Below are 45,210 nucleotides of genomic sequence, written 5' to 3' on the forward strand. Positions count from 1 at the left end.
CGATTCTCCTTCGACAATAATTTCTGGAATTCCCCCTACGTGGCTTCCAACAACAGGCGTTTCGCAAGCCATCGCTTCGAGGTTGATGATGCCAAACGGTTCGTATAAAGATGGACAGGCAAAAACACGGGCGTGGCTGTACAACACTTTTATTTTTTCACGTGGCAACATTTCCGAAATTAAAATCACACCTTCTCTTTCTTTGCGTAAATCGGCAATCAGGGCTTCGGTTTCGAGCTCGATTTCTTTGGTATCTGGAGCTCCTGCGCAAAGCACGATTTGGGAGTTTTTGTTAAAATGTTTGGCTGCGGCAATCAATTGCGAAATCCCTTTTTGACGTGTAATTCGTCCCACAAAAAGCACAAACGGAATGTTGGGATTGATGCCATATTCTAAAAGTAAATTGTTGTCAAATGTTGGCTGATAAAATTCCGGATCAATTCCGTTATGAATTACGGTCACTCTTTCAGGATTGACGCCATAGGCTTCGACGACATCTTCTTTCATTTGTTGGCTTACGGCAATAATTCCATCGGCGGCGTTGTAAGCACTATTTTCTATCCAACGCGAAAGGAAATAACCGTTGCCTAATTGTTCCACTTTCCAAGGACGATGTGTTTCTAAACTGTGAGTGGTTAAAATCAAAGGCGATTGCAATAATTCACGCGTCATAATTCCGGCAAGATGTGTATACCAAGTATGACAATGAATGACATCGGCCTCAGGTGTGGCTTGCGACATTTCGACATTTCGACTCATATTGTGAAACATTTTGATGTGCGGATTGGCATCATCGACCATTTTGGTTAATGAAGAATTAATTCCACGAACGTGCATTGAATCGGTATCCACATTTTGGTCGCCAAAGCAACGTACTTCAACTTGTCCTAATTTGGCTAATTCCTGGCTTAAAAAATCAATGTGAACACCAGCACCACCATAAATATTAGGTGGGAATTCATTGGTAAAAAGAGCTATTTTCATTTTGATGGGATTTATTTTTGTGATGGTAAAATCAAACTTTTTTGAAATCAAATATAATAAATATAGCGTATCTATAACGAAAGCTAATATATGAATTAGTTAATAAATTTTAAAACCTGCAAAAAATAAAAAAAAACCGAAAATTACTTTCCGATTTTCAAGTTAATTTATTTTTTTAATTGGTCTCTAAAAATTTTTTCGAATTTTTCAATTTTGGGTTGAATTACCATTTGGCAATAGGGTTTGTTTTTATTGTTTTCGTAGTAATTTTGATGGTAATCTTCGGCTTTGTAAAATTGGGTTAATGGTTCCAAAGTAGTTACAATTTGGTTATTATAAACTTTTTCGGCAGTTAATTGATCAATAATAGAATGAGCTTCATTTTTTTGCTCTTCGTTTGCATAAAAAATTACAGAGCGGTATTGGGTTCCAACATCTGCACCCTGACGGTTTAAAGTTGTCGGGTCATGAACAGTAAAGAAAACTTTAAAAATTTCATCTAGGCTGGTAACTGTTTTGTCATAAGTGATTTGCACAACTTCTGCATGGCCTGTTCTTCCGGTACAAACTTCTTCATAAGTAGGATTTGGATTTTTTCCTCCGGCAAATCCTGAAACTACAGATTTTACTCCTTCTAATTTTTCGTAAACTGCTTCTACACACCAGTAGCAACCTCCGCCAAGCGTTATAGTTTCTAGATTGTTATTGCTTTTATTTTCTGAGATTACTTCATCCGGCACAAAATCTAATGCTATTGAATTCATACAATATCTTTTGCCTGTTGGCGCAGGTCCATCATCAAAAAGATGCCCTAAATGGCCATCACATCTGCCGCAAAGTGCTTCAATTCTATTCATTCCATACGAATTGTCTTGTTTGTAAATTACGCTGTTCTTGTTTTCCTGTTCAAAAAAACTTGGCCAGCCGCAACTACTGGCAAATTTCTGGTCAGATTTAAATAATTTATTACCACAAGCGGCACAATAATATGTGCCTTTTGCATCAGAGTTCCAAAGTTTTCCTGTAAAAGCTCTTTCAGTATGAGCATTTCTTGAAACAGCGTATAAGTCTGGGGACAATACTTTTTTCCATTCGGCATCAGTAATATGGAGTTTTGTAGTGTCAGTATTTGAATAATAAAGGTTTCCTGGTTTGCTGATTGAATTTTTCATATTTGAGGGTTTTTGTGTGAAGTTTTGATTGTTTGCTGCTTGCCTACAGGCTTGGAGCATAAAAAGAGATATTATAAAAACAGGCTACGAAATCGCTTTTTTGGTTTTCATTTTGATGATTTAAATTTTAAATTTAAAGCTTTAAAATTAATCTATTCGATGATTAAACCCTCGTTAAACTTTTCATAAACTTTCTACAATCACATAATCCATTTCTTTTTTTGTATTTTTGACAAGCTTAAAAAGATATGAAAGAAGAAAACGTAATATTAGTAAATCAAAAGGATGAGCAAATAGGCTTGATGCCTAAATTGGAAGCCCATGAGAAAGCACTTTTACATCGTGCTTTTTCGATTTTTGTTTTAAATGATAAAAATGAAATAATGCTCCAGCAACGAGCCAATCAGAAATACCATTCCCCTTTGTTGTGGACAAATACTTGTTGTAGTCATCAGCGCGAAGGCGAAACTAATATTCAAGCAGGAAGTCGAAGATTATTTGAAGAAATGGGTTTTAAAACTGGTTTGAAAGAGTTATTCCATTTTATTTACAAAGCACCTTTTGATAATGGATTGACAGAGCACGAACTCGATCACGTTATGATTGGTTATTACAATGATGAACCAAAAATTAATTCAGAGGAAGTAGAAAACTGGAAATGGATGAGTATCGAAGACGTGGTAAAAGACATTCAGTTGCAACCCGAAATTTACACCATTTGGTTTAAAATTATTTTTGATGAGTTTTATCATTTTTTAGAAGAACATAAAATTTCTAACCTCTAACTTCAACATGAGAGTAACCATTTCAAGAAAAGCCCATTTTAATGCGGCACATCGATTGTATCGAAAAGATTGGACTTTCGAGCAAAACGATGCTGTTTTTGGCAAATGCAATAATCCTAATTTTCACGGGCACAACTATGAATTAATTGTTAGTATAACTGGAAAAATTAATCCCGAAACCGGTTATGTGATGGATATTAAGGATTTAAGTGATTTGATTTTAGAAGAAGTAGAAAAGCCTTTTGACCATAAAAACCTGAATCTTGATGTTCCCGAATTTGAAAATCTAAATCCAACTGCCGAAAATATTGTGGTAGTCATATGGAATAAAATTAGAAAAAGGATAAAACCGGAATTAGATTTAGAAGTTGTTTTATATGAAACGCCTCGAAATTTTGTAACTTATAAAGGAGAATAATGGGACTACAAGTAGGAGATAAAATCCCCAATTTTTCAGCAAAAGATAATGATGGTAATGATTTTGAAAGCGCATCCATCATTGGTAAAAAACCTGTTGTTTTTTATTTTTATCCAAAAGACAATACGCCAGGTTGCACCGCTCAAGCTTGCAGTTTTCGAGATAAATATGAAGATTTTAAAGATTTAGGAGCCGAAGTTATTGGCATCAGCAGTGATAGCATTGCTTCTCACGAAAAATTTATTCAGAGATATAAGTTACCCTTTATTTTGCTTTCGGATTCTGATAAAAAAATTAGGAATCTTTTTGGCGTAAAGCCTAATTTATTTGGTCTTCTTCCCGGCAGAGTAACATATGTGGTTGATAAAAATGGAATAATCCAATTGGTTTTTGATAGTTTAGTGGCTACAAATCATATTCCCAGAGCATTAGAAATAATTAAGAAATTAGTATAAATAATGAATTATAATATATACCCATTACAATTTGAGCCCATTTTAAAAGAAAGAATTTGGGGCGGAACGAAGTTAAAATCAATTCTAAATAAACCCATTATTTCTGATATTACTGGTGAAAGCTGGGAAATATCAACTGTTGAAGGTGATGTAAGTGTGGTTTCTAATGGAGTTCTAGCAGGAAAATCACTCAACGAATTGATTGATTCATATCCGGAAGATATATTAGGAACGGACGTTTACAAGCGATTTGGCAAACAATTTCCATTACTTTTTAAATATCTTGATGCTCGCGAAGATTTATCTATACAAGTACATCCTAATGATGAATTAGCCAAAAAGCGTCATAATTCTTTTGGAAAAACTGAAATGTGGTATGTCCTGCAGGCCGATGAAAATGCCAGAATAATTGTTGGATTTAAAGAGAATTCCAATGCCAATGAATATGTTGAAAATCTAAAAAACAAAACACTGCTTACTATTCTTGATGAGGTGAAAGTAAAAAAGGGAGATGTTTTCTTTCTGGAAACCGGAACGGTTCACGCCATTGGTGCTGGATTGGTTATTGCCGAAATCCAGCAAACATCGGATATTACGTATCGTTTGTATGATTTTGAAAGAGTTGACAGTCAGGGAAATTCAAGGGAATTACATGTTGATTTAGCTTTAGAAGCTATTAATTACAATAAAATAGATACTGAAAAAAGTTACAACACCACTCTAAATCAATCAAATACCGTTGTGAATTGTCCTTATTTCACCACTAACTTTCTACCATTAGATGGAAAAGTTGAAGTAAACAAAACGGGAAATACATTTACGGTTTATATGTGTGTAGAGGGTAATTTTGAAATAGAATGCAACAATACAAAATTTCAATATAAAAAAGGAGATACTATTTTAATCCCTGCTAGCTTGAAGGCTTTTATTCTCAATGGAAAAGCTTCAATTTTAGAAATTTATATTTCATAGTCGGTAATAGAAAGATTATATGTACTTTTGCAATCGCAAATTAAAATTAAAAAATAAAATGGCAAACGTTAAGAATTTAAAAAAAGACATCAACTACGTTTTAGGAGATATTATTGAAGCAGTTTACTTGTTTGAAATTTCTACTACAGGAAAACCAACAACAGAAACTAACGCTTTAATCGATGAAGCAATAGCAGCTTTTGATACTTTGATTACAAAAGTAAACGCTAAAAAAGTTGAAGATAAAAAAGCCCACTTCAAACAAATCAATGTTGAATTGGAACAAACTGCAAATCAATTGATTGCTAAAATCAACGAATTACAGTAAAAAAAGTCAATAAAAAGGTCTGATTTTTTTTGGAAAATTAAAATTCAGACTTATATTTGCAAACGTAATGAGTCGCCAGCGTAGCTCAGTTGGCTAGAGCAGCTGATTTGTAATCAGCAGGTCGTGGGTTCGAGTCCCTCCGCCGGCTCTTTAATAAAACCATCTAACATTTGTTAGGTGGTTTTTATTTTAGAATACTTTGGAATGAAAGTAAATAGAGGATCAATCGGGATTTTTTAATTTTAAACCTAAATTATTTCAGTATTTTAAGTTTAACCTACTTAATTTTCATTGACTTATTAGCAAAGCTATCATAATGATATGGACTTTTCATTAATTCTGGATTTGGATAAATAAAGTTTTTTTGCCATGTTGAAAAGCAAAATAAATTAAGAAAAAAAAATTTAAAATTATTTTGAATAAAAAATAATAAATTAGAAATTAAGGTGTTATCAATATATAAAAGACAAATAAATTTGCTTATTAATTACAAAAGCATAACTTAGCCCACACATTATCAAAAGTTTAGCATAAATATGGAAAAAATTGAAACGACATTAAGAAGCAATTTATCGGCATTTTTTTTCTTAACATTTATATTATTGGGCATATGCAATGCAAATTCACAAACTGTTTTTTACGACTCCGTATGTAAACAAAAATATGCGTTGATTGATGTTCATAAAACTTACGAAAGAGTCATAGACAAAGGCTACGATTCTATTGAAATGTTTGAATACTTAGGGAATTATTATTATGAAAGTAAAGATTTTGAAAAATCTAAACTATACTTTGACATCTTATTCAAAAAATACAAATTGTCTCAGATTTCTCCAAAAAGTATAGCGTTATACAAAACTCTTTAATACTAGTAAAATTAAAATACAACAAATAAAAAATGCCTCAATAATAACAATATTGAGGCATTTTCATCAGAACTAATAATCTTGGAATCCTAAATTAATTAATTTAACTATTTTCCTTTTGTAGCTTTCTTCAAATCATCACCGCCTGGAATTTTCATTTTATCTGTAAGTACAGAAATTTCACTTAGGTTAAAATTACCTGTTAATGACATCAATACGGTTTGATTTTCCTTGTTTCCGCCTTCAATAAACATCAAAAGTTCCTTGACTTGATTGTCATTTACTCCGGATTTTACCATTATTCTTACGTTTTTTCCACCATCATTTACACGCATCAATTCCTCTAACCCGGCAGTTTTAACGTACTTGTCCGCAGACAATTTCATATCAGCAGAAACTCGGGTACTGGTTGTTGTAAACACTTTCAGGTTATCCAGCTTTTTCATCAAGTCAAAATACTGTTGGGTTTCCTTGTCATTGGAATCTACTTTTACGCTTCCCATCATTTGGAACATTTTCTTATTGACTATTATCGAAGTCACATCGTCTTGTCCGTCATATTTATCGAAAGCCGATTGGGCAAAAAAAGCATTGGAAACTAATGTTACTACTACTGTTATTATAAATCTTTTCATCGTTATTGTTTTTATTGTTGTTTAAAAATTAAGTTTTTCGAATTCTCGTATTCCTGAATGTATTGTACGCTTTCAATTCCGGTATTTAAATGGGTTGATAGCATTGATAATGCTTTTTGTGTTTCTCTGAAAGCAATTTCCGGATTGTCATAAGTTCCTAAATCCGTATCTTGATTTACATTATTGTAATTAAAATAACTATATGTCCCAATTCCCAGCAAAACAACAACCGAAGCAGCAATTGACAACCAAGTCAAATTTCGTTTTGTGGATTTTAATACCATTTCCTGCTCAAAATTTTGCTCTTTAGCCAGTATTAAATAATCAAAAAGAGGTTTATATTGTTCTATATTTGGTGAAACATTTAACGAAGAAAAATAGTCTCGCAACTCTATCTCCTCGGAAATACTGGTTTCTCCCCGAAAGTATTTTTCTAAAAGACTTTCAATTTTATTTGATTCCATAACTGTGTGCTTTTGTCAAATATTCCCTGACTGTTTTTCGTGCTCTCGAAAGTGCCACGCGAATGGCAGTTTCATTCATATCCATTATTTTAGCAATTTCCTCAAATTCATATTGTTCTATATCGCGTAACTGGATAATCAATCGTTGTTGGACCGGCAATTGATTAATGCTCTTTTCAACCCAATCCAGGCTGTCATTGTCTTCCAATATTTTTTCAAAACTTGGCTCATTATTGGCAAAATCAGTATTAACAATTTGGAGATTTCCAACTCTTTTAGATTTCAATTGATCCAAACAATAATTTTTTGTCATCGTCATTGCAAAGGCCTCAACATTATTATAATCATCTAAATTTTGGTTTCTGCTCCACAATTTTACCAATACTTCCTGAGTCGCATCTTCCGCTTCTTCAGAGCTTATGAGCAATCGCTTTGCCAGTCTATAGACTTTGTCTTTGAAAGGAGCAATCAATTTCACAAACTCATTTTGACCCATAAAAAGCATCTATTAAAACGGTTATACAATCAAGACGAATCTAAACTATTTTTGTTACAAATTATCATTAAATAAAACTAAAATAGGTATTTTTACGTTCAGTATATTAAAAAAGAAATATGAGAACAACCTACAAATTTATTATCGCCTTGCTTATAGCCTCTTTTACTTTTCAAAGTTGTCAAGACAATGACGATGTAGCGGCTCCAAAGAATTTAGAAGTTCAAAATTTTATCTGGAAAGGCCTAAACCTATATTACTTATGGCAAGCTGATGTCCCAAATTTAGCTGACGATCGATTTGCAACTCAAACACAGTTGAACACCTTTTTATCAGGATATCCCGTTCCAGAAAACTTATTTGACGCATTAAGGGTAGATAAAACTATCGATAGATTCAGTTGGATTGTGAGCGATTATTTAGAATTAGAAGGACAACTTCAAGGAACGACAAACAACAATGGAGTAGAATTTGGTTTAAGCTATAAACCGTCAAGTACAACCGAAATAATTGGTTGGGTTCGTTATATCATTCCAGGTTCTAATGCTTCAACAAAAAATATCAAACGTGGCGATGTTTTTTATGGCGTTAACGGAACCCAACTTACCATTAGCAATTACGAGACATTATTGTTTGGTTCAAACAATGACTATACCCTGAATCTAGCTGACATAAACGGCGGTGCATTTACACCAAACGGAAAATCAGTCGCCTTGACGAAAACCATTTTAGATGAAAATCCTATTTTTTTAAATAAAGTAATTGCTTCAGGTTCCCATAAAATTGGATATTTAATGTATAACGGATTTTATGCCAATTACGACACCCGACTCAATGATGCTTTTGGCTCGCTTAAATCACAAGGAATTACTGATTTAGTGCTTGATTTAAGGTACAATGGAGGTGGTTCAATACAAACTGCAGCCAGATTAGCAAGTATGATTACAGGAACTTTCACTGGGCAAGTTTTTGCAAAGCAACAATGGAATGCTAAAATAGAATCGTATTTTGCAGCCAACGACCCTGAATCTTTAAAAAATTACTTTACCGACAAAATAGAAACTACCGCCATAAATAGTGTTGGTATGACAAAAATTTATATTCTCACTTCAAAAAGTACTGCTTCTGCAAGTGAATTAGTGATTAACGGACTGAAACCCTACATCACCGTTGTACAAATAGGAGATGTTACTGTTGGAAAAAACGTTGGCTCAGTTACCTTATATGATTCCCCAACATTTGGAAAAGAAAACAGAAACCCAAACCATCGCTACGCAATGCAGCCCATAGTTTTGAAAATTGTTAATGGTGTAGGTTTTGGAGACTATCAAAGCGGTTTAATTCCTAACTTTGAATTAAAAGAGACTTTAAGTACTCTTGATGTTCTTGGCAGTTCGACAGAGCCTTTATTGAGTCTTGCCATTGCGAAAATTACGGGAACAGCCAAAATTAAACAATACACACCCGGAATTCAATTTGATTATTTTAAAGATTCAAAATCTATAAATGGCATACAAAATCAAATGTATCTTGACAAAGCCCCGGAAGGTTTATTGAAAGCTTTGGAATAAAATTATAAACCATAAAAAAACGAGGCTTTCATTACTGAAAGCCTCGTCTTTTTTAATTCAAATTGAAATTACAAATTAAAAGCCAATCCTACTTTGAAGTTTCGTCCAAGCGCGCTGTAGCCTGCATTTTCGACAAAATCAGCATTCAAAATATTATTTACTGTTCCAAAAATAGTCAACCTATTTTTTACCAATTCACATCGAATGGTAGCGTTTACTAATTGGTAAGAACCCAAAACAACATTCTGTATCGCATATGTATTCCCATCAAAAAAAACGTCTTTTCTGCTGTCAACATATTGATAACTTACATTTAAAAAGGCTCTCTTATTAATCTGAAAATCCAAAGAAGAATTCACTTTATGTTTCGGAATCAAACGATCCAAGGCTTCATCTACTTGTGTAAAAGTGTAATTGGAAATCCATTTGATGTTTTCACTGATGGCAAAAGTGATTTCGGTTTCTATCCCTTTGGCTTTATTGGTTCCGTCTATGTTGATGTATTTATAGGCAGGCGAAAACCCGATAAAATTAGCTTGTTTCCGATAAAATCCCACTACCGAAAATTGGAGTTTTTTATCCAAAAGTTGCGTTTCAAAACCAGTCTCTATGGTCGAGTTTTTTTCTGGTGTCAAATTAGAGTTTCCAAATTCAGAATACAATTGATACAAACTTGGAGTCACAAAAGCAGTGCTATATGAAGCCAATATTTTCAACGGAATGGCTTTGAAATCATACGAAGGATTTACATTATAAACCAACTGATTTCCGTATTCGCTATGAATATTCAAACGTGCGCCAGCATTGACATTCAACCCAAAATCCGAGGTAAAAACTCCATTAACATATGGATCAATCATATTGAATTTAGTGGTTTCCTTTGCAATATTCCCGTATGGAGTTTCGCTATTCATATCGAAAAACTGATATTGAACTCCAGTAACTAAAAATAATGATTTAGAAAACTCATATTTATTGTACCCATCAACATTCACGTTTCTAGAATCGTATTGCGAAAATCCAACTGTTCCGGAATAACTGTCTAATTCATTATAAGAACGAGTTATTTTATTGAAACTGGAATTCAGGATAAATTGGCCATTGTTATACTTGTATTTTGGCATAAAACCAAATCGAAATTGCTCTGTTTTTGAATTATTCGCACTAACATCGTTTGTTCCCGTGTTGTCAAAACCACCATCATAATCATTGTTGATTTTGTCGAAATTTCCAAAAAAATCCAAAGTTATTTTCTCCGAAGCTTTATAACCCAATTTAGTTAAATAATTGATTCTCGAAAAACGATCATATTCATATTTAACACCTCCATTCGGCGGAGCAATTTGTGATATTCCATTAGTTTCTGTGCTGTTCAAAGAGGCAAAATAATTCAATTTTTTCACGTTTCCATTCACTGAAAATCCTTGATTTAAATCCTCTAAACTTGTTTTTTTATCAGTTGAAGTATTGTTGGTTCCCGCATTAAAATAAGCATTTCCCTGAATTGCCTTTTTTCCGGATTTTTTCAAAGTGATATTAATTACTCCGGTGGCCGCACCCGTTCCGTACAAAGTGCTGGCCGCCCCTTTCAAAATTTCGATACTTTCCACTTGATTAGCAGGAAGCAAACGTAAATCATATTCAAAACCAATTCCCGATGCGTCCGTAACCGGGACACCGTCAATGAGAATCAAAACTTGATTGTTTTTCCCGCCCCGAATGTAGTATCCTAAATTTTTTCCTGCCACACTTTGACTCCCGTTAATTTCGACGCCCACCACCGAATTTAGGATAGCCGCAATGCTTTGTCCTTCTCTCTTTTTTAAGTCTTCGGAAGTGATTTTAGAGATTACTTTTCCTGATTTTTCTTTGGGTAAAGCAAATTTGGAATCAGTGATTACGACTTCATCTAAAGGTATTGGTGAAGTGATGCTGTCTTTTTGCTGGGCAAAAACACAGTTGGTCATCAGCACAAATAAAGCACTGATGCGAACGATTTTGTAGTTCATTTTAATAAAACATTTTTAATAATAAAAAATGGGAGAAAAGCATAGAATGACCCATACCCAAACCTTTTTTCCCGAAAGTTTGATACTCGATGTAATAGGCAGGTCTCCTGGCTTGCGTCTTGTTGTTTACCTTCCCATTCATAAGAACAGTGGTTTTGTAGATAACAACAAGCTTGATAGCTTACAGTTGCGGGTACAGCCCAGGTTTTAAACCCGATTCCCTTTTAATGCTGTTTTAAAATTAAAAACAGCAACCTCAATACAGCAGCAAATGTAGTTCTAACATTCGAATAAAAAAATAAAATTGATTTTTAAAACGGAATAAATATACCTTTGCATTTCTTTCAAAAGTCTTTTTATGAAATCTGCTGTTCTACGAATCATTCTCTTTTTATTATTAATTCCTTTCTTTGGATGCAAAAAAAGCAGCGAAAATTCAAAAAACACCTTAGCAAATTTTGACAATTCCATTCATTATGCAAAAGGTCTGGAAATCTACAAACACAACGGTTTTTCAATAGTAAAAATCACGAATCCTTGGCCTGAAGCCAAAAAAAATTTCACCTATATTCTTCAAGAAAAAAACGGAATTATCCCAGATAGTTTAAGGCAATTCACGGTCATTCCGATTCCTATAAAATCGATTGTTGTAACTTCGACAACGCACATTCCCGCATTGGAATTATTGGGAGTGGAAAACACTTTAGTGGGTTTTCCGAATACGGCATATATTTCTTCCGTTAAAACCCGAAAATTAATTGATGCTGGAAAAGTTCGAGAAGTAGGTGTCAATGAAAATCTGAACACCGAAGTTTTAATCGATATGAAACCCAATGTGATTGTTAGTTTTGGACTGAATAATAGCAATCCAACATTGGATAATCTTCAAAAAAGCGGCCTTAAAGTTATACTCAATGGAGATTGGACAGAGCAATCTCCATTGGGAAAAGCGGAATGGATCAAGTTTTTCGGTGCATTGTATGGATTGGATCCCAAAGCAAATGCCATTTTTTCCGAGATCGAGACAGCCTATACTTCCACTTTGGCTTTGGCAAAAAAAACAACATTAAAACCGACCGTCCTAAGCGGCACCATTTATCAAGAACAGTGGTACGTGCCTCAGGGTGAAAGTTGGGCTTCATTATTTTTGAAAGATGCCCAATCTGATTATTTATGGGCAACCACCAAGGGAACCGGAAGTTTGGCGGTGCCTCTTGAAACAATTCTTGAAAAAGCACAAAATGCTGAATTTTGGATTGCACCCGGAGATTTTTCGACTCTGAAACAAATGAGTGACAGTAATCCACATTATAGCCAGTTTGCCTCATTTAAAAATAAAAAAGTATATTCGTATGCGGTAAATAAGGGAGCAACAGGTGGAATTATTTATTTTGAATGGGCCTCTACCCGTCCCGACTGGGTTTTAAAAGATTTGATTAAAATTTTCCATCCGGAATTATTGCCCAACCACAAACTTTTTTTCTTCAAGAAATTAGAATAAATTGACTAATACTAACCGAAATATAGCGTTATTCTCCATTTTGACAATGTCATTGGTTTTGCTATTGCTAATGAATATCAGTTTAGGTTCGGTTTCTATTCCCGTGAAAGATGTTTTCAACAGCTTGACAGGAGGAAATACAAGCAAGGAAACTTGGAATTACATCATCCTCAATTATCGGCTGCCGAAAGCCATTGCAGCCATTCTCGTGGGAATGGGATTGTCCATCAGCGGATTATTAATGCAAACTTTGTTTAGAAATCCATTGGCTGGACCGGATGTTTTGGGATTGAGTTCTGGGGCTAGTTTAGGTGTGGCAACAATTGTTTTGGGTGCTGCTTTTTTACCAATGGGTTTGTCGTCTATTTTACTTTCTTCTTATGGAATTATTTTAGCGTCAAGCTTGGGCAGTTTTTTGGTTTTGTTGGCGGTTTTAGCCGTTTCTCAACGATTGCGCAATACAATGGCAATATTAATTGTCGGCTTGATGTTTGCGAGTTTAACCAGTGCCATCGTTGGAACACTCACCTATTTCAGTACGGCCGAACAATTGCAAAAATTCACTTTTTGGTCCTTAGGAAATCTCGGGAATTTATCTTGGTCGTCGATTGTAATTTTATCCGTTTGTGTGACAATTGGTTTGCTTTTAAGCCTTTTCAGCATTAAACCATTAAACGCTTTACTTTTAGGTGAGAATTATGCCCGAAGTTTGGGAATGAATTACAAAAAAACCCGATTGATTATCATTTTGGCCACCAGTATTTTGGCGGGAAGCATCACCTCTTTTGCAGGACCAATTGCTTTTATCGGATTGGCCGTTCCCCATATTGCCAAATTGGTTTTTCAAACCAGTAATCACAGTGTTTTATTCTGGAGCACCTTGCTTTTCGGAGCGATTATTATGCTAATTTGTGATAGTATTTCGCAACTTCCCGGAAGTGATATTACGTTGCCAATTAATGCCGTGACGTCTATTTTTGGAGCGCCAATCGTGATTTGGCTGTTAATTCGAAAACGCAAAATGATGAACTAATGGAAAACAAAATCATCTTACAGGCTTCGAAAATTAGCATTGGATATTCTAATAAAAAAGAAAAAAATGTAATTGCTTCGGATATTGATTTGTCGTTGGAAAAAGCAAAACTAATTGCTTTAATCGGTGCCAATGGCATTGGAAAATCTACGCTTTTAAGAACCATAACCGGAATTCAGAAACCTATTTCGGGAACTGTTTTATTGAATGCAAAGAACATTCATGAATTAGATGCTGCAACCTTGGCACAAAATTTAAGTGTTGTTCTTACCGAAAAATTACCTCCAAGTAATTTGACTGTTTGGGAGCTCATCGCCCTGGGAAGACAACCGTATACAAATTGGATTGGAAAATTAACCGAAAATGATATTTCGAAAGTTAACGAAGCAATGCAACTCACACAAATCAGTCATTTGGCTTCCAAAAAACATTACGAAATAAGTGATGGTCAATTACAAATCGTCTTGATTGCAAGAGCTTTGGCACAAGACACGCCGTTAATTATTCTGGATGAACCTACCACCCACTTGGATTTGTTGCATAAAGTGGTGCTTTTTAAACTCTTGAAAAAACTGACGCAAGAAACGGGTAAGTGCATTCTTTTTTCGACACACGATATCGATATGGCAATTCAACTGAGCGACGAAATGATAATTATGACGCCCGAAAACGTCGTCCAGGATCAACCTTGCAATTTGATTACCAAAGGGATTTTCGACACCTTATTCAAGGACGAACACATTGTTTTTGATAGTGAAAAGGGAAAGTTTGTGATTTCTTAGACCTTCAATCCTATCTGTCTTTTTGCTTCACCAATGACAAACGCAACCGAATTGGCAATGTTAAAACTTCGGATTAAATTCGACATTGGAATCGTCAAATGATTTTTAAATCTAGCTAAAACTTCTACGCTCAAACCGACACTTTCTTTACCAAAAACCAACCAATCTCCGTCCTTAAAATCATTTTCTAAATACGATTTTTCGGCGTGGGAACTCATCAAGAAAACGCGCGATTGATCTGGAATTTTGGCAATCCATTCTTCAGCATTTTGATATTCGGTCACATCCAAGTGTATCCAATAATCCAATCCTGAACGTTTCAGGTTTTTATCATTAATGACAAATCCAAAAGGATGAATCAGGTGCAAACGGCTTTCGGTGCCCACGCATAACCGACCAATATTACCAGTATTGTTAGGGATTTCAGGTTCTACTAAAACGATATTAAGCATTCTTAAATTATATTATTATTGAAATTGCCATTGATATTGCCATTGTCATTTAAAAATCATCTACTTCATAACTCAAAATTCATAACTTTTTTTACTTCTCCAGCTTGTAAATCATTCAAATATACATTTCCTATTCGAATGCGTATCAAACGCAAAGTCGGAAAACCAACGGCCGCCGTCATTTTGCGAACTTGGCGAAACTTCCCTTCATTTACCGTTATCGAAGCCCAAGAAGTGGGTCCGTGACGTTCGTCTCTTATTTTTTTTCCTCTTGCGCCAAAAGCAGGAACGTCATTAACTATAAAAGATTGACAAGGTTTTGTGATGTATTTTGTTCCGTTGAAACCAATTTCGACACCATCCATTATTTTTTCGATGGCTTCTTGCGTGATAATTCCATCCACCTGAACATAGTATTCTTTATCTACTTTCTTGCTTCTCACGATTTCACTCATCTTTCCATCCGTGGTAAGCAACAATAATCCTTCGGAATCCTCATCAAGCCGACCAATTGCCATAGTTCCTAATGGAAAATCATGCAATTCACCTAAAAGTTTTTTCTTTCTTTTGAGTTCATAAATAAATTGACTCAAATAGCCGTAAGGTTTATGAATAATGAAATGGTGGTGTAACATTTGGGGATACTAGTTCTAATAATTGGTTACAAATTTACAGTTTCCATTTCTTCTTATTTGCGTAAAAGTCACTTATTATAAAAAGATTCCTTTTTTCGTAATAATGGTTCTACTTCTTGCAAACTCCCATCTACTTTTTCAATATTCAATCCTAAAATAGTTGCAATCAATGGATAAACACTTACGTTCTGAAATGTACCAATTCTTTTTCCAATCCTGAAGTCAGGTCCTTTTGCATAAAAAATTGCATGCATATCTTTATTACGATTATCAAATCCGTGAGTACCCCCAAAAACTTTTTGCTTTTTACTAGTAACTAAACTATAATTTTTCTCAGCTTCGATTACAAAATCCAAATCACGGGAATTGTTTCCAAAATGGAATCTTTTAGGTAAATTTTTGGTCGCCCAAAACTTTATATGAGGCACTTTTTTTAAAGCTTGAGCAATGGAATCCCTACATCCTTCTTTGGCCTCAATACTCATAATTGGATTTATTACTTGATGATAACCAAGCCAATTAGGTTTTAAATAATCTAAAACAGCTACTTTTTTAGAATCGGATATGTTAGCCATACCGTGATCTGAAACAACTATTAAATTTATTTTATTTCCAATAGGCAATACATCCAGTTTATGGACTAAGACACCTATTATAGAATCCATTTTGACTACCATTTTTGCGTTTTCAACTGATAACGGCCCAAAAGTATGCCCTGTATGATCAGGTTCATCAAAATAAAGAGTAATTAAATGAGGTCGTTCTTTCTCGGGAAGATTTAGCCACTCTATAACAGTATTTATCCGTTCTGTATACGAAACTGTATCATCATATTTTCGAAAAATGCTTGGGCTTTTTTTACCTGTATCCGATCCTGGCCAAAAAAAAGAAGCCGTTTTTATACCTTGCTTCTCAGCTACATTCCAAATTGGATTACCCCCGTAAAATTGAGCATCTCTTTTTTCGTCCCCTGATAATGAAAATGATTTTTTGAGCAAAGGATCATAAAAGCTATTATTTATAATTCCGTGATGATCTGGATATAACCCCGTAACTATAGAATAATGATTGGGAAAAGTCTTTGTGGGATACGACGGTTTCATCGATTTTGCATGTACACCAATTTTAGAAATTTCATTCAGGTTTGGAGTCGTAAAATATTTTGAATAATCCCATCTAAAGCCATCTAAGGAAACTAAAACCACGTATGGTTTGTCTAAATTCTGACTAAAAGCCAAACCAAAATTAAACAGCAAAAAAAAGACAAACATATTTTTAAACAACTTCATATAGATAACTTTCATGGATTCATTTTTCAAAATTAATTACAACGGCATCTTGCAAAGATATCGCTAAGTATAATTTTGTGCATTAACAAAACGTAAAATCATTTTATTAAAAAAAAACATGCTTTGGGATAATTCAAAAATAGATTTTCCAAATTATCCACTCAAACACTCCTAAATTGATATTATTCCTTACTTTTACTTTCTACAAAAACCATTCTTTTATGTCAAATATGCTCCCTTTTTTACTGCTTTTTATTGTTGCTCTCGCAATTGGAATCTTCATTGGAAAACTATTGTTTTCAGCTAAATCACAATCAGAAAAAACATTTCTCGAAGAGAAACTCAACAATCTCAAAGAACAATCTCTTCTCGAAAAAGCCAGTTTAGAGAAACAATTACAACAAAGTAATCAAGAGAAAGAAAGTATTCGCAACGAAAAAGAAGCCATCAATATTCAATTGACTAAGAAAGAAGTCGATTTTGAAAATCTTTGGCAACGCAATAAAGAACAAAAAGAAGAAGTCGAAAAACTACAGGAAAAATTCACCAAGGAATTCGAGAATTTAGCCAATAAAATCTTGGACGAAAAGTCCAGCAAATTCACCGAACAGAATAAGGAAAATATGAAAAATATTTTGACGCCTCTGCAAGATAAAATTCAATTATTCGAAAAGAAAGTCGAAGACACACATAAGGAAAGTATTGATTATCACGCAGCTTTACGCCAACAAATTATTGGTCTGAGTGAATTGAATGCCCAAATGAGCAAAGAAACTTTGAATCTTACCAAAGCATTAAAAGGTGACAGCAAAATGCAAGGAAATTGGGGGGAATTAATTCTAGAGCGAGTTTTGGAAAAATCAGGATTAGAAAAAAACAGAGAATATTTTGTACAACAATCGCACACCAACGTAGAGGGAAATCGTGTTTTTCCTGACGTTGTCATCAATCTTCCAGACGGAAAAAAGATGATTGTCGATTCAAAAGTATCACTTACAGCATATGAAAAATTCATTAACGAAGAAGACGATAATTTAAAAAATGGTTATTTAAAAGAACATGTAAATTCAATAAAACGCCATGTTGAACAACTCGGCGAGAAAAATTATCAAGATTTATACCAAATAGAAAGTCCTGATTTTGTGCTGCTTTTCATCCCTATGGAACCAGCATTTGCATTGGCATTGAACGAAGACACGACTTTATACAACAAGGCTTTCGAGAAAAATATTGTTATTGTAACGCCTTCAACACTATTAGCGACTTTACGCACGATTGACAGTATGTGGGCTAACCAAAAACAACAAGAAAACGCTTTTGAAATTGCCCGACAAGCAGGTGCTTTATATGACAAATTTGAAGGCTTTGTTGTCGACTTAATCAAAATCGGAAAAAAAATAGACGAAAGTAAAGTCGAATATCAGGGAGCAATGAACAAACTTGTAGATGGAAAAGGAAATCTCATTACAAGTGTTGAAAAATTAAAGAAAATGGGAGCCAAAGCCAAGAAAGCACTTCCTGAAAACATCTTGAACAGAGCGAATGTCGATTAGAAACAAATTAAACATAATCTATAAATTATTTATAAAAATTAAGAAATTCTTTTTTTTATCAATCAATTTTTCTCAATAAAATTTAAGTTTTTTCAGCTAAATAGTATAATTTTAAATAATTTAATTCATATACCAAGATGAAAAAAATTATTCTATTATTTTCATTATTACTTTTTAATACTGTTATTGCTCAGAAAAAAATGTTTACCAATAAAGGAATCATCATTTTTGATGCTTCTGTTCCTTTATTCGAAGAAATAAAAGCAAAAAACGAGTCTGTTACTTGTATTTTAAACACAAATACTGGTGAAATTGCAAGTTTAGTTTTAATGAGAGGATTTCGTTTCAAAATTGCTTTAATGGAAGAACATTTTAACGAGAACTATATAGAAAGCGACAAATATCCTAAAGCTACTTTCGAAGGCATAATTCAGGGATTCAACATAAACATCATTGGAACTTCCCCAAAAGAATTCAAGATGAACGGCAAACTGGAACTGCACGGAAAATCAAAAGAAATCAACACCACAGTCAAACTCAGAAAAGTAAATGAGGCACTAGAAATTATCGCTGATTTTGACGTAAACACAGATGATTTCAATATTGAAATCCCGCAAATTTTGACCAAGAAACTATCTAAAACCGTTAATATTAAAACTAACTTTTTGGTAAAATAAATCTATTTTTCCAAACAATCCCTGAGAGCATCTTCTAAAAATACAAATTGGAATTTAAAACCCAATTTTCCAATCTTTTCAGAAGAAACTCTTCTGCCTTTCAATAAAATCTGAGCCATTTCACCCAATACCAGCTTTATTAAAATAGCTGGAACATTGGGCAACCAAATTAAATATCCATATATTTTTGCCAATGTTTTTGAAAAAACAGTGTTAGTTGTATTATCAGTGATTGCAGCATTATAAGCACCTTCCATTTTAGAATTTGAAATAGCTTCAAGATAGATATTGCACAAATCATTAATATGAATCCAAGGCATATATTGCTTTCCTGAACCTAGTGCTGAACCCAATCTGTATTTAAAAATCGGGATCAGTTTCTTTAAAAAACCATCTTCTTTTCCTAAAACCAAACCCGTACGGATTTTTACGGTGCGAATTCCTAAGCCACTTATAGTATCAGCAGACGCTTCCCATTTTTGACATGTTAAACCCAGAAAATCATCGGCAGGAACCGTATCTTCAGTACAAATCTCATTCCCATTGATAGCTCCATAAATCCCAATTCCTGAAGCCGAAACAAAAGCATCCAGTTTTTTATTGCTCTTTTTTAAAACTTCATAAATCAATTTTGTAGATAGTTCTCTGCTGTTTATAATGGCTGCTTTTCGTTTTGAAGTCCATCTTTTTTCAGCAATATTTTCGCCTGCAAGATGAATTATGAAATCAGCATTAAGAACCGCTTTCTCATCGATATGATTATTGGAAACATCCCAGATATAATAGGAAGTATCAGGTAAATTTTGTTTATAACTTCTACTCAAAATCGAAACAGAAAAACCATTCTCAATTAACACATTAGTTAAATGCTTTCCAATAAACCCAGTCCCTCCGCTAATTAATACATTTCTTTTCATAATGATACAAATTTAATCATTTTAAATGATATTTAAACATTAACATTTATTTTTGTTTAACTTTAATTAATTATAGTTAAACATTATATATCTTTATACCCTAATTTAAAATTAAAAAAAAATGGCTGCCAAAAAATCAGAAATAACAAGAGACAAAATAGTCTCAATGTACATGAAATACAGATTGGAAAATAATGATAAGCCAAAATCCGTATATCAATTTGCCAAAACAAATGGTTTTGACGAAACTGAATTCTATAATTTTTTTGGAACAATTGAAAGTGTCGAAAAAGAAATTTTTAAGATGTTTCTTGAAAACACAATAGAATTAATCCAAAAAGATCCTTCTTATGAAACCTATGATATGAGGAGCAAAATGTTAAGTTTCTACTTTACATTTTTCGAATTATTGTCGGCCAATAGAAGTTATGTTGTTATGAGTTTGAAAGAACACCAAAATCAACTGAAAAATCTAATGCAACTTTCTAACCTAAGAATTGGATTCAAAAACTACATTACTGAAATTATTACGGATGAAGTAAGAACCCAACACGAGAAATTTCAAAATTTTCAAGAAAAAGCAATTCAGGAAACTTCTTGGATACAATTATTAATGACATTAAAATTCTGGCTAGATGATGAATCACCAGCTTTTGAAAAAACAGACATCTATATTGAAAAATCTGTAAAAGCAACTTTCGAACTAATGAATATTGCCCCCATAGAAAGTTTAATCGATTTTGGAAAATTTATATTCAAAGAAAAAATATACAACAAATAATGAAAACCATAGACTACATACCAACTTCAAAAATTGAAAGAGCCACAAAACTCGTTCAAACCGGTGCAAAAGTAGGAGTAAATTATATCAAATATTACGGCGAAAAAATGGTAAATCCAACAATGACTCGTGATAAACTTAATGAAGACAATGCCGAAGACATTTATGACGGGCTGAAAAGTCTGAAAGGAAGTGCCCTGAAAGTGGCGCAAATGTTAAGTATGGACAAGAGTTTTTTACCACAGGCATATGTTGAAAAATTTTCCTTATCCCAATTCTCAGTTCCACCATTATCAGCTCCTTTGGTTTTAAAAACCTTCAAAGCTAATTTTGGCAAAACACCCTATGAAATTTTTGATGAATTCAATGCTAATTCAGTAAATGCAGCAAGTATAGGTCAAGTTCACTTAGCAATGAAGAATGGAAAAAAATTAGCCGTAAAAATTCAATATCCTGGTGTTGCCAATAGTATTTCGTCGGATTTGGCTTTGGTAAAACCTATTGCTATCAGAATGTTTAATCTTCAAGGTAAAGATTCTGACAAATATTTCAAGGAAGTAGAAGACAAGTTGATTGAAGAAACCAACTATTTATTGGAATTAAAACAAAGCAAAGAAGTAGTTGAAGCCTGCAAGAAAATTGAAAATCTGGTTTTTCCGGACTATTATCCCAAGTATTCTTCAGAGAAAATTATCACGATGGATTGGATGACTGGAATCCATCTTTCAGAGTTTACCAAGAAAAATACTAATCAAGAAGAAGCCAATACTGTTGGACAGGCATTGTGGGATTTCTATATGTATCAGATTCACATTTTAAGAAAAGTTCATGCCGATCCGCATCCGGGAAATTTTCTGGTAAACCCAAAAAATCAACTGGTAGCACTTGATTTTGGGTGTATGAAACAAATTCCTAATGATTTTTACATTCCATATTTTGAGTTAATTAACCCAGATGTCATAGATAACAAAAAGTTATTTGGAGACAAATTATTCGAATTGGAGATTCTTAGAGAGGATGATTCCAAAGAAGAAATCGAATATTTTACCCAAATGTTTTATGATTTATTGTCGCTATTCACCAAGCCATTTCAATCGGAAACATTTGATTTTTCGGATGAAGTATTTTTTGAAAACATCGCACAATTAGGAGAACGATTTTCTAAAGATACTAATCTCAGAAAAATGAATGGCAATCGTGGTTCTAAACATTTTATTTATATGAACAGAACTTTTTTTGGTTTATATAATTTAATGTTTGATTTGAAATCCAAAATTGTGGTAAACGAATATCTAAAATACAAGCCTTGAAAAAAGAACTCTCCTACATTGATAAAGACCGAATTATTGAAATGGCTTGGGAAGACCGAACCACATTTGATGCCATTTTGCAGCAATTTGGATTAAAAGAACAAGAAGTTATCGATTTAATGCGAATTGAAATGAAATCTTCCAGTTTTAAAATGTGGCGCGAAAGAGTACAAGGCCGAAAAACAAAACATGAAAAATTAAGGGATTTTAGAGAAGGACGATTCAAATGCAGCATGCAAAGACAAATCAACAACAACAAAATTTCGAAGAGATAATTAAAATAAAACCATGAAAAACATAGTAATAATTGGTGGTAGCAAAGGAATTGGAAATGCAATTTTAATGCAACAATTGGAAACTAACTTAGTTTACAACATTAGTAGAAATGCTCCAGACATTTCGCATCCCAACTTGAAACATTTTTCTTTGGATGTCTTGCAGGATATCCTACCAGATATTGAAAATATTGACACCTTGATTTATTGCCCGGGTTCTATTAATTTAAAACCTATTGGAAGTTTGAATATCGACGATTTCAGAAAAGATTTTGAAATCAATGTCATTGGTGCCGTAAAAACAATTCAGAAATATTTACCTGTATTGAGAAAAGGAATAAATCCATCTATTGTTTTATTTAGCACTGTTGCCGTAAAATTGGGAATGCCTTTTCATGCCAGTATTGCAACGGCAAAAGCAGGAATTGAAGGATTGGTAAAATCCCTTGGTGCAGAATTAGCAACGGTTGTTCGTATCAACGCTATTGCTCCTACTATCACTGAAACGTCACTTTCGGCAGGAATTTTAAGAAATGAAAGAATGAAAGAAAATATGATAGAACGCCACCCAATGAAAGGGTATCTAAAACCAGAAGAAGTGGCTCATATGGCGGACTTTCTCATTTCGGAAAACGCAAAATCAATCTCGGGACAGATTTTCGAAATGGACTATGGCATAGTCACTTTTAAAATGTAAAAACAACTTTATCCTGAATAAAAATTAAATAAAAAATGATAGCAAAACAAATAAAAAGTTACGAAAAAATCGAAAAATACGACACTGAAACAACTGCCATATTAGCCGAAAATTACAAATCAATAATTGAAAATCTAGGAGAAAATATATACAGAGAAGGTCTTGAAAAAACTCCGGAAAGAGCTGCAAAAGCGATGCAGTATTTAACTCATGGTTATGGATTAGATCCTTTAGAAATTCTAAAATCGGCTTTGTTTACCGAAGACCACAAGCAGATGATTGTCGTGAAAGACATTGAAGTATACTCTATGTGCGAACATCATATGTTGCCTTTTTTTGGAAAAGCACATATAGCCTATATTCCAAACGGTAAAATTGTTGGTTTAAGTAAAATCCCAAGAGTGGTTGATGCTTTTTCAAGAAGAATGCAAGTGCAGGAAAGATTAACAGATGAGATAAAAAATTGTATCCAAGAGGCACTAAATCCACTAGGAGTTGCTGTAGTTATTGAAGCACAACATATGTGCATGTGCATGCGTGGTATTCAAAAAAAAAATTCAGTAACCACAACTTCGTCTTTTAATGGAGCTTTCGAAAAAAACAAAACCAGAAAAGAGTTTATAAGTTTAGTTTCCAATAAATTGAGTTAAATTTGATCCATTAAACTAAAACCATGAAAATTCTTTTAACAGGCGCAACAGGATATATAGGCAAACGACTTTTGCCTATTTTAGTAGCACAAGGACACGAAATTATTTGTTGTGTAAGAGACAAAAACAGGTTTTATGCTCCAAAAGAATTTTTAAAAAGTATCAAAGTTATTGAAGTTGATTTTCTGAAAAAAGAAACATTGACAGCCATCCCAAATGATATTGACGCAGCCTATTATTTGATTCATTCGATGTCAGGTTCAGACAATAATTATGATGAATTAGAAAAAATTTCGGCTGAAAATTTTGTGTACAGCATTGATAAAACTGCTGCAAAACAAGTCATTTATTTAAGTGGTATCGTGAATGACAAATCACTTTCAAAACATTTGTCCTCCAGAAAAAAAGTAGAAGATGTTTTACACAACGGAAATTTTGCCATAACAACTTTGAGGGCTGGAATCATTGTGGGTTCTGGTAGCGCTTCTTTCGAAATTATTCGGGATCTTGTCAATAAACTCCCAATTATGATTACTCCAAAATGGCTAAACACAAAATGTCAGCCCATTGCCATATCGGATGTCTTGGAGTTTTTATCAAAATCACTCTTGAATCCCGTTACTTATGGAAAGAGTTTTGACATTGGCGGTCCAGATATTCTAACTTACAAAGAAATGCTTTTGGGTTTTGCCAAGGCAAAGAAATTAAAAAGATGGATATATACAGTTCCAATAATGACACCTAAATTATCTTCCTATTGGTTGTATTTTGTGACCTCAACTTCATACAAACTAGCCTCGGCATTGGTCAGCAGCATGAAAGTGGAAGTAATTTGCAAGGACAATAAAATAAATAAATTGTTGAGAGTAAAACCCATGTCCTACGAACAAGCCTTATCCAGAGCCCTGATAAAAGTCGATGAAGACAAGGTCGCTTCCAGTTGGAAAGATTCATTGGTCAGCGGAAGATTTAACAGTAATATTTCCGAATTTTTAAAAGTTCCAAAGAAAGATTGTTTTATAGACCGACGAAAAAAATCAATAGAAAATAAAGAGCATACGCTTGAAAAAATTTGGTCTATTGGCGGAGAAACCGGTTGGTATTATGGAGATTGGTTGTGGAATTTTCGCGGTTTCATCGATCAATTATTTGGTGGTGTGGGTTCTCGAAGGGGCAGAACCAACAAACACGATATCCATTCGGGTGATGCATTGGATTTTTGGCGTGTTTTGTATGCCAATAAAGAGGAAGGAAAATTAGTTTTATATGCCGAAATGAAATTACCTGGCGAAGCTTGGCTCGAATTCAAGATTATCAACAATACTTTATACCAATCCGCTACATTCAAACCAAAAGGCATTTGGGGAAAATTATATTGGTATGCTGTTTTGCCTTTCCATGGATTTATATTTCAGGGAATGCTGAATAAATTAATCAAATAAATCACTTCAAAATTCCGGCTTTGTAAGTCGCAATAGCACGATCTCTGGCAAAAGCGTGTTCGACCATAGGCTCACCGTAACCCAAATCGAATTCTGGAATCCATTTTCGTATGTAAATTCCTTTTTCATCGAATTTTTTGAACTGGATTTCAGGATTAAAAACCCTGAAATAAGGAGCCGCATCACAACCAGTTCCCGCAGCCCATTGCCAGTTTCCGACATTGGAAGACAATTCAAAATCCAACAACTTTTCGGCAAAATACGCTTCGCCCCATTGCCAATTTATCAATAAATGTTTGCAGAGAAAACTCGCCACAACCATTCGAACCCTATTGTGCATATAACCGGTTTCATTCAATTCGCGCATTCCGGCATCAACCATCGGATAACCCGTGGTTCCAGAACACCACCGCTTAAAATCTTCCTCATTATTCCGCCATTGAATGCCGTCGTAAGCTGATTTAAAATTGTTCGTAACCACTTTTGGAAAACTGAATAAAATTTGCATAAAAAATTCTCTCCAAATCAGTTCACTTAAAAACACTTGATTTTTATGTGAAGCCCAATTCACTAATTTTCGAATACTTACCGTGCCAAAACGCAAATGAGGCGAAAGATGGGTCGTACAATCCAAAGCAGGGAAATCTCGGGTTTCGTGATAATTGGTAACATTTTTTAAATTATAAGGTATTACTTTTATGAAACTTTCCATAAATCCAATTTGTTCCAATGTTGGAAAAATAAAGTTGATTTTATAGAAATTGGAGAACTTTTCGGAAGTATCGTATTCTTGAACAGGAGCTAATAATTGATATTTCTCCAGCCATTTATTTTTATAAGGAGTATAAATGGTATAAGGCAATCCATCGGCTTTTGTGATCTCCTTTTCCTCGAAAATGACTTGGTCTTTAAAAGAAAGATGTGCTATTTTATTGGCTTCCAATAGTTCACAAATACCTAAATCTCTTTTGATGGCATATGGCTCATAATCTTTGCTGAAGAATACTTCCTTGACTTCAAATTCTTGAATAAGTGATTCCCAAACATCTTTAGTTTTTCCCTTTTTAACTAAAAGTGAACTTCCTATTTTCTTGAGTTTAGCATTTATTTTTAAAAGTGAATCATGTATAAACCCAACTCTCGCATCATTTTTTGGCAAACTATCCAGAATATCTTCATCGAAAATAAACAATGGAATTACAGGGCATTTAGAATCCAAAGCGTGAAACAAACCCACGTTATCCTCTAATCGCAAATCCCTACGAAACCAAAAAAAAACTACTTCTGGTTTATTCATTATTTGGAATTAAACATTTCATCAACTTTTACACATCGGTAATCGAAGATTTCTTTCAGCTTATTTTTTACAACAAGTGTGTTCATTATTCTGCCAATGAAACCAAGTGGCAAAGCATAATGTACCAAATCCGTCATTTTGGTGCCGTTTTCAGTTTGTTCAAAAAAATGTTTGTGATGCCATAAAGCGTATGGCCCAAAACGTTGTTCGTCCACGAAATAGCTATTCTCTTTCACATAAGTGATTACCGTCATCCAACTCAATTTCAAACCTAAAAGTGGTGATACTTTGTATTGAATTATTTGCCCGGCATACATCGATTTATTATCAAAATCTGTGATTTGGAAACCCATAGTTTCCGGGGTAATTTTTTGCAAGTTTCTTGGACTTGAAAAAAATGCCCAACAATCTTCGACACTAGCATTTACATATTGAACGGCTTCTTTTTTATATATTTTCATTGTTATTTTTTTCTATTTTTTTAATTAAAACTAAACTCATCAACAACATCGAAAAAGCATAACCAATGTCTTCTATTGGTATGGTTCCAAGTCTAATTCCTAAATTTTCTGCATTATTATATATCACGACTGGTTCTTCAATAAAACTGCCGGTAAGAATTCCGTTGACTACTGAAAATGGTATTAATATGATCAGAAAAGTGATAAAAAAGGTGTTCAAAATATTAGGAACCTTGAAAACCGTGTATGTCAAAACCAATACTAATAAACTGTAATTAACAACCGTGTACCATTTATCATAATGGAATACAATTGTCGGTAAAATGATTATCATCAGAATCCAATAAATAAATTTCACGGTTTTGTCCGATAAAGAAACCTTTGGATAAAAATAGTGAAAAGCAAAATGAATAAAGATGCTGGAATACGGGATGCAAATAAAAAAAAGCCATTCTTCTATGGGTAACCCAAAGAATTCAATTCCGGCATGGTACCGAGGATTAAAACTCCAAACTCCAATCTTAGTGAAGAAAACATCCCAAATAATAAAGAAAATTGCCGTTATAAGAATAGCGGAAAAAACAGCTTTCCATCGTTTTATATACTTCATTCTTTTTTCGAAACTATACAGAAACGGAATCAAAAAGGACATAATATTTAAAACTAAATATAAAGACATATTAAAATTTGAAATATTTGAAAGGCACAAATAACATCCCAAAACATTCACCATGTTCTTTACCCAAATGCTTGTGATGCACTTTATGACCTTTTCGCAAACCTAAAAGGTATTTGTTTTTTGTGTTTTTAAACAACTTGAATCGTTGATGTATCATAATGTCGTGAACTAAAAAATAGCTCATTCCATAAGCAAAAATCCCTAATCCGATAAAGAATTTGTAATCAAATCCGTTTTGGGCACCAAAATAAAACAGAAGAATACTGGGAATGGCAAAAATCACAAAAAAAACATCATTTCGTTCGAAAATATGGGCATATTTGGGTTGGTGATGATCTTCATGAAGATACCATAAAAACCCATGCATAACAAACTTATGTGTGCACCATGTAACACATTCCATAAGTATATAAGTAGCCAAAAAGATTAAGAAACATATCATTTTAAAACATTTTTAATTTAGTAAAAGAAGATCTTGATTTAAACCAAATTCAGTTTGTAAGTTACAAAAGAATTGGTTAACAATCGTACTTTAGTATAGTTAGAAACGCGAATTCTTGAATTTCCAATTTCATAATAAGGGGTGTTTTCAAGTTTTTTCAACAACTTCTTATAATAAACATAAGCAGTGTAAACACCAAATTTAGCTTCCAAAGGTAATTTTTTAATCCCTTGTAGGGCAACTTGAAAATCTTCTTCAATTTCTTTTATAATCAATTCTTTTGATTTTTCATCAAATGAATTTAGGTCGACACCTGGAAAATAATTTCGGTTTAAAACCAAATTATCATCTTTCAAATCTCTCAAAAAATTAACTTTTTGAAAAGCAGAGCCCAATCGCATTGCTTCGTCTTTCAATTCATAGTATTTGTCATCATTTCCATTAACAAAAACCTTAAGACACATCAGGCCAACAACATCAGCAGAGCCGTAAATATATTCATCATATTCTTGTTTGGTATGATAATCAGATTTTATCAAATCCATTTTCATGCTCTTCAAAAATGATTGAATTAAATCGTCCGAAATATTATATTTCACAACAGTTTGTTGAAAAGAATTCAAAATTGGATTTAAACTAATACCCATTTTTTGAGCTTTGTAATATTCATTTTCAAAATCATTGATTAAAGTTTCTTTATCGAAACCATGAAAAGAATCTACAATTTCATCAGCAAAACGCACAAAACCATAAATACTGTAAATAGCATCTCTGATACTGGGAGCTAGCATTTTGACAGCCATAGAAAATGAAGTGCTATAACTTTTAGTTACTAAAATACTGCACTTAAACGATACATCATCAAATAATTTTTTCATATTTATTGCTTATTTGAAAATTGTTTTTTTATCAAATTTGAAACTATTTTTCCTGAAATTATTGAAGGCGGAACTCCAGGTCCGGGCACAGTTAATTGTCCGGTAAAAAATAAATTTTTGACTTTTTTGCTAATAATTTTTGGTCTTAAAAAAGCAGTTTGAGTAAGAATGTTTGCTAATCCGTAAGCGTTTCCTTTGTATGAATTATAATCATTAACAAAATCTTTAACACAGAAACTTTCTTTAAAAATGATGTTTTCACTCACTTTTTGGTTCGTCAATTTTTCAAATCTTTTAATAATATTGTCAAAATATATTTCTCTAATAGCAGTAGTGTCTTTAATCCCGGGGGCTATTGGAATCAAAAATATCCCAGCTTCTTTATCTTCAGGAGCAACAGAAGAATCTGTTTTACTGGGAAAGCTCGCATAGAATAATGGTTTATCAGGCCACTTTGGATTATCATAAATGTCTTTTGCATGAAGATCAAAATCAGTGTCAAAAAACAAGGTGTGATGTGAAACATTTTCAATTTTTTTATCAAAAGCCACATAAAACAAAAGCGAGGATGGTGCAAAAACCTTAGAATTCCAATATTTTTCAGAATATCCACGGTATTTTTCGTCCAATAAAGTTTCGGTATGATGATAATCCGCACCACTCAAAACCACATCAGATTCAATCGTAATCCCATTTGAAATCACACTTTTCACTACGCCGTTTTCGACATTTATTTTCTCAACATTTTGATTGGTTTTAATTTTCACACCTAATTCAAATGCCAAAATATACATTGCTTTTACAACTTCATACATTCCTCCCTTAGGATGCCAAGTTCCTAAACCAAAATCAGCATAATTCATAAAACTATAAAATGAAGGCGTATTAGAAGGTTTAGCACCAAGAAATAAAACCGGAAATTCCATAATTTGTTGCAACCTATTGTTCTTAATTTTTTTTCTGACAGAAGTTCTAATCGTACTAAAAAACTGATTAGCTTTTTTCATGGTGACCGGTGTAATTAATTCCGTTATTGAAATTCCGGGTCTATAAACCAAATCTTTAATTGCAACATCATAATTATGTTTAGCATTATCCAGAAATGTTTCTAAATGCTTAGCACTTCCAACCTCTTCTTTTTCAAAAACAGAAAGAATATCTGGTAAATTATCTGCAATTTGTATAGAATCTAAAGTATCAAAATAGACTTCATAAGCAGGATTTAACTTGTCTAAGTGGTAATAATCAGAAGGATGTTTACTGAAATCCGCAAAGAATTTCTCAAAAACATCTGGCATCCAATACCAAGTAGGACCTATATCAAAAGTAAAACCATCTTTGACAAATTGTCTGGCTCTTCCACCAACAGTATTATTTTTTTCGAGAATGGTGACATCAAAGCCTTCTTTCGCCAGATAGCATGAAGCTGCCAAAGACGAAAATCCTGAACCTATAATTGTTATTGTTTTTTTCATTTGTTCAGCAAATATACAAAAAGATTAAACAAAATATCAATATTAACATCAAATTATATTTCGGCTATCAAATTTGAAATAGAATCAAACACAGAAATATTATCAGAAAGGTTTTTACTATCAATAAATTCTACCATTCTACCGATAAACCAAATTTTTGTATTTCCTAATAGAATTTTTTCGGAAACGTCATCAATATAATCTTGAAGATCATCTTTTGTTGGCTTAACGGTCATGTACGATATGTAGATAATGTTGTCGAAATAATTTTTCATTTCAATCAAACTTTCTACAGGAACACTTTCGCCTAAATATACAGATTTATAACCATTTAACAAAATTTCATAGTTCAAATACATTAAACCCAGCTCGTGAATTTCGTTTTCTGGTAGGTACAAAACAAAAACTTTATCGGTTTTTGTAGGCTCCAACATTTGAACTTTCTCGGTATTAATGAGTAGTTTTTGCTTAATTAAAAAGGAAATAAAGTGTTCTTGCGCCGGACTAATAGTACCTGACTGCCACAATAAACCTATTTCGTTCATAAGCGGGATAAATACTTCATAAAAAACTTCTCGAAAAGATTTTTCAGAAAGTAAACTGTTATAAGTTGTAACAAATAAATTTTGATCAAAATTCACCATCGCCAACTTAAAAGCATTCAATGCATGATTATTAACATTTTTTTCGGAAACAATTTCACGAACAAGAAGGGAAATTTTTTCTGTGTTTAATTCTGCAATTCTAGAAATTTTATATCCGTAGGTATTCAATAAAACAACGTTTAAGAGCTTTTGCAAATTAGCCAAATCGTAGGTTCTTATGTTAGTATCGGTTCGCAATGGTTCCAAAATATTATATCTTTTTTCCCAAATTCGAATTGTATGCGCTTTTATACCTGAAAGATTTTCTAGATCCTTAATACTAAATACCGTTTTAATATTGTTCATTGTTTTTCTAAATTTAATAAACAAATGTAAACAAAAATTTTTAAATCTAATAATTTTATAATTGAACCATTTCAAAATCGTTTAATTTATCCAAATGCAAAACCGTTTTGGTATTGGTATCGTTTCGGGAATACATCGGTTTGAATTTGGCTCCATAAATAACTTCATCAAAGGTATAGGAAGCTCGTATGGCCACTACATTGCTAAACATATCATCAAAAGTTTTGATGAATACTAAAATCTCACCATTTATAGCCTCAAAATCTTCCTTCGTAAATTGGTACAAAGGGCTATCATCATTAATAGAATGCACCAAGGTCCAACTTAAAGCAAGTGCATTAATTTTTTCAAATTCTAGGTCTAATGAATAGAATTTATTACTTTTTTTTCCGTTTTCTTCAATACTCATCCCCAAAGTGATTTTAGCTTCTGCATCAATAAGATTGGTATTTTTAAAAGGTGTAACACGAACCATTAAGGCGGTACTATCACGATAAGGAGCAATAATAGCATTATGAGAAAATTTCAAAAAAGCTACTGGTTTACTGAAACGTCCGAAGAATAAGCCTGTGGCAATAGCAAAACTCAACAAACCAATCAAGGCTTCTAAAGTAGAAACTGCACTAGCCATAAACCCCGAAGGGCTGATATGGCCATAACCCACTGTCGTAAAGGTTTGAGCACTAAAAAAATAAGTCTGACCAAATTTGATCCATTCTGAATCTGATGGATCAATACCATGTAAATTTTCTATCCCAATAAAGAAATAAAGTAAGGCAAAAATAAAATTGATACTTAAGTAAAAAGACAAAATAATCAATAAAAATTTCCAAGTTTCCATATCAATAAGAGTATGATGCCAACTGATTCTCGACCATAAATGCAAACCTCTTTTTTCTACATTGGCCGTCCCGTTTTTATTGACAAAACGACCACCATAACTACTCGAATTTGAGCCAAAACCCGAACTTAAATAAGACTTTGCCTTTTCATTTATCCTTCTTAATAATGCCATACTGTAAGTTTTTTAGTTGAAAGTAAAATTAGCTAAAAATAGTCTTCTAACGGAATTCCTCCAAAAAAACAAATCAATCAATAAAATATATAACGTATATTTATGTTTCTAAATCCCTAGTTTTGTTATAAATGTTGAGTGGTTTTAGACTTAAATTTCAAAAAAAGACAACAATTTCAAATCAACTAGATGTTAAAAAAAAAACATTTTATCGTTTTAAATCAAGGTAAGAAAGACAAGAAAAAGGTTTTGGAAAATGTAAAATCCAACATTTCATTCCGAGGGTCGAATTTATGGATTTTGGCTTGTGCTATCGTTATTGCTTCGGTTTGATTAAACATGAATTTAGCCGCCGTTATTATAGGTGCAATGCTTATATCTCCGTTAATGGGACTTATTGTTGGGGCTGGTTTTGGTTTAGGAATGTTTAATTTTGAATTGCTAAAAAAGCTTTAAGGCCTGCTGAGTAGTGCGAATTGGTAAATTTATGCATCAAGAGCATGAAATAAGTGTTAGACAGGCCAGTAATTTGTTGCATTTCTCGAAAATCGTATCGAGTACTACCGAAGGTTTAGTTCAACAGCTACAACGGATTTGGGCAGTTGGTTTAATGGGCATTAGTTTTTGTATTTGGAATAATTTTGCAAATTCGAACAATGGGTTTAAATTAGTCCTAAACCCGCTGTAGTACCAGAACGTTAAGAAAAAAGCACATATTTCTTAACACCTTTTTTTGTAAAATATCTTTCTCAAAAAAACTACTTTTTGAAGTCTAATCCGGAAACACAAATTCATCCATGGAAAAATCCAAAATATCGGATTTCGAGGCGGCAAGAATGATTTCATCGATTCCTTTTTGGAGTAATAATGGCGTGGTGTATTTTCGGCTGGTGGCGATTACGGTATCTTCAAACATCATTTTAAAAAAATATTTTCCATTGGCAGCCCTGGATTTCACGTAAGTGTAATTGTCTATGGTAGCTTTTATATTTTCAATGACCGTTTCGCAATCCATCTTTAGCTCAAAAGAAGTACTTGTAAAAATAGTTTTTCCTTTTCTCGACGTGAAAACAAATTTGTAATGATCATCAAATCTTTTGCTGATAACGAATGCTCCCATACTATAATGCTGAATGTGAATTGAAATAAAATGAGTAAAGATGTGTTTCTACTTTCAGAATTTGTGCTGAAAATTAGAATTTATACAGTCACAATTTTGCTTTTAAATTGTCTTTAACCTCATCAAACCATTCGCTGCGAAGAATACTCAAAATAATACTGTCGCGACGTACTTCGCTGCCAAAAGTGGGCATATGATTTCGCAAAACGCCTTCGACTTTGCAACCAATGCTTTTCATTGCGGCAATGCTGCGTTCATTGTTATTATCGGCACGGAATTCTACGCGTTCCATTCCAAGGGTTTCAAAGGCAAATTGTAATAATAAAAATTTACAATGTTTATTTAATCCTGTTCCCCTAAAATCTTTTCCGTACCAAGTGTAACCCAATTGCAGGGTTTTAAACGCTAAATTAATATCGTAAAAACGAGTACTGCCCGCATATTTTCCTGATTTCTTGTCGAAAACGATGAATGGAAATTCGGTTTTGTTTTCTCTAGCTTTTAAAGCCAATTGAATGTAGTAGGCAAGATTTTCCTTATTGTCTCCTCGAGTTAAAGCATATTTCCAAGTACTGGAGGAATCATCACAGGAAACTTCCAGTAAATTTTCGACATCTGATTCCTGCAAAGGACGAAGTAAAACAAGGTTGTCTTCGAGGATTACATTTTCTGGGAAGTTGAGATGTATTGACATAGAATTTATATTGAATTGGCCACGGACGGCGCAGATAAAACGGATTTTTATATCTAGGATTACAATGAAGGTATTTATTCGTTCATTTCGTCGTAACGAACGGGAATTTGTGGGTCGTAGAGCGGACATTTGAATTCTTCCAAAGTGTCGGCGAGCAAATTCATTGTTTTGCCTTCGGTTCCATAGCAATCAATTTGTATGCTTTGCGAAGTGGTTTTGACGTGAAAAGCGCCTTTTCCTTTGGTATTTTTCCAACTGTTTTCATCTACTTTTTCCCAGTTTGCAAACACTGAATTTATACGATTCAGGATTACTTGAACGGGAAGCGTTTCGAGACCTTCGACTTCTTGTTGTTCGAGCAAGGCTTCGTAAACCAAGTGATGGTTGAGATAGATTCCGTCTTGATATTGCCAAAAAAGTAATTCGTACATTTAATAAAGATTAAAATATTCAAAGATTGAAAGATTAGAAAATTCAACGATTTAAAAATCTGTTTTTATCCGTGTTGTTGCTTTAGCAAATCCGTTTTATCTGCGTCCCAAAAGCTAAGGTGATTTAATACTCGTAAATTCCGTATTCGCTGGTAATGGTCAATTTTTTAACATCAGCAGCTTCTACTCGACCCACGATTTGTGCATTGACATTAAACGATTTTGAAATGGCGATAATGTCCTGAGCAACGGCTTCGGGAACATAAATTTCCATACGATGACCGCAGTTGAACACTTGGTACATTTCTTTCCAATCGGTTTTAGATTGCTCCTGAATCAACTTAAACAAAGGTGGAACCGGGAATAAATTATCTTTTATAATGTGTAAATTTTGCACGAAATGCAGAATCTTAGTTTGAGCTCCACCGCTGCAATGCACCATTCCGTGAATTTCATTAGAGGTATATTTATCTAAGATTTTCTTAATGATAGGCGCATAGGTTCTTGTTGGCGAAAGCACTAATTTACCAGCATCAATTGACGAATTTTCGACTGCATCGGTTAGTTTTACCTGACCGGAATAAATTAATTCTTGAGGAACTGCATCATCATAACTTTCAGGATATTTGGTGGCTAAATATTTCCCGAAAACATCGTGACGCGCCGAAGTCAATCCGTTGCTTCCCATTCCGCCATTATAGCTTTTTTCATAGCTGGCTTGACCAAAAGATTCTAAACCTACGATGACATCACCTGCTTTTATATTGGCATTGTCAATCACTTTAGAGCGTTTCATTCGAGCCGTAACGGTCGAATCTACAATAATAGTCCGAACGATATCGCCTACATCGGCAGTTTCTCCACCGGTAGAATGTATCGTTACGCCAAAAGAATGCAGTTCTTTGATGAGTTCTTCGGTTCCGTTGATGATAGCCGAAATCACTTCGGCAGTTATGAGGTTTTTATTTCTTCCAATAGTGGAAGAAAGCAGAATATTATCGGTAGCACCTACGCACAATAAATCGTCGATATTCATAATCAAAGCGTCTTGCGCGATGCCTTTCCATACTGAAATATCGCCTGTTTCTTTCCAATACATATAGGCCAAAGACGATTTTGTTCCTGCTCCATCGGCGTGCATAATGAGGCAATATTCTTTGTCATTGGTTAAATAATCAGGGACAATTTTGCAAAAAGCCTGAGGAAACAATCCTTTATCGATGTTTTTTATGGCGTTGTGCACATCTTCTTTGGATGCTGAAACTCCTCTTTGAGCGTAACGTTTGCTGGAATCTGAACTCATTTTATTGCTGTGTAGTTTTGTTGCTTGTCCGCCGAAGGAGGATGGCGCAAATATAAATATTTTTTTGGTGTTTGCCTATTCCGTTTTGCACGGGTTTCTTGAATTTTATGATCAATTCTCAAAAGGTAAGTTTATTTAACTATATTTGATGTATACAATTGATATTTAAAAAATTATATCCAAAAAAAAAATATTAAATACGTTTAAAGACTTTAAGAGTGGAAACAGCTACCACTAAAAAAAACGGGGCGTCACCGACCTGTCTGTCGACAGGCAGGAAAGCCAAAAGAATAGGAATCTAAAAACTTAATACTATGCCAAAGTATGTAATTGAAAGAGAAATTCCCGGTGCAGGTAAACTTACTGCAGAACAATTAAAAGCCATTTCGCAAACTTCCTGTGGAGTATTGAGCAAAATGGGATCGCAAATTCAGTGGGTTCAAAGCTATGTGACAACGGATAAAATTTATTGTATTTACAATGCCCCAAACGAAGAAATGATTAGGGAACACGCAAAACAAGGTGGATTTCCAGCAAACTCTGTAAGTCAGGTTGCTACAATCATAGACCCAACAACAGCAGAATAATTTGGTCTACAAATAAAAAATGCCTATCCAAACGGATAGGCATTTTTTATTAAAATAGTGTATTAAAATTATTTAGTAAGCAATAATTCTCTATATTTAGTCAATGTCCAGATTTGATCATCTACCAGCAATTCCAGTTTATCACAGTGATTTCTGATTTCTTCAAAATACGGTTTTACATTGTTGCAATAAGCTTCGGCCATAGCCTGAGCATCCGTAAGATGGTTTGCTTTTTTTCTTTCGTTGGTCATCTCATCCACTTTAGAATTAATACCTTCGATATGACCCGAAATTTCTCTGATAATAGAAATTTGCTCTTTGGCCAATGTTTTAAATTCTTCTCCAAAAATATCTTTCAGACCTTTTACGTTTTCAATCAAAGTATTTTGATACCGAATAGCCGTTGGAATAACATGATTTATAGAAAGATCTCCTAAAACCCTACCTTCGATTTGGATTTTCTTAGTGTATTCTTCCAATTCAATTTCGTAACGGGCTTCCACTTCAATATGGTTCATAATACCCATTTCGGAGAACAAATCTAGTGCTTGTTTAGAAGCTCTGGCTTTCAACGCTTCGGGAGTGGTTTTGAAATTGCTCAAACCTCTTTTTGCTGCTTCGATTTCCCAAGCCTCGCTGTAACCATCTCCTTCGAAAAGGATTTTTTTAGAAACTTTGATGTATTCTCTCAAAACGTTGAAGATTGCATCGTCTTTCTTCATATCATTTTTTTCAATCAAAGCATCTACTTCTATTTTGAAATCTTTCAATTGTTTAGCCACAATTGTGTTCAATGTAGTCATCGCATTCGAACAGTTAGCCGAAGAACCCACTGCTCTGAACTCAAACTTATTTCCTGTAAAGGCAAATGGCGAAGTTCTGTTTCTGTCGGTATTATCCAAAAGAACATCTGGAATTTTACCTACAACATTTAATTTTAAATCAGTTTTTTCTTCTGGTGATAACTTGCCATTGGTTACGCCTTCTAATTCAGCCAAAACTTTGGTCAATTGCTCTCCAATAAATACGGAGATAATCGCTGGTGGCGCTTCATTTGCACCTAATCTATGGTCGTTACTTGCTGTTGCGATGGCACCTCTCAATAAAGCTTCATAATCATTTACCGCTTTGATGGTATTGATGAAAAAAGCCAAAAATTGTAAATTGCTCATGGGAGTTTTACTTGGACTCAACAGGTTTACGCCAGTATCAGTAGCCAATGACCAGTTGTTGTGTTTCCCGGAACCGTTTACGCCTTTGAATGGTTTTTCGTGGAGCAATACTTTCAAATCGTGACGTTCTCCCACTTTTTGCATCACATCCATCAACAAACAGTTGTGATCTACGGCTAGGTTAGTTTCTTCAAAAATAGGTGCCAACTCAAACTGATTGGGTGCTACTTCATTATGACGTGTTTTTACAGGAATTCCGAGCAACATACATTCTTGCTCTAAATCTCTCATATACGTCAAGGCACGAGTAGGAATGGAACCAAAATAATGGTCGTCTAGTTGTTGCCCTTTTGCCGAAGTGTGACCTAGCAAGGTTCTTCCTGTCATCATGAGATCTGGGCGAGAGTTTGCCAATGCACTGTCAACAAGGAAATATTCTTGTTCCCATCCAAGGGTTGCAGTAACTTTTTTTACATTTTTATCGAAATATTTACACACATCTGTAGCGGCTTCATCCATAGCAGATAAGGCTCTTAACAAAGGAATTTTATTGTCTAATGCTTCTCCTGTGTATGAAATAAAAACCGTCGGAATACATAAAGTGGTTCCATATATAAAAGCCGGAGATGTTGGATCCCAAGCAGTATATCCTCGTGCTTCGAAGGTATTTCTAATTCCTCCATTAGGAAAACTGGAAGCATCTGGCTCTTGCTGAACTAACTGTCCGCCACCAAATTTTTCTACCGGATCACTGCCGTCATACGAAGTTTCGAAGAAAGCATCATGCTTTTCGGCGGTGCTCCCTGTTAGCGGCTGAAACCAGTGCGTATAATGAGTAACCCCTTTTGACAAAGCCCACTCTTTCATACCCATAGCAATATAATCAGCTAATTTTCTGTCTATTTTAGTTCCATGCTGAACGGCGCCTTGTACTCCTTTGAAAGCATCTGAAGTCAAATATTGCTTCATTGCTTTTTCATTGAACACATTGGAACCAAAAATAGTTGATTTCCTGTCAGTCTCCTCAAATTGGACTGGTTTTCTGGTTGAAGCTTCTTTTAGAGCTTGAAAACGTAATGTTGACATAATTTAGATAATTTTTATCAAAGGTAATTATTATTTTTAGCATACAAAAAATATAGTATTTAAAATTTAACCCATACAAAAATGGGGTATTCATAAAAATAGCATTATAAAACATAATTTATACCCCTTTATTTTATACCACTAAACTTTTAATTTACATTTGCAAAATATTTAATCTCATTTAATTAATTTTTTATTGTTATGGCTAAAATAAAACTAGAGTACATTTGGTTAGACGGATACGAACCAACTCAAAATCTAAGAAGTAAAACTAAAGTAGAAGAGCACGACAATTTCAAAGGAACATTGGCAGAAATAGGCAACTGGTCTTTTGACGGGTCTTCAACAAAACAAGCAGAAGGTGGTTCATCTGACTGTTTATTAGTACCTGTTGCTATTTATCCTGATCCAACTCGTATCAATGGATACTTAGTTATGACAGAGGTTATGTTTGCAGATGGTAAAGCACACCCTTCAAACGGAAGATCTACTATTGATGATGATGGTGATTTCTGGTTTGGTTTCGAACAAGAATATTTCATAATGGACACTAAGACATTACTTCCTTTAGGATTCCCTGTTGGAGGATACCCTGCACCACAAGGTATGTACTACTGTTCAGTAGGCGGTAAAAATACTCACGGTAGAAAATTAGTTGAAGAGCACGCTGATTTATGTATTGCTGCCGGACTAAACTTTGAAGGTATTAACCAAGAAGTTGCTTGTGGCCAATGGGAATTTCAATTATTCGCTAAAGGAGCTAAAAAAGCAGGTGATGAAATCTGGGTTGCTAGATATTTATTAGATCGTTTAACTGAAAAATATGGTTATTATATTGAATATCACCCAAAACCACTAGGTGACACAGACTGGAATGGTTCAGGTATGCACGCCAACTTCTCTAACGAAGTACTAAGAACATGTGGAGATAAAGCAACATATGACAAAATATGTGAAGCTTTCCGTCCAGTTGTTGAAGAGCACATTGCTGTTTACGGAGCATACAACGAGCAACGTTTAACTGGTAAACACGAAACCGCTTCTATTCATGATTTCTCTTATGGAGTATCTGATAGAGGAGCTTCAATCAGAATCCCATTATATACTGTTCAACATGGTTGGAAAGGATATTTAGAAGACAGAAGACCGGCTTCTAACGGTGATCCATATAAAATTGCAGCAAGAATTATCAAAACTGTAAAATCAGCATTGTAAATCTTGTTTTTTCAAAACTAATAAGTGCTTTCAGAAATGAAGGCACTTTTTTTATGCCTATTAAATAAATAGACATTATTTTAAATAATGCCTGAAGATAAAAAATCAAAAAGTATCTTTACGGAACTTTAAACAACCTTTTTTATGATTGTCTGGATTTCGTTTTTAGCTGCTATTTTACTTTTTCTTGCACTTGACCTAGGCATTTTTAACAGAACTCCTCATATCATTAGGAGCAAGGAAGCAAGCAAATGGACGGCAATATGGGTAACAATGTCTTTTCTGTTTTCGGGAATTATTTATTGGTTATACTCCAATAACTACGTTTCAAATCCTGATGGACTCAAACCAGCCGGCGCTTCCATAAAATACATTACCGGATATTTAATCGAATTATCATTAAGTGTTGATAATATATTTGTTATCGCCATTATTTTCTCTGCTTTTAGAATCCCACAAAAATACCAGCATCGCGTTCTATTTTGGGGAATATTGGGAGCTATTATATTTAGGGGATTGATGATCTATTTTGGCGTTTTTCTTATCAACAAATTCACTTGGACGGCCTATTTATTTGGAGCATTCTTAATATTTACTGCTATGAAAATGTTGTTCACCAAAGAAGATGATAAATTTGAACCCAAAAAATCTTTTGTATATAAAACATTACGAAAAATAATGCCTATTACAAGTCATATCGATGGAGAACATTTTTTTGTAAAAAGAAGACACATCACGGCTGCAACTCCATTATTTGTTGCGCTAATTGTTATTGAAGTCATGGATGTCGTTTTTGCAATGGATAGTGTTCCCGCTATTTTGGCTATTACATCAGATCCGTTTTTAGTATTCAGTTCCAATATTTTTGCCATATTAGGATTGCGTTCTATGTATTTCTTCTTGGCCAATATGCTGGAAAGATTCAGCTATTTAGAATACAGTTTGATAGGTATTTTGACTTTCGTCGGGCTCAAAATGCTGCTTCACGATCTATACGAAGTACCTGAATGGGCTTCATTGACATTCATTGCACTTTCGCTTATCATTGGAATTGTGGTTTCATTAAAAATGAGCAAAGAGGAAAATTTCGAAGACCAATAGCCAAATTTTAGAATAAGTCATAAAAAAAAGGAAATCGTGAGATTTCCTTTTTTTTATTCAAGTCAAACTTGTCTAGAAATTAATCTTTTGTACTTGATTTTCTTTTAAATTTAAAGCCGCCATAACTGCAGGATAATTTGTTGTTTTTAATGAAGCAGCAAAACTAGCAGGAACAACTACAATTCTAAAAATTTGGTTCAATCTATATGAAGCATCAAGAGTCGGTAAATTATTTCCTTCTAAATAAATTTGAACATCATTCCTGGTGCTAAACAACAAAACTATACACCTCCAGCAGCATCTAGAGGTATCGAATATCGAAGATTAGTTATAGAAAATCCTTTAGACACTTCTATAAATAGAAATTCTGCATCAAGTAATATTACAAGGGTGCTTCCACTTAATAATATAATAAATACCATTTGTTGTAATCAAATAATTGAGTATGGCTCAACAGCAAATCCACAGCCTTTAACATCAGCTATTTTAAATGGTTCAATTTATTTTCAATGGCAATATTCATATGACAATGTATTTTGGGTAGATTATTTTGAAAATTCTCATAGTAATAATTACTCAGTAATAAGAAACTCCAGAGGCTCAAATCCATCATATTTTAGATTAATGACTTTAGATTATAGTACTAATTTATATAACTTAAGCAATGTCGTGCGCATTATTTATAATGAACGACCACATAAAATTAGAAATATAAAAGACCAAAATTATGAGACAAACAATATGATTGATAAGTCAATCTTAATCTATCCAAATCCAAGTTCTTCTATTATAAATATTAAAGGCATCGATAATATATCATTAATTAAAATAAAAATTATTGATTTATCTGGAAAAACTATAACATCAAAAAAAGTAAATCCATCAGATAAAGATTTAATACAAATTGATATTTCTTCTCTTCCAGTAGGTATTTATTCGTTAGAACTTGAAAACGAAATCAGTAAATTCACTAAAAAAATAATTAAAAATTAATACGTTGCTAAATTAGAAATACTGTACAAACAAAAAAAAGGAAATCTAACGATTTCCTTTTTTATATCCAAGTCAAATTTGTTTAGAAATTAATCTTTTGAATTTGACTTTCATTTAAATTTAAAGCTGCCATAACTGATGTGTAATTCTTTTTATCAACTGCCTTTACAAGATTTGCTGGGACAATCACAATTCTAAAAGTTTGATTATTCAAATACTGTGGAGTTAATGCTAAATTATAAGTACCCCCAGCATAAATAGTATAATCTTCTTTACTAAAATCATAATCATAATCGAGTTCTCCTTGTGTAAGAAAAAGTGTTCTAGGAATAAGTTGCCAAATTGCAGTACTCGAATTAATAGTTCCTGACAATCGGTAAATCAAAACAACATCTGAAGCATAAATATTTGGTGTAAACTTCCCATAAATAAAATAACCTTCATCTGGAGAATCAATTGGATCATTATAAAAATTTGCGCCTTTAAGCTCAAAAGCTTCTGCTATTGTATCAGTGTCAACATAATTAGAATCTGTAGTTGTACATCCTTGAAAACTAAACATTCCTACTACGGCTAAAAGTGTAATTATCTTTTTCATAATTTATTATTTTTTTAAGTTCAGCTAGGCTATCCCAAAAACCAAACCAAACTTTTAATTTTTAAGAATTAATTGAAAATAAGTTGAAATTTATTTGTTAATACACGAGACAACCCAAAATTATAGTCGCTAATGCAGGACTTCACAACCGAAATCAGGTTTATGGGAAGTCTCTTTTTTTTTTAAATCAATAAGTTTTGGAAAGAATTGATTCCAAAGAGGAAAACTTTTTTCAGGAACACCTTTGTTTGGTTTTTAAAAATTGGATAAATTAACCCACTAATAAAAGTATTTCACCCTAAAAGATTTTTCATAAACAAAGAAAGCACCCTTTCCAGGATGCTTTCTTATTTAAAATCAAATTAAAACTAGTTTTTAATCACTGTTCTTGAACTTGATCCTATATTAGTATTTATTTTAATAATATAAGAACCAGATGCAGTGAATAGATAGTTTATTGGAACTTGTTTTCCTAAACAACTAGTGATATTGGTATCGAGTTGGCTATATAACTTAATGCCACCAATACTCCACACTTCAATTGTTACATCAGAAACATAACTAAATTGATATGTAATAGTAGCATAGTCATCAATTGGAACAGGATTAACATCAAATGCTGCTCTATCCGCTTGACAAGTTAATGGTCTTTGATCGTAGCCCATAGATATTTTACATTCATCAAAAATATTGTTGATTAAATCAACGACACTTGCAAGATTAGACAATGTTATACCAGCAGGAAGTACTCCACCTCCTAATGCTTTGTTAGCCATTTCAAACAATCCTCGAACCGTTTTCGTAGGTAGTAATCCTATTACGGATGGCATATCATAGTATTTATACTCGTTAATTGTTGGAGTATAAATATCATAAGAACAACTTCTGGTTTTAGGAATATTTGTTCCACAACCTCCTTGAGGAGCAGCGATTGCTAATTTTCCAACTTCCAAACCAAAAGCACCAAGTTTACTATCAATACCTAAATTAAGACCTAAAGTAATAGTCTGGGCCAATAAAGTATTGTTGATATTTCCTTTTCTCAAATAGGAAGCTGGCATAGTAGTTATTGTGAAATTTCCAGATGACAATACCACACTACTTCCACCACCAGGTAATACTTTGATTATTTTGCCAATGTCTGTTGCGTTATTACTCATCGAAACAGATTTTCCGGGTAACCCAATTGTCATCGTATCTAAAGGATAAGAATCTAAAGCTTTAGCTATTAACCCTTTTGTTGAGTATGAAACACCGTCCGCACAAGAAGTACCTCCATCGTTTCCATAATATCCTTGGGTATACGTGCAATGAGCGTTACAAGGGATTAATTCTACATTTACACTCTCTTGATCTGAACAACCACTTACATGCGTTTCAACTACATAACCAGAATCATATACATAAACAGTATGTTGACCCGCAGAAATATCGTTGAAGGTATATGGTGATTCTGCCGCAAAAGGAGCACCACCATCAAGTTGCAATTGATATGGAGCAGTACCTCCAGAGAAGTTAGCGGTTATAGTACCTTTGGCAGAGATAGAGCAAGTTTCATCTGTATGTTGTAAAGCTACCAAGTCTAAAGCCGATGTAGGACCTGTAATCGTAATTGGTACATTATTATTATCACATCCTGCATCAAATCCATCTGTAAACACATAAGAATAATCTCCAGCAAGCAAGTCAATATCTTTTGTGAAACTATTATTAGTAAGATCAGCAGGGTTAAAAATATAAGGACTTCCTGCTAAAGGAGTTTTATTAACATCTCCAAATTGGTATACAAATAAAGTATAAGGAGGAGTACTACCACCACCACTAATTGAAAGTTTACCCTGTTCTCCATAACATGCATAATTAGTTGGAGTTGCATTACAACCTATATCACATGGGTTTTTATAACTAAATTCAGAATTACAAGATGATTCACATCCTGTTTTTGTGTTTTCTATATAAAATGTCACTTTTATAGGTGCATCAAGTGGATTAGAAAGGATCATTGCGTCAAGTTCTGCTATTGATGGAACAGTAGTATAAACCACATCTACACCATCCACAGTAGGGTTATTCGCCATAAAATCAGCAGTATACCAAGATCTAAACGAACCGTCTAACTTAGTTTGTATTTGATCTTTAGTATCACCACAGTCTACAGCAAAGGTTTTTGCTTCACATTTAATTGTTGGCAATGGATTAATTATTACTTCTACTTTTTTAGTGTCAGAACATCCATTTTCATCGGTAGCCACAATAGTGTACCATCCGGCTTGTGAAATTGACAATGGTGAAGTAGCTGATTCCCCGTTTACAGTATAAGCGATAGCTCCTGTTCCGCCTGTAGCTTCAAATGTAATTTCACCTTTTCCACCATAACAGAATTCAGTTCCTTTGGCCGTTAAGGAAACTTTCGTTGGAATTGTAACCTTAACTGTTTTGGTGTCGGTACATCCGTTTGCATCTGTTGCCACAATGGTGTAATCACCCGCAGCGGATGCCGTGAATGGTGAGGTAGCTACATTGCCGTTTACTTTATAAGTAATTGTTCCCGTGCCGCCTGTTGC

47 protein-coding genes, 1 tRNA gene, 1 pseudogene and 1 riboswitch (1 of these 50 cut by a window edge) are annotated in these 45,210 nt (G+C 33.7%); of the genes and pseudogenes, 24 read left to right on the top strand and 25 right to left on the bottom strand.

Annotated features, from left to right (window positions below):
• Positions 1 to 984, bottom strand: partial view of a glycogen synthase gene (glgA, locus tag IR213_RS03265; RefSeq protein ID WP_194310878.1) — the 5' portion only. 243 nt of this gene lie to the left of the window's left edge; the window shows 984 of its 1,227 coding nt (coding positions 1–984); the start codon lies at positions 982 to 984; its stop codon lies off the left edge, out of view.
• A 167-nt stretch (positions 985 to 1,151) separates the two neighbouring features.
• Positions 1,152 to 2,216 (bottom strand): bifunctional methionine sulfoxide reductase B/A protein, encoded by a 1,065-nt coding sequence (locus IR213_RS03270; protein ID WP_194310879.1) that lies wholly within the window; start codon positions 2,214 to 2,216, stop codon positions 1,152 to 1,154.
• A gap of 188 nt (positions 2,217 to 2,404) precedes the next feature.
• On the opposite strand from IR213_RS03270, the gene idi reads away from it, so the two are divergent.
• The 7 genes from idi (at position 2,405) to IR213_RS03305 (ending at position 5,980) form a co-directional block, all read left to right on the top strand.
• Complete coding sequence (gene idi / locus IR213_RS03275) at positions 2,405 to 2,941, top strand: isopentenyl-diphosphate Delta-isomerase (protein ID WP_194310880.1); 537 nt, start codon at positions 2,405 to 2,407, stop codon at positions 2,939 to 2,941.
• Positions 2,942 to 2,948: 7 nt separating this feature from the next.
• Entirely contained in the window at positions 2,949 to 3,359 is a 411-nt protein-coding gene (locus IR213_RS03280) for a 6-pyruvoyl trahydropterin synthase family protein (protein ID WP_194310881.1), read from the top strand.
• Positions 3,359 to 3,814: a peroxiredoxin gene (locus IR213_RS03285; protein WP_194310882.1), complete on the top strand. Its 456-nt coding sequence runs from the start codon at positions 3,359 to 3,361 to the stop codon at positions 3,812 to 3,814. Before IR213_RS03280 ends, IR213_RS03285 begins: the two co-directional genes overlap by 1 nt.
• A 3-nt stretch (positions 3,815 to 3,817) precedes the next feature.
• Positions 3,818 to 4,786 carry a type I phosphomannose isomerase catalytic subunit gene (locus IR213_RS03290; RefSeq protein ID WP_194310883.1) on the top strand — a complete coding sequence of 323 codons (969 nt, stop codon included), beginning with the start codon at positions 3,818 to 3,820 and terminating at the stop codon, positions 4,784 to 4,786.
• 58 nt (positions 4,787 to 4,844) lie between these two features.
• The gene (locus IR213_RS03295) at positions 4,845 to 5,114 is read left to right on the top strand and encodes a hypothetical protein (RefSeq protein ID WP_143392012.1); all 270 of its coding nucleotides are present in this window, start codon (positions 4,845 to 4,847) and stop codon (positions 5,112 to 5,114) included.
• 74 nt (positions 5,115 to 5,188) lie between these two features.
• A tRNA-Thr gene (locus tag IR213_RS03300) sits at positions 5,189 to 5,262 on the top strand.
• 388 nt (positions 5,263 to 5,650) lie between these two features.
• Positions 5,651 to 5,980, top strand: a complete 330-nt coding sequence (locus IR213_RS03305) for a hypothetical protein (RefSeq protein ID WP_194310884.1) — start codon at positions 5,651 to 5,653, stop codon at positions 5,978 to 5,980.
• A 107-nt stretch (positions 5,981 to 6,087) separates the two neighbouring features.
• Here the strand turns inward: IR213_RS03305 and IR213_RS03310 are convergent, their stop codons facing one another.
• From IR213_RS03310 to IR213_RS03320, 3 genes are read right to left on the bottom strand one after another with little or no spacing between them, the layout of a single operon-like run.
• Entirely contained in the window at positions 6,088 to 6,615 is a 528-nt protein-coding gene (locus tag IR213_RS03310; protein ID WP_194310885.1) for a DUF4252 domain-containing protein, read from the bottom strand.
• An 11-nt stretch (positions 6,616 to 6,626) separates the two neighbouring features.
• Complete coding sequence (locus IR213_RS03315) at positions 6,627 to 7,079, bottom strand: hypothetical protein (RefSeq protein WP_194310886.1); 453 nt, start codon at positions 7,077 to 7,079, stop codon at positions 6,627 to 6,629.
• Positions 7,066 to 7,575: an RNA polymerase sigma factor gene (locus IR213_RS03320; protein ID WP_194310887.1), complete on the bottom strand. Its 510-nt coding sequence runs from the start codon at positions 7,573 to 7,575 to the stop codon at positions 7,066 to 7,068. The genes IR213_RS03315 and IR213_RS03320 overlap by 14 nt, the downstream gene beginning before the upstream one ends.
• A gap of 119 nt (positions 7,576 to 7,694) precedes the next feature.
• Here IR213_RS03320 and IR213_RS03325 point away from each other — a divergent pair, with 119 nt between their 5' ends.
• A complete protein-coding gene (locus tag IR213_RS03325) occupies positions 7,695 to 9,146 on the top strand; it encodes a S41 family peptidase (protein ID WP_194310888.1) in 1,452 nt (483 codons plus the stop codon).
• A gap of 68 nt (positions 9,147 to 9,214) precedes the next feature.
• On the opposite strand, the gene IR213_RS03330 is transcribed toward IR213_RS03325, so the two are convergent.
• Positions 9,215 to 11,155, bottom strand: coding sequence for a TonB-dependent receptor plug domain-containing protein (locus tag IR213_RS03330; RefSeq protein ID WP_228479074.1), 1,941 nt, complete (start codon positions 11,153 to 11,155; stop codon positions 9,215 to 9,217).
• Between the two features lie 81 nt (positions 11,156 to 11,236).
• A riboswitch (cobalamin riboswitch) is annotated at positions 11,237 to 11,429 on the bottom strand.
• An 84-nt stretch (positions 11,430 to 11,513) separates the two neighbouring features.
• On the opposite strand from IR213_RS03330, the gene IR213_RS03335 reads away from it, so the two are divergent.
• Genes IR213_RS03335 through IR213_RS03345 form a run of 3 tightly spaced genes read left to right on the top strand, consistent with a single transcriptional unit; the run spans position 11,514 to position 14,471 of the window.
• Complete coding sequence (locus tag IR213_RS03335; RefSeq protein WP_194310889.1) at positions 11,514 to 12,656, top strand: ABC transporter substrate-binding protein; 1,143 nt, start codon at positions 11,514 to 11,516, stop codon at positions 12,654 to 12,656.
• A gap of 1 nt (position 12,657) precedes the next feature.
• Positions 12,658 to 13,689 (top strand): iron chelate uptake ABC transporter family permease subunit, encoded by a 1,032-nt coding sequence (locus tag IR213_RS03340; RefSeq protein WP_394354900.1) that lies wholly within the window; start codon positions 12,658 to 12,660, stop codon positions 13,687 to 13,689.
• Positions 13,689 to 14,471, top strand: coding sequence for an ABC transporter ATP-binding protein (locus IR213_RS03345; RefSeq protein WP_194310890.1), 783 nt, complete (start codon positions 13,689 to 13,691; stop codon positions 14,469 to 14,471). The genes IR213_RS03340 and IR213_RS03345 overlap by 1 nt, the downstream gene beginning before the upstream one ends.
• On the opposite strand, the gene IR213_RS03350 is transcribed toward IR213_RS03345, so the two are convergent.
• The 3 genes from IR213_RS03350 to IR213_RS03360 form a co-directional block, all read right to left on the bottom strand.
• Positions 14,468 to 14,923 carry a tRNA (cytidine(34)-2'-O)-methyltransferase gene (locus IR213_RS03350; RefSeq protein ID WP_194310891.1) on the bottom strand — a complete coding sequence of 152 codons (456 nt, stop codon included), beginning with the start codon at positions 14,921 to 14,923 and terminating at the stop codon, positions 14,468 to 14,470. The genes IR213_RS03345 and IR213_RS03350 overlap by 4 nt on opposite strands.
• A 65-nt stretch (positions 14,924 to 14,988) precedes the next feature.
• A complete protein-coding gene (locus IR213_RS03355; protein ID WP_194310892.1) occupies positions 14,989 to 15,558 on the bottom strand; it encodes a pseudouridine synthase in 570 nt (189 codons plus the stop codon).
• A 68-nt stretch (positions 15,559 to 15,626) separates the two neighbouring features.
• The gene (locus IR213_RS03360) at positions 15,627 to 16,862 is read right to left on the bottom strand and encodes an alkaline phosphatase family protein (RefSeq protein ID WP_228479075.1); all 1,236 of its coding nucleotides are present in this window, start codon (positions 16,860 to 16,862) and stop codon (positions 15,627 to 15,629) included.
• A gap of 206 nt (positions 16,863 to 17,068) precedes the next feature.
• Here IR213_RS03360 and rmuC point away from each other — a divergent pair, with 206 nt between their 5' ends.
• Together rmuC and IR213_RS03370 are read left to right on the top strand one after the other, a co-directional pair.
• Complete coding sequence (gene rmuC, locus IR213_RS03365) at positions 17,069 to 18,400, top strand: DNA recombination protein RmuC (protein WP_194310893.1); 1,332 nt, start codon at positions 17,069 to 17,071, stop codon at positions 18,398 to 18,400.
• A 137-nt stretch (positions 18,401 to 18,537) separates the two neighbouring features.
• On the top strand, positions 18,538 to 19,077 hold the full coding sequence (locus tag IR213_RS03370) for a YceI family protein (protein WP_194310894.1): 540 nt from the start codon (positions 18,538 to 18,540) through the stop codon (positions 19,075 to 19,077).
• Between the two features lie 2 nt (positions 19,078 to 19,079).
• On the opposite strand, the gene IR213_RS03375 is transcribed toward IR213_RS03370, so the two are convergent.
• Complete coding sequence (locus IR213_RS03375; protein ID WP_194310895.1) at positions 19,080 to 19,994, bottom strand: TIGR01777 family oxidoreductase; 915 nt, start codon at positions 19,992 to 19,994, stop codon at positions 19,080 to 19,082.
• A 121-nt stretch (positions 19,995 to 20,115) separates the two neighbouring features.
• Between IR213_RS03375 and IR213_RS03380 the strand changes: the two genes are divergently transcribed.
• From IR213_RS03380 to IR213_RS03405, 6 genes are read left to right on the top strand one after another with little or no spacing between them, the layout of a single operon-like run.
• The gene (locus IR213_RS03380) at positions 20,116 to 20,775 is read left to right on the top strand and encodes a TetR family transcriptional regulator C-terminal domain-containing protein (RefSeq protein ID WP_194310896.1); all 660 of its coding nucleotides are present in this window, start codon (positions 20,116 to 20,118) and stop codon (positions 20,773 to 20,775) included.
• Entirely contained in the window at positions 20,775 to 22,085 is a 1,311-nt protein-coding gene (locus IR213_RS03385) for an ABC1 kinase family protein (RefSeq protein ID WP_194310897.1), read from the top strand. The genes IR213_RS03380 and IR213_RS03385 overlap by 1 nt, the downstream gene beginning before the upstream one ends.
• Positions 22,082 to 22,360, top strand: coding sequence for a TIGR03643 family protein (locus IR213_RS03390; RefSeq protein ID WP_228479076.1), 279 nt, complete (start codon positions 22,082 to 22,084; stop codon positions 22,358 to 22,360). Before IR213_RS03385 ends, IR213_RS03390 begins: the two co-directional genes overlap by 4 nt.
• Before the next feature lie 13 nt (positions 22,361 to 22,373).
• The gene (locus IR213_RS03395) at positions 22,374 to 23,057 is read left to right on the top strand and encodes an SDR family NAD(P)-dependent oxidoreductase (RefSeq protein ID WP_194310898.1); all 684 of its coding nucleotides are present in this window, start codon (positions 22,374 to 22,376) and stop codon (positions 23,055 to 23,057) included.
• Positions 23,058 to 23,092: 35 nt separating this feature from the next.
• On the top strand, positions 23,093 to 23,707 hold the full coding sequence (folE, locus tag IR213_RS03400) for a GTP cyclohydrolase I FolE (RefSeq protein ID WP_194310899.1): 615 nt from the start codon (positions 23,093 to 23,095) through the stop codon (positions 23,705 to 23,707).
• Between the two features lie 23 nt (positions 23,708 to 23,730).
• Entirely contained in the window at positions 23,731 to 25,149 is a 1,419-nt protein-coding gene (locus IR213_RS03405; protein WP_194310900.1) for an SDR family oxidoreductase, read from the top strand.
• A gap of 1 nt (position 25,150) precedes the next feature.
• Here the strand turns inward: IR213_RS03405 and IR213_RS03410 are convergent, their stop codons facing one another.
• From IR213_RS03410 to IR213_RS03445, 8 genes are read right to left on the bottom strand one after another with little or no spacing between them, the layout of a single operon-like run.
• On the bottom strand, positions 25,151 to 26,446 hold the full coding sequence (locus IR213_RS03410) for a cryptochrome/photolyase family protein (protein WP_194310901.1): 1,296 nt from the start codon (positions 26,444 to 26,446) through the stop codon (positions 25,151 to 25,153).
• Positions 26,446 to 26,907 carry an SRPBCC family protein gene (locus IR213_RS03415; RefSeq protein ID WP_194310902.1) on the bottom strand — a complete coding sequence of 154 codons (462 nt, stop codon included), beginning with the start codon at positions 26,905 to 26,907 and terminating at the stop codon, positions 26,446 to 26,448. Before IR213_RS03415 ends, IR213_RS03410 begins: the two co-directional genes overlap by 1 nt.
• Positions 26,894 to 27,640, bottom strand: a complete 747-nt coding sequence (locus tag IR213_RS03420) for a lycopene cyclase domain-containing protein (protein ID WP_317173111.1) — start codon at positions 27,638 to 27,640, stop codon at positions 26,894 to 26,896. The genes IR213_RS03415 and IR213_RS03420 overlap by 14 nt, the downstream gene beginning before the upstream one ends.
• Positions 27,588 to 28,028, bottom strand: coding sequence for a sterol desaturase family protein (locus IR213_RS03425; RefSeq protein WP_194310904.1), 441 nt, complete (start codon positions 28,026 to 28,028; stop codon positions 27,588 to 27,590). Before IR213_RS03425 ends, IR213_RS03420 begins: the two co-directional genes overlap by 53 nt.
• 38 nt (positions 28,029 to 28,066) lie before the next feature.
• Entirely contained in the window at positions 28,067 to 28,906 is an 840-nt protein-coding gene (locus IR213_RS03430) for a phytoene/squalene synthase family protein (RefSeq protein WP_194310905.1), read from the bottom strand.
• 2 nt (positions 28,907 to 28,908) lie between these two features.
• Positions 28,909 to 30,381, bottom strand: coding sequence for a phytoene desaturase family protein (locus IR213_RS03435; RefSeq protein WP_194310906.1), 1,473 nt, complete (start codon positions 30,379 to 30,381; stop codon positions 28,909 to 28,911).
• A gap of 53 nt (positions 30,382 to 30,434) precedes the next feature.
• Positions 30,435 to 31,331 carry a MerR family transcriptional regulator gene (locus tag IR213_RS03440; RefSeq protein WP_194310907.1) on the bottom strand — a complete coding sequence of 299 codons (897 nt, stop codon included), beginning with the start codon at positions 31,329 to 31,331 and terminating at the stop codon, positions 30,435 to 30,437.
• 55 nt (positions 31,332 to 31,386) lie between these two features.
• Complete coding sequence (locus IR213_RS03445; protein ID WP_194310908.1) at positions 31,387 to 32,346, bottom strand: ion channel; 960 nt, start codon at positions 32,344 to 32,346, stop codon at positions 31,387 to 31,389.
• A 189-nt stretch (positions 32,347 to 32,535) separates the two neighbouring features.
• Between IR213_RS03445 and IR213_RS03450 the strand changes: the two are divergent.
• A pseudogene (locus IR213_RS03450) lies at positions 32,536 to 32,796 on the top strand (hypothetical protein); the annotation flags it as partial.
• A 322-nt stretch (positions 32,797 to 33,118) separates the two neighbouring features.
• On the opposite strand, the gene IR213_RS03455 reads toward IR213_RS03450, so the two are convergent.
• The 4 genes from IR213_RS03455 to IR213_RS03470 all read right to left on the bottom strand — a co-directional run bounded on the left by IR213_RS03455 (position 33,119) and on the right by IR213_RS03470 (position 35,894).
• Complete coding sequence (locus tag IR213_RS03455) at positions 33,119 to 33,466, bottom strand: DUF1508 domain-containing protein (protein ID WP_194310909.1); 348 nt, start codon at positions 33,464 to 33,466, stop codon at positions 33,119 to 33,121.
• An 88-nt stretch (positions 33,467 to 33,554) separates the two neighbouring features.
• Positions 33,555 to 34,160, bottom strand: coding sequence for a GNAT family N-acetyltransferase (locus IR213_RS03460; protein WP_194310910.1), 606 nt, complete (start codon positions 34,158 to 34,160; stop codon positions 33,555 to 33,557).
• A 74-nt stretch (positions 34,161 to 34,234) separates the two neighbouring features.
• Entirely contained in the window at positions 34,235 to 34,591 is a 357-nt protein-coding gene (locus IR213_RS03465; RefSeq protein ID WP_194310911.1) for a hypothetical protein, read from the bottom strand.
• A 124-nt stretch (positions 34,592 to 34,715) separates the two neighbouring features.
• Positions 34,716 to 35,894: an AIR synthase related protein gene (locus tag IR213_RS03470; RefSeq protein ID WP_194310912.1), complete on the bottom strand. Its 1,179-nt coding sequence runs from the start codon at positions 35,892 to 35,894 to the stop codon at positions 34,716 to 34,718.
• Between the two features lie 314 nt (positions 35,895 to 36,208).
• Between IR213_RS03470 and IR213_RS03475 the strand changes: the two genes are divergently transcribed.
• Complete coding sequence (locus tag IR213_RS03475; RefSeq protein WP_194310913.1) at positions 36,209 to 36,481, top strand: DUF4242 domain-containing protein; 273 nt, start codon at positions 36,209 to 36,211, stop codon at positions 36,479 to 36,481.
• Positions 36,482 to 36,549: 68 nt separating this feature from the next.
• On the opposite strand, the gene IR213_RS03480 is transcribed toward IR213_RS03475, so the two are convergent.
• On the bottom strand, positions 36,550 to 38,739 hold the full coding sequence (locus tag IR213_RS03480; RefSeq protein ID WP_194310914.1) for a glutamine synthetase III family protein: 2,190 nt from the start codon (positions 38,737 to 38,739) through the stop codon (positions 36,550 to 36,552).
• A gap of 201 nt (positions 38,740 to 38,940) precedes the next feature.
• On the opposite strand from IR213_RS03480, the gene IR213_RS03485 reads away from it, so the two are divergent.
• The 3 genes from IR213_RS03485 to IR213_RS03495 all read left to right on the top strand — a co-directional run bounded on the left by IR213_RS03485 (position 38,941) and on the right by IR213_RS03495 (position 42,048).
• A complete protein-coding gene (locus IR213_RS03485; RefSeq protein ID WP_194310915.1) occupies positions 38,941 to 39,954 on the top strand; it encodes a glutamine synthetase beta-grasp domain-containing protein in 1,014 nt (337 codons plus the stop codon).
• A 144-nt stretch (positions 39,955 to 40,098) separates the two neighbouring features.
• The gene (locus tag IR213_RS03490; RefSeq protein WP_194310916.1) at positions 40,099 to 41,055 is read left to right on the top strand and encodes a TerC family protein; all 957 of its coding nucleotides are present in this window, start codon (positions 40,099 to 40,101) and stop codon (positions 41,053 to 41,055) included.
• A gap of 249 nt (positions 41,056 to 41,304) precedes the next feature.
• A complete protein-coding gene (locus IR213_RS03495; protein ID WP_194310917.1) occupies positions 41,305 to 42,048 on the top strand; it encodes a T9SS type A sorting domain-containing protein in 744 nt (247 codons plus the stop codon).
• An 82-nt stretch (positions 42,049 to 42,130) separates the two neighbouring features.
• On the opposite strand, the gene IR213_RS03500 is transcribed toward IR213_RS03495, so the two are convergent.
• Together IR213_RS03500 and IR213_RS03505 are read right to left on the bottom strand one after the other, a co-directional pair.
• Entirely contained in the window at positions 42,131 to 42,646 is a 516-nt protein-coding gene (locus tag IR213_RS03500; protein ID WP_194310918.1) for a hypothetical protein, read from the bottom strand.
• Positions 42,647 to 43,014: 368 nt separating this feature from the next.
• The coding region (locus tag IR213_RS03505; RefSeq protein WP_194310919.1) for a hypothetical protein at positions 43,015 to 45,210 on the bottom strand (2,196 nt) is incomplete at its 5' end.

Source organism: Flavobacterium soyangense (genome assembly GCF_015277675.1).
In the GTDB taxonomy this organism is placed as follows: domain Bacteria; phylum Bacteroidota; class Bacteroidia; order Flavobacteriales; family Flavobacteriaceae; genus Flavobacterium; species Flavobacterium soyangense.

Excerpts from the sequence above, each read along its gene's own strand:
- IR213_RS03270 (WP_194310879.1), bottom strand. The coding sequence starts at position 2,216 with ATGCTCCAAGCCTGTAGGCAAGCAGCAAACAATCAAAACTTCACACAA.
- idi (WP_194310880.1), top strand. The coding sequence starts at position 2,405 with ATGAAAGAAGAAAACGTAATATTAGTAAATCAAAAGGATGAGCAAATA.
- IR213_RS03280 (WP_194310881.1), top strand. The coding sequence starts at position 2,949 with ATGAGAGTAACCATTTCAAGAAAAGCCCATTTTAATGCGGCACATCGA.
- IR213_RS03285 (WP_194310882.1), top strand. The coding sequence starts at position 3,359 with ATGGGACTACAAGTAGGAGATAAAATCCCCAATTTTTCAGCAAAAGAT.
- IR213_RS03290 (WP_194310883.1), top strand. The coding sequence starts at position 3,818 with ATGAATTATAATATATACCCATTACAATTTGAGCCCATTTTAAAAGAA.
- IR213_RS03295 (WP_143392012.1), top strand. The coding sequence starts at position 4,845 with ATGGCAAACGTTAAGAATTTAAAAAAAGACATCAACTACGTTTTAGGA.
- IR213_RS03305 (WP_194310884.1), top strand. The coding sequence starts at position 5,651 with ATGGAAAAAATTGAAACGACATTAAGAAGCAATTTATCGGCATTTTTT.
- IR213_RS03310 (WP_194310885.1), bottom strand. The coding sequence starts at position 6,615 with ATGAAAAGATTTATAATAACAGTAGTAGTAACATTAGTTTCCAATGCT.
- IR213_RS03315 (WP_194310886.1), bottom strand. The coding sequence starts at position 7,079 with ATGGAATCAAATAAAATTGAAAGTCTTTTAGAAAAATACTTTCGGGGA.
- IR213_RS03320 (WP_194310887.1), bottom strand. The coding sequence starts at position 7,575 with ATGGGTCAAAATGAGTTTGTGAAATTGATTGCTCCTTTCAAAGACAAA.
- IR213_RS03325 (WP_194310888.1), top strand. The coding sequence starts at position 7,695 with ATGAGAACAACCTACAAATTTATTATCGCCTTGCTTATAGCCTCTTTT.
- IR213_RS03330 (WP_228479074.1), bottom strand. The coding sequence starts at position 11,155 with ATGAACTACAAAATCGTTCGCATCAGTGCTTTATTTGTGCTGATGACC.
- IR213_RS03335 (WP_194310889.1), top strand. The coding sequence starts at position 11,514 with ATGAAATCTGCTGTTCTACGAATCATTCTCTTTTTATTATTAATTCCT.
- IR213_RS03345 (WP_194310890.1), top strand. The coding sequence starts at position 13,689 with ATGGAAAACAAAATCATCTTACAGGCTTCGAAAATTAGCATTGGATAT.
- IR213_RS03350 (WP_194310891.1), bottom strand. The coding sequence starts at position 14,923 with ATGCTTAATATCGTTTTAGTAGAACCTGAAATCCCTAACAATACTGGT.
- IR213_RS03355 (WP_194310892.1), bottom strand. The coding sequence starts at position 15,558 with ATGTTACACCACCATTTCATTATTCATAAACCTTACGGCTATTTGAGT.
- IR213_RS03360 (WP_228479075.1), bottom strand. The coding sequence starts at position 16,862 with ATGAAAGTTATCTATATGAAGTTGTTTAAAAATATGTTTGTCTTTTTT.
- rmuC (WP_194310893.1), top strand. The coding sequence starts at position 17,069 with ATGTCAAATATGCTCCCTTTTTTACTGCTTTTTATTGTTGCTCTCGCA.
- IR213_RS03370 (WP_194310894.1), top strand. The coding sequence starts at position 18,538 with ATGAAAAAAATTATTCTATTATTTTCATTATTACTTTTTAATACTGTT.
- IR213_RS03375 (WP_194310895.1), bottom strand. The coding sequence starts at position 19,994 with ATGAAAAGAAATGTATTAATTAGCGGAGGGACTGGGTTTATTGGAAAG.
- IR213_RS03380 (WP_194310896.1), top strand. The coding sequence starts at position 20,116 with ATGGCTGCCAAAAAATCAGAAATAACAAGAGACAAAATAGTCTCAATG.
- IR213_RS03385 (WP_194310897.1), top strand. The coding sequence starts at position 20,775 with ATGAAAACCATAGACTACATACCAACTTCAAAAATTGAAAGAGCCACA.
- IR213_RS03395 (WP_194310898.1), top strand. The coding sequence starts at position 22,374 with ATGAAAAACATAGTAATAATTGGTGGTAGCAAAGGAATTGGAAATGCA.
- folE (WP_194310899.1), top strand. The coding sequence starts at position 23,093 with ATGATAGCAAAACAAATAAAAAGTTACGAAAAAATCGAAAAATACGAC.
- IR213_RS03405 (WP_194310900.1), top strand. The coding sequence starts at position 23,731 with ATGAAAATTCTTTTAACAGGCGCAACAGGATATATAGGCAAACGACTT.
- IR213_RS03410 (WP_194310901.1), bottom strand. The coding sequence starts at position 26,446 with ATGAATAAACCAGAAGTAGTTTTTTTTTGGTTTCGTAGGGATTTGCGA.
- IR213_RS03415 (WP_194310902.1), bottom strand. The coding sequence starts at position 26,907 with ATGAAAATATATAAAAAAGAAGCCGTTCAATATGTAAATGCTAGTGTC.
- IR213_RS03420 (WP_317173111.1), bottom strand. The coding sequence starts at position 27,640 with ATGGTGAATGTTTTGGGATGTTATTTGTGCCTTTCAAATATTTCAAAT.
- IR213_RS03425 (WP_194310904.1), bottom strand. The coding sequence starts at position 28,028 with ATGATATGTTTCTTAATCTTTTTGGCTACTTATATACTTATGGAATGT.
- IR213_RS03430 (WP_194310905.1), bottom strand. The coding sequence starts at position 28,906 with ATGAAAAAATTATTTGATGATGTATCGTTTAAGTGCAGTATTTTAGTA.
- IR213_RS03435 (WP_194310906.1), bottom strand. The coding sequence starts at position 30,381 with ATGAAAAAAACAATAACAATTATAGGTTCAGGATTTTCGTCTTTGGCA.
- IR213_RS03440 (WP_194310907.1), bottom strand. The coding sequence starts at position 31,331 with ATGAACAATATTAAAACGGTATTTAGTATTAAGGATCTAGAAAATCTT.
- IR213_RS03445 (WP_194310908.1), bottom strand. The coding sequence starts at position 32,346 with ATGGCATTATTAAGAAGGATAAATGAAAAGGCAAAGTCTTATTTAAGT.
- IR213_RS03455 (WP_194310909.1), bottom strand. The coding sequence starts at position 33,466 with ATGGGAGCATTCGTTATCAGCAAAAGATTTGATGATCATTACAAATTT.
- IR213_RS03460 (WP_194310910.1), bottom strand. The coding sequence starts at position 34,160 with ATGTCAATACATCTCAACTTCCCAGAAAATGTAATCCTCGAAGACAAC.
- IR213_RS03465 (WP_194310911.1), bottom strand. The coding sequence starts at position 34,591 with ATGTACGAATTACTTTTTTGGCAATATCAAGACGGAATCTATCTCAAC.
- IR213_RS03470 (WP_194310912.1), bottom strand. The coding sequence starts at position 35,894 with ATGAGTTCAGATTCCAGCAAACGTTACGCTCAAAGAGGAGTTTCAGCA.
- IR213_RS03475 (WP_194310913.1), top strand. The coding sequence starts at position 36,209 with ATGCCAAAGTATGTAATTGAAAGAGAAATTCCCGGTGCAGGTAAACTT.
- IR213_RS03480 (WP_194310914.1), bottom strand. The coding sequence starts at position 38,739 with ATGTCAACATTACGTTTTCAAGCTCTAAAAGAAGCTTCAACCAGAAAA.
- IR213_RS03485 (WP_194310915.1), top strand. The coding sequence starts at position 38,941 with ATGGCTAAAATAAAACTAGAGTACATTTGGTTAGACGGATACGAACCA.
- IR213_RS03490 (WP_194310916.1), top strand. The coding sequence starts at position 40,099 with ATGATTGTCTGGATTTCGTTTTTAGCTGCTATTTTACTTTTTCTTGCA.
- IR213_RS03500 (WP_194310918.1), bottom strand. The coding sequence starts at position 42,646 with ATGAAAAAGATAATTACACTTTTAGCCGTAGTAGGAATGTTTAGTTTT.